Below are 47,049 nucleotides of genomic sequence, written 5' to 3'. Positions count from 1 at the left end.
CGAGAAAACGGCTTGATTTTTCAACACCGATGGAATTGTTTTTGAAGAAAGGTGTTGCACTTAATTGTTGAATCTAAGAATTATTAAAACAGGGTATAGAGGGAAAAAGAATATTTTTTTAATATTTGTCAATAAACTCCTATACATCGAATGACGTAATAAGTGGAGAGGATTATAATGCTTTGTCTTAACATAAAAAATATTGTTTTTAATATTTTGCAATTACTGCTTAAGTTTGCAATATGGACTCCCAGAATTTCATTTAAAATAAATATTCTTTTAGCTGGAGTTCTATTATGGAAAAGGGATTTGCATGAAGTTCTTAAATCTGTTAACATGCTGGTTGACAAGTATGGAACAAAGTTCCCGCCAAAACATTTTATATGGAAAAATCAAAGAATTTGCAGGTACTACGGCGGAGTTTTATACAGTAGTGCGCTCTTTGCCTATAATTACAGAACCTCTCACCCTGAGGTTGTTTTTAAAACACCTTCTTGGGCCACTGTTTCTGTTTTTTTTATGGATGCCGCAGAAAACGGCATAAAGATGAATAAAAAAATGCTTATGCAATTGACTCATTCTCATCTTTATTGGGCTGAAGAACTTAAAAATAAAAAGGATAATGATGGAGTTCTTTCGGCAGTAAAAAATATACTTAGAGCTCACGGAATTGATTCAGCAGATATATTTATAACTAATTTCTTGGTAAATCTTGAAAGTTATCTTCTTCATAAAAAATCGGGAAGTGAAGTGCTTGATAAGTTTAAAATCGATATAGAAGTGCATAACCCGATTTATTCATCTGAAACATGGATGTGTTTGTATAATATTCTGATATTTAATGGATTACTTCAAAGTGGTTTTGTGGCCAGGAATAAAGCAATTGATCAGGTATTTGCCGAAGCTGAATCAGAACCTGAAAATCCTGTATATAATGAACGGGCTCTTTTCGCTGCTTTTGAAATAGCTGACTTCTCTCTTGCTAAAAAACTGTTAAAGCGATTAGAAAAAATAATTTTATTAAAAAAATATCAGGATTTGCAGGCATACTTTTTTTTATTAACCGGCGATATCAATAATGCGAGAAAGCTCTGGGAAAAGAGTCTGACAAAATCAGATAAAATCTTTGCTGATTATTTTCGAAATAAAAAGGTAGCAATTGTAGGTCCTGCTCCAACTGGCTTGAGTACCGGCAGCGAGATTGATTCTTGTGATATTGTTATCCGCATGAATTATATGGGGGGAGATGTCCGCTTGTCACAAAATGAATTCGGTGCAAAAACAAATGTGACTCTTTATGCAGCCACCTTTCTGAAAATGAAAAAAGAGCAACCGAAGCAATTTGTGAAAGACCTTGATTATTATTTTGTTAAGCATCCATTTTCGGGCTTTGTCAACATTGATGTCAAGCAAAGAAAAGCAAAAGTATTAATAAAAAACAAGATGTTTTTTAATAAAAAGCCTAATGCTATTCCCTGTATAGTATATGATATACTTCACTATGAAACATCAAAAATAAAAATTTTTCATAGTAATTTTTTTCTTTCTGAAAAACCTTATCATAAAAATTATCCTGGGATTATTCTCGATGAAAAAACTCCCAAATTTCCGAACGCATTGCCTCTTCTTACCTACCATGATTTGATATCACAAATATCATTTATTCGCAATTTATGGAAAATGGGCCTGATTGAAGTAGATGAAAACTGTGCTGATATTTTATCCATGAGCAATGATAAATATATGGAAGGTATGGAAAAATTATTTTAATCTACTTAACGAGCCATTTCCACGATTTCCCATCCTGGATTCAATGGTGAAGAGCAGGGTGGGAAAGGCAGAGTTCATTTTTACAAACAAATTTAGCGTTTTTCCAGGGGTCTTCCGCTCACCAGCTGAAATACCGCAAGGAAAATAAACCTGTAAAGATGAAACCCGAAGGAAATTAGCATCCATGCTGTGTTGAACAGGAATGCCGATAAAAAACCTCCCGGAACGAAATAGCCGGTTAAAAGCAAGAGGAGCGTTATATTGCGCCGCTGTTGTATGCGTCTGAAAAACCTATCAATTGAATTGAAATCGTGAAGTTCATATTTGTAAATTTTTTTGAAAAGCCCGGTTGTAATCCTATCAGCGAAATAACATGTGTTTAAAACAACATTCCATACATGTATTGTAGTAGCTTGTTCAGGGAAGGCATTTGCAAGAAAAAGACCTATACATATATACCATAGCGATAAATAAATTATATCGGAAAAATGATCAAGTTTATCCCCACTGTCAGAGGTCCTATATGTGAGTCTGGCCAGCTTACCGTCCAAGCTGTCAAGAATCGACATTATAATTCCTGAGGCTATCGCCAGTGCAAAAGATCCGTAGTAATAAAGAGGAACACTACCAAAAGAAAGGAACATCGAAACATATGTAATCTGGTTTGGTGTGATATTGGTTGGCGAGGTCAATTTGACCAATCGTTTAATCAATGGAGGATAAACATATTGCGTTACAATATCCGTTACCCCTTTGTATGATCTTTTAAAAGATAGATCTTCAGCAAATTTAACATCTGCTCTGTTTTTAATATAGAGCAGAAAAGGCTCCTGGATTCTGCGAAGCTTAAGTATATATTTCTCCATATCCGCTGTTTTATAAGGAGCATACTTTTCTTTCAATTGTTCAAGGTTTGAGTTTAAAATAAAGTTGAGTGTTTCATATGAAAAATCAGATACAATAAACATCCCTTCTCTGTTGTTTGCAAAATCCACAAATACATTGTTTTTTTTCAGGCAGTTGTCGATGAGCCTTTCATCAAAAACCAGGTTAGCATCGGCAAAAATGAATTTCCCGTTTCCTTTTATTTGTGATACATTGTGGATTTCAGTGAAGGGTTTTTTGTTCCATTTGTAATAATCATCTCTTAGAGTAATGGATCTATCCGTTAAAATGTATATTTCAGATATATTTTCATTCTGAGAAAAAATTCGGACATTTCTCTCCAGCAGCGTCATGCCCCAGATTTTTTGCTTAGCATATTCGGTGTTTTTTATTATAACAAACATAGTGGGCTTCCTTGTATTGCTTTAATCATGTCACATTAAGGGCTTATGATAAATAATTAAACTTCAGAGGTCTGTGGTAATTCAGGCCTTTTCCGCTCCATAAATCTTGTCAAGAACAGATCTTAACTTCGTACTGGATGTATGCTGTGTATAGGGAAAATAATGAATGATGACTCCTTTCTCGTTAAAATCTTTTTCAAGTTTGTCCCATTTTGGCGTCCCTTTCCAGTCATCACCTACAAACATAATATTGAACTTCAGATTATTCCAGGCTTCAAATTTATCATAGCTGGTCTGGGGCACTACCATATCAACATATTTGATGCTTTCAACAATTGTCATTCTTTCAGTGAATGGAATTATGGGCTTTTTACCTTTTTCATTTTCTGATAATTCATCAGTGGTAACGCCTACAATTAAAAAGTCGCACTCAAGCTTTGCATTGCGCAGGACATTAAGATGACCGATATGAAAAAGGTCAAAAACACCAGTTGTATATCCTATTTTCACCATGGCAATTACTCCTCATGTGGTTAAAAACTCAAACAATTCATCCAACAGAATATGTTGTGTGCACTTGCGGAATTATCAGTACCGCAGGTGCTTCTGTTCAGTCAAATTAATATTGACATAAATTAGTACTAAAAGTCATTTAGTAGTCATTTGAAATAACAATTAACATGTTATTTATATTGTATCGGGGTGTAAATAATTTTTTATAATTATATTAAAATGATCACAGGAAATTGACTTTGGCAGAAAAATTATATTTAAATGAATGATTGAAAAATATTTTGCAAATTTTTGTAGCACTTGTGAATTATTTTATTATTTAAAGCCAGCCTTTCAAAAATTTTATAAACTGCTGACTTTAACCTCTATTATAATTAAACTGGAAAAAACATTATGACAACAGCAAAATTAAACTGCAACACAGGTGTTGACTTTAATCAGAAAATCTGCGGACTTACTGTATTAGAGAGGGCAATACTCTCATGCTATTATGCAGGATCTAAAAAAATTGAAATAATTCATGAAAATGACACTATCATTATACCGGAAAGTGTTCAAAAACTTTCTGACCTGAATTTAGGTATAAAAATATCAAAAGAAAAACCCTACAAAGAAAACAACTTTAAAAAAGGAATCCTCAGTATTAATGTATCTTCGATAATCAACAAGGAATATATTGTGAAACTGACGGGTAAACCAACTGCCCCGAATACGGTCTACCAGGAATTGACAGACCCGTCATCGTATAAAATAGCCGAGAAAGCTATTTTAAACAGCTGCAGAAAGCCGGGCGAAGCCTTCAGCAGTCATTACTACCGTTATCTGTCACTCTTCTTTACAAAATATGTATGCAGAACAACCTTTATTACTCCCAATATGGTTACGGCGTTTTTTGTCCTTGTCGGGCTCGTGGGTAGCATAATGTTAGTCAGTGATAAGTGGTATATCTATTACTTAGGACTTATCTTGCAGCCAATGGCTATTGTATTTGACTGTGTTGACGGAGAACTGGCACGAGTAAAATATGCTTACTCAAAGTCAGGTGAATGGCTCGATACGGTGGGAGACAATTTCTGTACACTGTTTTTTGTGATTGCCATTGCATATAAGAATTATGAGATAAACCAGACACAGGCCAGCATGATTCTGGGAATAGTATCTATTATCATATATATATTAAATGTGTTATTCCTTTTCCTGACCCTTTCAAAAACTACCGATTCAGGGAGCCTCCAGGCTATCAGTAAAGAGCTTAAGAAAAAAGGTCTTCTTGTTGAAATTGTAACCGTTGCCCTGAAAAGAAACCTTGTTACCCTTTATTTTATGGTGCTGGGATTTTTCTACTTAACAGGAACAATTCTTGTAATAAATATTATCGGTGGCATTGGCATGTTGATTTTTTCTTTTGTCACCCTTTTCAAATTATGGAAGAATCAGGAAGTCAACTGGTAACGCAGGAATATATAAGTTAGGAATAACCTGTTCTACATTTTCAGCCAGCTTTCCGGCGTGGTGCCAGTGGCTTCACCTATCCGGACAGCCATTTCAGGCGTCAGTGTGCAATGACCATGTACCAGCTCTGACAAAGTTGTCCTGGATATTTCCATGCACTCCGATGCCCTGGTGATTTTCAGGTTAAGGGGTTTTATCACGTCGTCAAGAAGCACGACGCACGGATGTACAGGTTTTGTTTTGGTCACGTTCATGATGTTTATCCTTCTAAATTCAATGATAATCAATATAGTCGTCGACAACAGCGTCTTCTCCCTCGAATTTGAATGATATCTCCAATTACCGCTTAATAACAAAATAGGCTATTAAAAGAAAAGGGCTCTCCCGGTTCACCGGAAAAGCCCTTTTCCAAGGCTCCTGTTTCAACGAAGGTAAGGAGCAGACCTTTATGCTCCCCCGGTAGGATTCGAACCTACGACCCAATGGTTAACAGCCATTTGCTCTACCGACTGAGCTACAGGGGAATATTGTTTTTTAAAAATTTGTCCTTCAAAAAGACATATGGTTAATAGCAAACATGGTCAATAAGTGTCAATACATTTTTTTTATGAAATCTTGCATCATATTAAAAAAATTTGCCTTGCACAACTGGGAAAATCACTTTACATAACCGTATGGTAATAGTAGCGGTAATAATATAATTTTACTTAAATCTTTTTTGAAGTTTTATTTTTCCCTATAGCATTACAATGAAAATACAGGTTCTTACCGGTTACTTAGTGGGTGATAGGAGATGCCATGGATTTAACAAAGGAAATCAAACAACTGGCAAAAAGTAAAAATGCTCTCATCGTGGCTCACAATTATCAGCCCGGAGAAATTCAGGATATTGCCGATGTTACGGGCGACAGCCTGGAGCTTTCACGCGTTGCGGCGAAAAATGATGCCGATATTATAGTTTTCTGCGGGGTACATTTCATGGCGGAATCGGCTTCAATACTTTCTCCACATAAAAAAGTACTCCTGCCGGAACCATCGGCCGGCTGTCCCATGGCGGACATGGTTAATCCCCGGGATCTTATGGAACTGAAGAATGAACATCCCGATGCGCTGGTTGTCACCTATATCAATTCAACGGCCGAAACAAAGGCCCTGTCCGATGTAATATGCACCTCGTCCAATGCCGTGCAGATAGTACAGAAACTGAATACAGAAAAGATCATTTTCATTCCTGATAAAAACCTTGGAAGTTACGTCCAGAGATTTACCGATAAAAAGATAATTCTCTGGAAAGGGTTCTGCCCGACACATGAGAAGTTCACACTGGAAGAATTGGAGTCAAAGCAGAAGGAATATCCCGATGCCGTTACCATTGTGCATCCCGAATGCAGACCCGAGGTGATCGATGCCGCGGACCACGTGCTTTCGACGGGACAGATGGTTTCCTTTGTGAGGGAAACGGATGCCGCAGCCGTGATCGTGGGAACGGAGATGGATATGATTCATAAGCTGAAATCCGCGGCTCCCAACATCCGGTACATTCCAGCCTCGTCCAATTTTGTTTGTCCCAATATGAAGAAAATTACGCTTGAAAAATTGTACAGTTCTCTGCTAAATGAGGAAACAGTTGTAACCGTTAATGCAGACATACGGGAAAAGGCCAGGAAGGCGCTTGACAGAATGCTGGCCCTGTCATGAAAGGGAGTGATTCTTTGGAACAGGAAAATTTTTCTGATGTTCACGGGGAAAAGGATATGCCTGAAAATGAACAGGCGGTTAATATACTGAGAGAAAGGACCTTCAATGATGAATTGAGGCGTCTCGTTGATGTGGTAACGGGGAGGGAGGCTGACGATAAAAATCAGCACATGGAAGAGAGTGGTGACGATATCGATAAAATATCAGCCAATGAACTTCTCCTCAGGTTTCACCGGCTGTTTTATCGTACAAAAAATTTATCCTCACTGGATGGGGCCGATATACGGTTTGACCCCTTCCAGGGCAAAGTTTTAACTGATAAAATTAATGAAGCAATAAAGATACTAGTAGTGAAGATCATGGAGGATATTGCCCCTTCGGGATTTTCCCTCTTTTCCTATGATTTGAAACAGAAAGGATATACTGTTTTTTCCAGCACCGTTGAAGAACTATCGACGCATACAACAGTCATCGGCCTTCATGATGCAGTTTTTCAGATGATAATGGATCATCGGCAGGGCTGCTTCGTGGAAATTAATGATCTCAGTGATGAATCGACATTCAAGCGTCTTCTCGAGAGTGTCTCGGAAAGAAAAACCTTCGATAAGATATACTGTATCAATCTATTGTATATTACTGAGCAGCTCAATAACGAATTCAGTAACGAGACTCCGGACCAACTGTCTTCATATCTGCCATACCCGATTCTGATTATCTTGTGTGACAGGGATAAACCTCTTGATGAGTCCTATTATTACAGCGCAATAATGGAAAAACTTACATTTCCACTGAGTATCCTGGAAGAAAATGAAATCAACGATTTTTCCTTTAAATCCAGCGATACCATGAAGGTGCTTTTTGATAAGATGGAATATTTCTGTCAGAGGGTGAGGAACAGCGGGTTCGATAGAATATATATTGTAAAACTCCAGAACAGTCGCATCGATACGATCTTCATACTGGAATATATTTTTGGGGCAATGAAACAGAAATTTCAGGATACTGTTTTTCCTGTTCGTTTAAATCCCGAAGGTTTTGGTCTGTTCTGTAAAAAAAGTACGGATAGCAAGATAAGACAGGCTTTGGAAGAATTCATTTCTATTACTGACAACTCCATATCGATTGAAGGAATCGATTATAAGGATTCCTCGGAATTTCATCATATTTTATATGCATTATTCGCATAGTATTTGGGATAAGCAGTCATTTAAAAGCCCATCAGGGCTATTTAATGACTGCTTATTGCCTTAATCTGCAGAAAGAAAGGTATATTATAAATACAGCAGTATCATCGAAATTGCTTGCTAAATAGGGAATAAAATATAGTATTGCTCCACATAACCGGTAAAGTTTAATTGAAATACTCAAAAATACATATTATAATTTTATGTTTTCTCATGCAATTATTTGCCTGGGAGATACTTCAGGCTGCTGGAACGGCAGGTACATCGGGAGCCGATTTCCTGGAACTGGGTATCGGCAGCCGCGCATTGTCCATGGGCGAGGCTTTTACTGCCGAGACCAATGATCTCAGTGTTATCTATTACAATCCGGCAGGTCTTGGTTCCATGTCCCATCCCATGCTATCGGTTATGCACCAGGAATTGATCATGGATTCCCGGCTTGAAAATATTAACTTCTGCTATCCTATTTACAAGGGTTTTCTCGGCGTTTCCAATACCATCTTCTGGGTTCCTCCCTTCGATAAAATCGATATCAATGGCAATAAAACCGGTGATGTTGTTTTTATGAACGGTGCATTCACCGTCGGATATGGTTATGACCTGGAGTTTATGTACGTGGGAGCATCGATGAAATATGTATATCAGAAAATAGATACACTTTTTATCAATTCCGTGGCATTTGATCTGGGGGTAACCAAGGGTATGTATATGTATTCTCCCTTTGATGCACCGATCCGAAACCTGCACCTGGGATTATCGATATTGAATCTGGGATCCGGGGCAAAAGATAATCCTTTGCCGCGCATGCTCCGCATGGGTCTCGCGTATAAACTGACTAACTGGTTTGGGATTAACATGGATTTCACAGAGGATATTATCAGCGCATCAGACCTCTATGATTTTTCCTATGGTTTTGATGAAAGTTTCAGGGTTAACATCGGAGCGGAGGTTTCATACCTCGATGTCATTGCCCTGAGAGCGGGGTACCAGGTCAATGAAGGAAACCGGTTGACCATGGGAATCGGATTTAATTATGTAATACAGAATGTAGCCTTTAATATCGATACATCCTATGCCGATTCAGGGATTTTTGGTCCTACCTATTCCATTACCATGTCATTCAAGCTTATTCCAAAAATCGTAACATATGAGGACCGGATTGAGGCTCAGAGTCATTATAAAATGGGAATAAAATACTTTGTATCCAACGATCTTGAAGCCGCCATAAACGAATTCAAGTTGACCAGGGATTATGATCCCTATTATAAAAATATTGACCGTAAAATTGAAGACCTCAGGGAAATACAGAATTTAATGCAGGAGAACCAAAAGCTTGAAGAGGAAATCCAGAAACAGCAGTGAGATGAGAAGCATCAGGGTCACTCCCGATTTCGCCGGTAGTTCCTTCGGGTCAGTACTTTTTGAAATGGGTGAAACAAAGATAATCTGTGCTGCCAGCGTCAGTACCGATGTCCCTGATCATGCGAAAAATAAAGGAAACGGCTGGCTCACAGCCGAATATTCGCTTCTTCCTTATTCGACCAGTCCCCGAACAAAACGGGAATTGCTCAAGCGCGATGGCCGGTCCGTTGAGATACAAAGACTCATCGGCAGATCTCTGCGCTGTGCCGTTGATCTGGCGATGATGCAGAATTATTCCATAGCCATTGACTGCGATGTTCTGAAAGCCGATGGGGGGACCAGGACTGCCGCTATAACGGGCGGATATATAGCATTGGAACAGGCCGTTTCGCGGATGATTAAAGAAGGCATGATTGAACAAAGTCCCATAATTGAAAATGTTGCAGCCATATCGGTGGGGATGGTTGAAGGGGAAATGCTGCTCGACCTGGATTTTTACGAAGATTCCAGGGCCGATGTGGATATGAATATCGTTATGAATGGCAGCTTTGATATTATAGAGATACAGGGAACGGGAGAAAAGAAGACTTTTTCCATTGGGCAGATGAATGAAATGGTGGCTCTGGCAGGGAACGGTATACTGAAGCTTGTTGAAATTCAGAACAGTATCTGATCATTCATTATAGAGCTAATATTCATATGTTGATTGCAATGCTCTATAATGAGACATAATGCGGGGTTTTTCGCCTTAACCCGCCAGGATTGTATCAAAAAACAGGTGGCATTACCGATAATAATAACAGGATCTAAGAGAGTAATAAATATCATCGGAAGAGTGAAAGAATTGTTTATGAAGAAAATAATACTGTCGGTATCAACTATTATAATAAACCTCGTGTTAATCTCGTCTGCACTTGGACAGACCAGGAACATCTCCAATGTGGATACGCCCACAGCTTTTACAATAGGTAAGGGGACCTACCTCTTTTCGCTGCTCGGTTACGACAATGGCGGCATGGAAATTAAGGGGCTCATCGGACTCCATGAAAACCTGTACCTGGGTGTTTCCCTTGACCTGCAGAATGCTCTGGGAAAGGATAAGCCTCAGCCCAATATCCCCGGTGTTATCGCGCGGATAAAATTCACCGACGGCTGGGAATCGTGGCCCATATCAATAGCCATCGGGTATGATTCATTTTTTATAGGTCAGCAGGGAAAGCGTGACAATCCTCATAATTCTTTAAACAGGATGATGTACGGCCCTTATCTTGCCATCACCAAGCCCATTTATCTTTTTGATGATGAACAATATGTGAGCTATGGCGTGAGACTCCCGACGCAGCCCGATTTTGTTCCCGACGATACATCATATTACCTGGCTCTGGATTTCCCCCTCAACGAATTATTCAGGGTGAAAACTGAATTTGAGCGTGTATACTGGAGCTTTCGTGATCCTGGAGAGTGGCTCATGAATTTTGGCATCAGGTATACGTATATGGATCAACTGGGCATTGAGTTTGATATTCTCTATCAGTTCAATGACGGGGTAAACCGTGTTCTCAGGATTGAATATTATGACCGCTTTTAAAAAAATATTTATAGTCCTTTTTGTAACTATTATTGTCGCTGCCGATTCATATTCTCAGTATAAAAGCTGTGTCATCACAATTAAAAATGCGGAAAGTAAAAAGATTATAGCCCATGTGGAAATTGCGGACAATGATGACAGCCGTCAGCGTGGACTCATGTTTCGTCGAATTCTCGATGAAAATGAAGGGATGATTTTTGTGTTTCCTTTCGAGAGAAAACAGAATTTCTGGATGAAAAACACGTACATTCCACTGAGTATAGCCTATATCGGGAAAAACGGCATTATTAACGAAATTTATGAAATGGAACCGCTGGATATATCCGTAACGTATCCATCTAAAAAACCGGCCCAATATGCCCTTGAAATGAAAAGCGGGTGGTTTGAGCGAAATAATATTAAAACAGGATGCAGTATAAATCTGAATGGATGCATCGGTAAATAGAATCCCATCCTCCCGGGATGAACGAGCTCTCCTCATAGCCCTGCGGATGCAGGGAGAAAACATTGACCAGGTACAATACTCGCTTGAAGAACTGAAACTGCTGATAAAGACAGCGGGCGGGATTACTGTTGACGCCATGACAGTAAACAGGGATAAAATTGATGCCGCATATATAATAGGCAAAGGGTATATCCCCCGGCTGCAGGATATCATCGAAGAAAATGAGATAAGGCTCGTTGTCTTCGATATAAACAATATCCGTCCGGCCCAGATCAGGAATCTTGAAGATGTGCTTAAGTGCCGGGTCATAGGAAGAACCGAGGTGATCCTGGACATTTTTGCCCGGAGAGCGAGGAGCGCCGAGGCCAAAATTCAGGTGGAACTGGCTCAGCTCAAATATATTCTTCCCAGGCTTAAAGGCCTTGGAGGTGTCCTATCGCGGCTGGGAGGGGGCATCGGGACACGCGGTCCCGGTGAGAAAATGCTGGAAACGGACCGCCGTCATATTCAGAGACGCATACATACCCTGGATGCAAAACTCGTAAAACACCAGAAACACCGGGCACGGACACGGTCCGGACGAAGCGGCCAACTGATCGGCGCCGTTGTGGGATACACCAATGCGGGAAAATCCACGCTGATCAATTATCTGGCGCGTGACGATCTATTTGTCGAAGACCGTCTTTTTGCCACGCTGGATTCATATACAAGAACAGTCTATATCGATCGCGAACGCAGGACACTGCTGACCGATACGGTGGGTTTCATCCGGAATCTTCCGGCGAATCTCATCGAATCCTTCAGGTCAACCCTGGAGGATATCGTAAACGCCGATTATATTATACATGTCGTGGATATAAATGCCGGCGATGTCGAAGTGAACGTTCAGACAGTAGAGAAGGAGCTAGCCACGCTTGATTGCATGAACAAGCCTTTGATTTTCTATTTCAATAAATCGGATCTGCTGCCCGATGATACCAGGATCAATATGATAAAAAACAGGTATCACGGCGCGGTGATCGGTTCCGTAAAAGAGGAAACGGGGATGGAAGAACTGCGGGAACGTCTGGGAGCGATTCATGATGAAGTGCGTGGGCCATGTCAACAGAAACAGGAGACATGCAATCCCGCCTGTCATTAGCGTATTTGCATACGATAATATTTATATCCTTTATGTCGCTTAAAATTGAACATCATCTTTAAATAATGGTTGATAAATAATCAGTTGTGTATATTTCGGGTATCATAACAATCGACATCAAATAATATATCAGGGAAACGGTATGATAGATAAAGTAATAAGCATTTTATTCGGCACAAAGCATGAGCGTGATATTAAAAAATTAAAACCACTTGTGGAGAGGATAAATGCCCTCGAGCCGGAAATAAAAGAACTCAGCAACGATGGCTTGAGACAAAAAACCACTGAACTGAGGGAACGGGCAAGGAAAGGAGAAAGCCTTGACAGCATTCTTCCCGAGGCCTTTGCGCTGGTCCGTGAGGCTTCAGTCAGAACCCTGGGAATGCGGCATTTCGATGTGCAGCTCATGGGCGGGATAGTTCTTCACCAGGGAAAGATCGCTGAAATGAAAACCGGAGAGGGAAAAACACTGGTTGCCACACTGCCTGTTTTTCTGAATGCACTGAGCGGAGAGGGAGCCCATGTCGTTACCGTTAACGATTATCTCGCACGACGTGACTCCCGGTGGATGGGAACCATTTATGAATTTCTGGGGCTTACCGTTGGTGTAATCCTCCACGACATGGACCCGTACCAGCGTCAGAAAGCCTATGCCTGCGATATAACCTATGGGACCAATAATGAATTCGGCTTCGACTATCTGCGCGACAACATGGTGGAGCACAGGAGCCTCCGGGTCCAGCGGTCAAGAAACTTCTGTATCGTGGACGAGGTGGATTCAATCCTTATCGACGAGGCCAGGACACCGCTGATCATTTCAGGCTCCACGGAAGAATCGACAAAAAAATATTTCCTGATCAATAAAATAATCCCCAGTCTCCAGGATGGGGCCGATTACGAAGTGAATGAAAAGGACCGTCATGTATCACTCACCGAGGACGGAGTAAAACATGTTGAAAGACTGCTAAAAATTGAAAACCTCTATGACTCAAAGAATATCGAAATCATACATCACGTCAACCAGGCCCTCAAGGCACATGCACTTTTTCACCGCGATATAGACTATACAGTGAAAGACGGTGAAGTTCTCATCGTTGATGAATTCACGGGCCGTCTCATGCCGGGAAGAAGGTTCTCCGACGGCCTTCACCAGGCCCTTGAAGCAAAGGAAAATGTGACCATCGCCCGTGAAAGCCAGACCCTGGCATCCGTCACATTTCAGAATTTTTTCAGGATGTATTCCAAGCTGTCGGGTATGACAGGAACGGCCGATACGGAAGCGGTAGAGTTCAGAAAAATATACGGTCTCGATGTTGTCGTGGTTCCCACAAATAAGTCCATGATAAGGAAGGACCAGCCTGACCGGATTTACCGTACGGCCAAGGAAAAATTTAATTCCATTGTCGACGAAATCGAAGAATTGAATGCCAAGGAACAGCCTATACTGGTTGGTACCATTTCCATTGAAAATTCCGAGAAACTTTCCATGATGCTTAAAAACCGCGGCATCATTCACAATGTTCTGAATGCCAAGTATCATGAGAAGGAAGCACAGATAGTCGCTGAAGCGGGAAAACCGGGAGGCGTCACCATTGCCACCAACATGGCCGGCCGCGGGACGGACATTGTTCTCGGCGGCAAGCGTGAGTATATGGATGAACTTGAAAATCATGAAGCGGTGCATGACAAAAACCTGTGGAATGACTTTAAGCTTGCCGTTCTTACGGAGCATTTCGACCGGGCCGATGAGTTATCAGAAACAATGACCGGCCAGGACAAACATAAGGCCAAGAACATAATTAGAACCGGACGGGAGTGGGTCGTCAATCACGAGAAGGTAGTTACTGCCGGCGGTCTGCATATACTGGGGACTGAACGTCATGAGGCCCGCCGGATAGATAATCAGCTGCGTGGACGGTCCGGTCGTCAGGGCGATCCGGGATCTTCCCGTTTTTACCTCTCACTGGAAGATGATCTCATGCGTCTTTTCGCCTCGGAACGAATCTCCAACATCATGCAGCGGCTCGGCATGGAAGAGGGGCAGGAAATAGAAAGTCCCATGGTAACCAAGGCAATAGCCAACGCACAGAAAAGAGTGGAGGGCCGCAACTTCGAAATACGGAAGCACCTTCTTGAATACGACGATGTAATGAATTCACAGCGGGCTTTTATTTATACGGAGAGAGATGAAATTCTCGAAGGCGAGGATATTTCAGACAAAATCATGACCTATATCCGTGATGTGGCTGAGAATTCCCTTGATGCGCTTACGGGCGGCGGAGGTCATCCCGAGGAATGGGATCTTGAGGGAATTAAGATCTGGATGAAGACCAAGTTTCTTATAGATCTCGACTATGAAAAGGTTGATCCGTATGACATGCCGTACCGGGAATTCGTACAGTCCGTGGGTGAATTCATTGAACAGAACTACAGGGACAAAGAGAATGTGATGGGCAGCGGTGATATGCGCACACTGGAGCGCCTCATCTCACTGCAGGTTATAGATAATAAATGGCGCGAGCATCTTCTTAATATGGATCAGTTGCGGGACGGTATCTGGACCATGGGATATGGGGAGAAAAATCCCCTCGTTGAATACAAGATTGAAGGCTTCCACATGTTCAATAAGATGCTCCTGGCCATGAAAGAGGAAATCATTGAATACATGATGAAGGTCCAGATCCAGAGAGTTCTTGAAGATATCAATGACCGGGACTACAGGGCCGTAGGCCAGGAATTTCACCCCGAGGTTGAACAATTCGGTTCAGGCGGGATTCCCGGGGCCCTGAAAGTGCCGGTCAAAAAGAAGGAAGATAAGCAGCCGCCCCAGGAAACGGTAGGCGGAGTGAAGAGGAAAAAGACGCGCCGTAGTAAAAGGAGATAACCATGTCGTCTACATTAATGAAAAGTGTTTCCGGTATCCGGGGTGTCGTTGGGGACTCACTCACTCCTGAACTGATAGTCTCTATAAGTTCCGCTTTTGCCCGGTATGCAGGTCGGGGCAATATCATAATCGGAAGGGATAGCAGGCCCACGGGCCAGGTTATTTCAGACCTGGTTTCTTCGGTTCTGTCACTGTGTGGGTGCAATGTCATTGATATCGGGATCGTTCCCACGCCCACAGTACAGCTCATGGTGGAAGAAAAAAAGGCAGCGGGAGGGATTGTAATTTCAGCGTCACATAATCCCATTGAATGGAATGCCTTTAAACTCATCAATAAAAGCGGAACATTTCTTAATTCTGCTGAAATACAGAAATTCTTCAAATATATGGAAGATGACCATAGCTATGTGAAATGGGATAAAATCGGAACTATAACGAGAGACAACAGCGCTTCAGATCTTCATATTGGGAAAGTGTTGAATATAGTCAATGCTGCCCGCATCAGGAAGAAAAAGTTTTCCATTGTTCTTGATTCGGTTAATGGAGCCGGTTCTATAATCACCCAGACGCTCCTGGCAAAACTGGGTTGCAGAACAGTGCCGCTTTACTGCGAGATAAACGGCCGGTTCCCCCGCGGCGCTGAGCCTATTCCGGAAAATCTTACGGACCTGTCTCTGGCCGTCAAAAAAAATCGTACCGACCTGGGATTCGCCCAGGATCCCGATGCCGACAGGCTGGCAATCGTTGATGAAAACGGAAATCCTATCGGGGAAGAAAACACCATCGCCCTGGTTACGGAACATCTTCTTTCAAGGGAAAAGGGGCGGGTCGTGATAAATCTGTCCACGACAAAAGCCGTTGAAGACATCGCAGCCAAATATGGAGTAAAAGTAAAACGAACCAGGGTCGGGGAAATAAACGTTGTAGATGAAATGAGAAAAAACGGCGCGAGAATCGGCGGTGAGGGTAATGGCGGTGTGATCTCACCGGAAGTTCACTTGGGCAGAGACAGCCTTGTGGGAATCGGGTATATCCTCGACATGATGGCCGAGAGAAACAAAACATTATCGGAACTTGTTGCCTCTCTGCCATCCTATGTGATGAAGAAGGGCAAGGTCAGCATACGCGGCAACGCCGGTAGCGCGACAATCATGACCAGGCTCCAGGGTGAGTTCAAGGGAGAAAAAATATCAACACTGGACGGACTCCGAATCGATTTCGTAAAACATGAAGTCTTTAAAGGCGGATGGGTTCATCTCAGGGCATCAAATACGGAGCCCATTTTCAGGATCATAGCTGAAGGTAAAAGCGCAGTACAGACAGCTAAGATATACGATCATTTCGCGGGAATGTTCAGGAAATAGCCGTCAGAAAATTATGCGGGGAATTTCCAGGAAGAACGTTGTGCCTTCCAGGTATTTCGATTCGAACCAGATTTTCCCCTTGTGGTTTTCCTGGATGAATCGGCTCACTTCGTACAGACCGATGCCGGAACTCGACGTTGTCTTAAAAGAAGATTTTGTCGTATAGTAAGGGGCAAATATTTTTTTATAGTCTTCTTCCCTGATCCCAATACCATTATCTGAAATCTCTATCCTGCTTACATTGTCCTTCTGAACGAGTTTTATGGATATGCGCGGCGAGAAATTCCGTCTTTCCTCCTCGTTCAGTTTGAACATGCGTTTTTCCTCAATGGCCTCGTATGCATTGTCCAGAATATTGAAGATACTTTCCAGGAGCTGGGTCATTTTTCCGTAGAGAATGTTGGACGATCCAACCACATCGACCTGTATGGGGAATTCCTCGATTTCATGCTTGATCTGAGCCAGGTCTATGGCGGCATCTATTATCTCGTTAAAAAATATTTCAGCGATATCATCATCGCGCCGCGTCAGATTCGCGTAGTTCAGCACGCCCTTGATGACGCCATTTGTTCTTTTTACGTTATCGATGAGCTGTTCGCTGATGGTCTGCAGCGACTCAAAGGTTTCTTTTATGGGAGGATTTTCTCTAACCGGTGCGGGAAAATCATTTTGATACTTTTTTATAAGCATTTCAATCTCAGCTGCTGCCAGGGAGAAGTGGTTAAGACGGTTATTTATCTGATGAGCCACACCCTCGGCCATGCCGCCGATAAAGGCACTTTTCTCATTTTGAAATATTCTCTCCTGGAAGCGTTCCTTTTCTTCGTAATAAAGACAGTTTTCTATGGCCAGTGCCGCCTGATGAGAAATAATATCGAAAGTCTGAATATCATCATTGGTATAGAAAGTCTTGTCCATTTTCTCACCAAGGATGAGAAATCCCAGCATTTTGTCATCCATGAAGGAAGGAACAATGAGTTGTACCGGGGTCATGGTGTATTTATTTATGTAATTGGGTATTTCTTCGAGAGAAATAATTCTTCTGTCTTTTTGCAGGAGAATAATCAGATCGTCAGCGGCGGCAAAGGAAAAACCTTCAGGGAATGAATGCTCTCCCTTGATGTATTTCAGTTTATAAACACCGCTATCCTGATCGAGAAGAAAAATTGCGGCATATTCAACAAGAATCTGGTATTTCACGCCATTGACTATTATTTTCAGAATACGGTTCAGATCCTTTTCTCTGAGAAACTCCTTTCCGGCCTGGAGAAACATGTTCTGATAGGTTCGTTGTTTGCCCAGCAGGACATCTTCTGCTTTCTTCTGAAGATACTGATAGATCACCGGGCCAAGTGTGGCGAATACGAAAATAAGGAGGAATGATTCGAAACCAAAGTCGGTTTGATACCCCATAAAGAATGGTATGCCCAGTATTACAGTGTACAGAATAAGGAATATCCCGGCGCGGGTGAGCAATATTTTTATGTCCATGAGCCGGTATTTGATTATGGCATAGGCAATAAGGAGAACATAAATACTGATGAAAAAATTGACATAGGGGGGGAAGTAAACGTCATACCACATGGGCCAGTTTGACGCACCGCCGATGAAGCCCACGGCAGCTCCAAGGGTGAGATATTTCCTCTGTTCCCTCTGAAATCCGAAACTATCATAATAGCTCTTGAGAAACCAGCCAAAGCCGTAAAAACAGAGGAAAAACCAGAAGATCAGGTATACGTCAAAAAAAACCGTTGGATTCGGCCAGAATCCCATACCATGACGGGGTTCCATTGAGGTATAGAGCTGTGAATTGATGTTTAAGAAAATGAATACCAGGCTTATGAGATAATAAATACCAAGCTCGTATTTTTTCCGCTTGGCGATACCTACATAAACAAAGACAAAATGTATGAAGAATACGTTGATAAGGATAATGCCGACGGTAAGGACTTTAAACCATATCGTGGCGGAAATGAGATCCGTCGACATCTGCCAGAAGAAGTATCCCAGGCTGAAAATGGCAACACTGGCATTTAATAGGAAGTATGTGTTTCTGAGATTTTTTTGGGGATTTTTGAACAGGATAAAAATCCCCAGGATTGTGCTGGTTACAAAATTAACCAGCCCGGTTATTCCCAGAAAGGACATGTATGCACCTTTGCCGTATTAAAGTATGGGCACCTCAAAAATCAGGTTTTTCATTAACAATAAAATGATTTATTGAGATTCCCTTATTTCTTCTCTATTATGACGAAGAATATAATATTTGTCTTCTTTTCCCGTTCAATTGTCAATGAATAATTATTTATACCGCTTGATTTAAATATATTCACCACTTCATCCTCATTTCTCATGTGGAATGTCCAGTCGGCCCACCAGTCAGGAGTAATGGGGTGATAGTTTTTGGAATCCTTGTGGGCAATAATGAGCAATCCGCCGGGTTTGAGGAGATCAAAGAAGAACTTTGTCTGGGCCTTCAGCGGTTCTTCGGGAATATAATCGGCAAGGCCGATGGAATAGACTATATCCTTGTTTTTAAGCATTTTAAAGTAGGTATCGGGCTCTTTCAGGTAATCGTAGACGCTGTGGTTCAGAAAATCGAAATTGACATTTTTATGGATGCCGGTCAGATTTTCCCGGGAAAAGTTCAGGGCGTCGGTAGATTTATCAATCAGGGTAAATTTTATTTCCGATTTGAAATTAAAGGATTCCTCTTTAAACATTTCCCGCAGGTCCCTTGAAGCGCCGCAGGCAATGTTAAGAATTTCAACAGGTGTATCGCTGTTTTCCCTGGATTTCAGATACTTTTTGAGTATATCCTTCATGAGATCTTTTCTGGCATTAACTGCCCGGGCATATCCGTCGGCGAGGAATGTCCTGTCTGCGCAGTATCCCAGGTGATCCGAAGTGGGGACATTGTTATATATGAATTCCAGGAGTTCATAATCACCGGGATATCCGCCCGGCTTCACCAGGGCGTGACGTACGGCATTGGATTTCAGGCCATAGGGTGCACCGGTAATCCTGAATATATTTTTCAGCTGTTTTACCAGTTCATCATCATGGAGGCTCTCTTCCAGTATATCCCCTTTATAAAGGGTTTCGTCTGTTGCTTTTATTATCTTTTCACTGGCTTCGTCCTGAGAAATAGTTCCTGCAGTAAGTTCCTCTCCCAGTTTGTGCCAGAGAAGAAAGTATTCAACAATGTCATTCTTCCAGAAATTTTTGACTGCTTCGCGTTTTGAGGAGTCTCCGATAGTTTCAAGCAGCGAGTCGATTTTAAGAGAAATCTGTTCGGCAATTGAGCTATAATTATTCTCGATATTGTTCACTTTCCGCTCCATAAAAGTATGAATTTGATAAAAAGTATACGAGGCTCATCTTTTTATAAGGTCTATATAAATCAAGCAAAAATCAGTCCCATTATACTGTTTTTATTGATTCCAGCTTTTTTGTCTTTAAGGAGCGATAAGCCGCTTCAACAAGTCCGAATTCCATGGTAATACGCTCCAGTGACGGTTCCCAGGGTTTGCCGTCCATATAATTCTGTATGAAACTCCTGTGCATTGCCTTGAATCCGAGAAAATCCAGGGGATTGGGCACGCATAGACGGCGCTTCTTCCCCGATACGGATATGAAGAGACCATTGCTTTCAAAGGTTATAACTCCCTCTGTGCCATATATCTTGGAATGGGCCATTCCCTTCAGCGAATTGGGAATTCGCCATGAATGAAGCAGTTTCCCCGTTACACCGTTGCTGAACCGTGCCGTGACCATGAGAGAATCTTCGACGGGGATATTCGTTTCATAGCTGACTTCCGGTTTGAAGGCGATAACATCTACGGGATCGGCTCCCACGAGTGATACAAGAAGGTTCACCCAGTGGACACCGCCTTCCAGAAGGGCCCCGCCGCCCATGAGAACAGGATCGGTGCGCCAGCCCTGTATGGAATCGCGGTTGACCTTGTTCAATTCGACAAAGAGAACATCGCCGATGAGTCCGGCGCTAATGTATTTTTTCAGCGGCTTCAGGAAGGGCTTAAAGAAATAGTTTTCCGACACGGCACAACGGACACCGTATTTCGTCACGGCTTTCAGGATGCTGTTCAGCTCTTTGCCGTTTCTCGCCACGGGCTTTTCAATGATAATATCCTTCCCGTTTTTTGCCGCCATGACTGCCAGTTCGGCATGCCAGGCGTGGGGCGTGGTAATGAAGGCTATCTGGAAATCACCGGACTGAAGGGCCTCTTCACAGGAGGCATAGCTGCCCTTACCCTTAAGATCATCATTCATCCGGCGTGACTGTTCAGGGTCTATATCGGCGTAAAAAAGATTGATATGGGGATACAGTTTTTTCAGCGTGGCTGAGTGCCGCCGGGCCATGGTGCCGCTGCCGATAAAACAGATGGCTGGTGTTGTCTTTTGCATATACGTCCTTCCGGTTAAAGTTGTTTCAGGAGTTTTTACTCCCCTTTCCTGTTAATGTCAAGCATACAATAGTATAGCGGTTGTGGAAAGTCAATAATAGTAATTTTGATCGCGGGAGACGAATCATCTCTGTATTATTCTCGTCAAATCAGGGATTTTCCGGCCTGCTTTTTAGTAAAAAGGCCAGGATAAATATTGTGCAGGCGATAAAGATCAGCGCTGAATAAAAGACGCCGGGAAGCCCCCACAGGGCAAAGGACAGGCCGGTCAGGACAGGTCCCAGTGTCTGGCCGAGGCGGAGGACCATCCCATTGAGCGACATGAAAGCGCCGCGGTATTCCATGGGAGCGCTGTTGGACAGCGCGGTCTGGGCGGCGGGCATGTTGATCCCGTTGGCGAAGCCGTAGAGCATTACCGGGACCAGGAGCAGCAGCAGGGTTTTTATTACGAGAGTGAGTACGATTGCCGTTCCATACAGCAGGAATGCCGTGATGATAAGCTGCTTTATGGAAAATCGTTTGTTCAGGTACCTGATGTTGGATGAACCCAGGGCCGTGCCTATGGAAGCGCTCGATATGATTATGCCTATGGAAAAGGACGTGGCATCGTAGGTCGATTTCAGATAAAAGGGAAAGTATGATAAAAGTACGCCATAGAGCAGAATAAAGGTCGCTGAGCTGGCAAAATACAGGCCGATAACATCGGCGCCTCTCATGTGGTGCAGGGCGCTTTTAAGATAATCCAGAACATCCTGGGTATTCTCCGGTTCGGGGCTTTCCAGTGTTCGGGCCACCAGGAACGCCACGGGAAAGGCGAACAGTGACAGGAGAAAGGGATAATGCCAGCCCAGGAGAGCAATGGCGCCGCCAATGGCGGGATACAGGGCCGTACCGAAACTCAGGACCGTGGCATTATATCCCATGGCCTGAATACGGTCTTTTCCGGTAAACACATCACCGATGATGGTCTGGTTCAGCGAGGCAATGGAAGCCGCTCCAATCCCCTGGAAGAACCTGAGGATAAGCAGGCCCGCGAAATCATGAGTGAAGGTACAGGCTGTGCCGGCTATGCCGAAAAGCAGAAGTGAGGGCACCAGCACGGTTTTCCTCCCCAGGCGGTCGGCCATGACACCCATGACAGGAGAAAGAAATATTCCGGGAAAGGTGAAGACCGTAATGAGAAGCCCGACACGGGCCGAAGAAATGCCCAGTTCACGGGAAATTTTCGGGAAGGCCGGGGCAATACTGGTGACCCCCATGACCGCGATGAGTGTCACCGTGAAAAGTATATGCAGGTTTTTATTCAGGAATAATCGTTGTTTTTCCATAACTGGCATCACATACGATGTATGTCATTTCAGGTCAATCATATTACATTTCAACCCTTAGCGTGTGGGATAAATATTTGCGTACTATGATCGATAGAAGCTCGATAGAAGCTCGGTAGAAGCTCGGTAGAAGCTCGGTAGAAGCTCGGTAGAACGGTGTTATGAAGTGATTTTATGTCGATCTTTTGTCATTCCGCCCGTATTGATTATTTTTAGTCGTCTACGAGTTTTCCACGATGGCGAATCTCTCCGGTTTTTCTATACTTCCTGTATAAATACACCTATTTATTTCAGGGAGATATAAGAATGAAGATCAAAAAATGTATGATAGTGCTTCTGGTTTTACCGCTTCTGTTTTTTCTTTCCTCATGTGAAAAGGATGATGATGGATACAGTATTGGCGATACAGGCCCTGCCGGAGGGCTTATATTTTATGTAAATCCTGACTCTGGCGCAGACGGATGGACATACCTTGAAGCGGCGCCTTCGTCAACTGAATGGACTACAAAGCAGTGGGGTGCGAATGAAACTTGGATCACGACTGATATCACTACAGGTTCCGGCCAGGATAATACAGATAATATCGTCGCATGGCTGGATAGCAATACGGATGATACGAGTGGTGATGTAACAAATAAAACTGATCGTGCCGCTTATTTATGTGATGCCTTGACGCATAATGATTACAGCGACTGGTTTCTTCCTTCCTCGGATGAGCTGATTTTAATGTATGATAATCTGTATACACAGGGAGCGGGAGGCTTTTCCGCGGCTGAGTACTGGAGTTCATCCAATCACACAACCACTGCTTCGGGAGGACACAGCTTCTCTGAGGACAGCAGTTTTTCTGCGCCTAAAACCCTGCTAAAAAGGGTCAGGGCCATCAGGGCTTTTTGAAAATATTTTGTTTTCGTTATGTACGATATCAATAAGGAGTTTTATTTATGAAGACCTTTAAACACGCCTTATCATTTTTTTTCGTTTTATCTTTACTGCTGGTTTTTACCTCGTGCGATGGGGGCGGGGGAAATAGTCCTGTGGATACGTCACCCGGTGAGGTGACAAGCCTTGAGACAAGCTTCGATAATCAACGCATACGTTTGATTTGGGAAGACCCTTCTGACCCGGATTTTGATCATGTACTGATAACCTGGAGTCCAACCGGGACTGCAGAACAGACTATAAGCAGTGGAATTGAATCATTTACAGCTACGGGGCTCATTAATGGGACTGAATATACATTCACTGTCCAGACAGTGGACAGCACGGGGAAAATATCAACAGGTGTTCAAATAAAACAAAAGCCCTATGCTGCGGGTCACGGGATTGCCTGTTCCGTAGACGGCACAGCCTTTACTATGAGGTGCGTCCCGGCAAAGCAATTTTATAGCGGTGTCTATGGGAGTACAAACAGCGAGGTAATCAGGTCATTTGCTATAGGTGATACCGAGGTTACCTATGAACTCTGGAAAAAAATTTACGACTGGGCAATTCACAGTGACAGGGGAGTCGGCCGTTATTATTTTCAAAATGAGGGATGTCAGGGTAATTATTACGACAGTACCACAACAAACCAGCACCCTGTCATGTCAGTGAGCTGGCGGGATGCCATGGTATGGTGCAACGCCCTTTCAGAATACTATAACGAAATGAACGGCACCTCTCTTGAATGCGCATATCGCGCTTCAGGTTCTCCTATCCGTGATTCACGCGATGCTAATGCCTCGGTATGTGACGCAGTGACCGCATATATCAATACCGGCGGTTTCAGGCTTCCCGCACGGAATGAATGGGAACTCGCTGCCACTTATATAATTGACAGCAATGATGACGGAGACGTGAAGGACGCGGGAGAGTTTTACCCTGCTACCCATGTGAGCGGTGACACGACAAATCCCTGCTATTCGTCTTCAGGTGCAACTATTAGTACGATTTTCGGAAATTATGCCTGGTATTTCGATAACAGCGGTGATACATCCCATCCTGTAATAACAAAAAGTGCAAACGCCCTGACTATATACGATATGTGCGGCAATGCAGCCGAATGGTTGTTTGACATTGCCTCCGGCACAGCCAGAAATCAGTTTCAGGGAGATTTCGCTAATAATTCACAGTATCTTCAACTTGGCTATATAAGTTCAAATCCTTCTAATAGTAGATCTTATACATACGGATTCAGAATTGCGGTAAAGCCATAGTAATGGCAGTTAAGAGACTTTTTGTTCATCGCAAGGGAGGCTCCATGAAACACAAAATTCTTAGAAACAGCATCATTTCCCTCATCGCCATTATCGCCCTGGCAGCCGCGGGCTGCGCGTCTTCGGCGAAATGGACCAGGGATGATTTTCAGAAATATGCTCAGTCAAAAAGCGGGACCCGTACCTTTCCCCTGAAGTGCTTCGCCACGGAGCTGAACCTCAAGGTGGGCATCGTGTGCGTGGACTATCTCGATTCACGCAATTCCATCGATGTGTTCCCGGCGCGGGAAATGAAGGAATACATGGAGAAGAAATACGGCGTGAAAATCGACATTACTGAGTTCGAAGCGCTCCGGAAAAAGGGCGACCTGAAGGTCATGGTGAGTGCCGATGAAAAAGGCAATAAACAGGCCCTGCTGTATTCCGACCGCATGGCCCTGGACGGCACCAGCGTATCCGGCGGTCCCTACCTGATCATGGCCCTGGCCGGAACATCGTGGCTTGCTGTGAACTGGAGCGAGTACCGGGAAAAAGTGGGAACCATGGATTTCCGCTACAAGGTGGAAATGGGCAAAAGCGACCAGATGCAGGTCTTCATTGTTCTGGCGCCCCTGGGATCGTACATCTCGGTTTCTCTCAAGGTCCGTGACGGCGAACCCAATGAAAAGGGCTACTATAAGCTGAAGACCGTGGTTGATGAAGAAATAAAAGTAAATTATACCGTCAAGGGCTGCAACACGGCAGGCCTGGCGGAGAACCTGAAACAGCTTCCGGCGCTGCTCAGGGCAAGGGACGCAAAGGCCGCTGCGGCGGTTTCTGTTTCGGAATAGGATTATAAAATGATAAAGGATAATGATATATGAAAAAATTAATGTTTTTAACTTTGCTCATGATAACGATAATGACGTTCATCAGTTGTGATGATTCTTCCGGAGATGCAGCTCTTTACGGAACAATTGTTTTTGAAAGCGATCCTGACGGAGACGGCCAATACCAGATTTATACAATGCTGCCCGATGGAAGCGGATTGACGCGGATTACGGACAACGCTTATGATGACCGTAATCCGACACTGTCCCCCGATGGAACAAAAGTTCTTTTCACCAGCAATCGTGATGGTAACTTGGAAGTATATGCAATGAATGTCGACGGGAGCGGCCAGACGCGGTTGACTACTAACGCAGTAGATGAATATTATCCTTCCTATTCTCCCGACATGAGTAAAATTGTTTATATTTCTGATAGAGAAGTGTATATCATGAATGCCAACGGCAGCAGTAAGACGCGGTTGACTACTAATGGCGTCACAGATTTTGATCCGGCTTTCTCTCCCGATGGCACGAAAATTATTTTTACCAGCCTCCGGGATGGAACAAGAATGGAAATCTACACGATGAATACCGACGGGAGCAATGTAACACGCATCACAACCACCGATAATATTAAATCCTGGCCCCGGTATTCTCCTGATGGTTCAAAAATTGTATTTCAATATGATGGCAATGAAGAGGCTGAAGTGTATACCATGAACGCCGACGGCAACGCTCCTGTGCGGCTTACCAATAATGCCGCATTTGATGGAGTTCCTTCATATTCCCCCTGCGGGAGAAAAATTATTTTTCTCAGCACCCGTGATGGAAACGGGGAAATTTACATGATGAGTACCAACGGTTCCGGTCTTGATCGTATAACTGAGACCGGTTATGAAAACGGAGCATGTCACTGGCAGTGATATGATGATGCGGCAACCCTGTAGAGACGCCATGCCTGGCATCTCTACAGGGTGATTGTAACGGCGCTGTGGAATAGATTTTATGTCGACCTTTTGTCATTGCGCCCATATTGAATATTTTTCCAGATATACGGGTTTTCCACGATGACAAATACTGCCATATTGTATATACTTTCTGTATAAAGACACATATTTATTTCAGGGAGCATAACATGAAGATTAAAAAATGGCTGATAGCGCTGCTGGTTTTGCCGTTCCTGATGATTTTTGTATCGTGTGTGGGGGGTGGAGGTACTGGCGATACCAATACCTATTCAGTGGTTTTCGAAGAAAATGATGCGGACACGTTACTGACTGACTTAACGGGATTTGAAGCAGGTGTTACCGTTCCCCAGCCTGATATAATTAATAAAACGGGAAGTCTATTCGACGGATGGTTCTCATCGGAAACTTTTGAGGAAGAAAGCCGATGGATTTTCGGTGATGGCGGTACAACCATATCGGGGAATACCACGCTCTTTGCAAAATGGATACCCTATTTTACATTTTCCGAGACGGATACTGAAGCCACTGTCACGGGCATGACAGATGAGGGTGAAACAGTGGAAGACCTTGTACTTCCCCTTATCTACAATGGTAAACCGGTGACGTCCATTGATGGGAATGCTGTTTCATCTAATTCTACAATAAAAACCATAACAATCGGAAGGTCCATTACTGAAATAGCAACCCCACAGTTTGAACAATGTTATAATCTGACTGCTATTTATGTTGTTGATGAAAATGAATCTCTCAAGGCCGTTGACGGCGTTCTGTACGATAAAGAGGTAGCAAAACTCATCGCCTATCCGCCGGGAAAAGTGGGTACATCATATTCCACTCCGGTCAGTGTAGCAACAGTCGGTTACTTCGCTCTATTTGACGCTAAAAATCTCGAAACTATCATTATTGATGACAATGTAACATCGATAGAGGGTTATGCCTTTCGTCAATGCGTCAACCTGACAAGTATTACACTACCCGCAGAGTTGTCTCAACTGAGCCAGGGGCTTTTTACCCAGTGTGCAAAACTGTCCTCGGTTACCATTCCATCATCTGTGACGACTCTCTCTTCATATCTGTTTGACGGTTGTACGATGTTGAAAACAATGACAATCCCGGAACAGGTGACGACCATCAGCAGCTATTGCTTTGTAAATAGCGGCCTCACCAGTATTCATATACCCGTATCGGTGACCTCGATTGGAGCAGGGGCTTTCTCCAATATAGGAGTGCTCACGGCAATCACTGTAGCCGCCGGTAATCCCAATTATTCATCATCATCAGGAGTGCTTTTCAATAAAACGGGAACCACTCTGCTTATGTATCCCATTGGTAAAACGGATACATCCTATGTCATTCCTGCAGCCGTTACCGATATAGCGGAATATGCCTTTTATGGCTGTTCAACTCTTGAGGATATCACCTTCAATGAAGGTCTTGAATATATCGGAAATCTATCTTTTTATGAATGCACTTCGCTGACTGAAATAACACTCCCTTCAACTCTGGAAAGCACGGGCTACCGTGTTTTTGAAAGCTGCAGTCAGCTGAACACCGTGGTCATGGGAAGTGATGCTCCACCTGTGATAACGGGAGACAGAATCTTTTCGGGAGCTCATTCAACTCTGGCGATCTATGTTCCAACGGGTTTTGTAGATGATTATAAAGAAGCTGTAAATTGGATAACCTATGTCGATCAAATTTTCGATGTGGCGACCATGCCGTAGATGCAGGTCTTCATTGGTTGATGAATAAATAAAAGTAAATTACACTGTCAAGGGTTGCAGCATGGCAGGCCTGGCGGAGAACCTGAAACAATTGTCGGCGCTGCTCAAGGCAAGGGACGAAAAGGCAGCGACGACGGTTTCTGTTTCGGAATAGGATTATAAGATGTTTTCCATATCAGGAATCCAAAACAAAAGGAGGTTCCCATGAAAGTTAAAAATTTTATTATAGTGCTGACAATGGCATTACCAATACTCACGGGCTGTTTCGGCGACAGCAATGATGAACAGGTTGTTCGTGATATCGTCTTCGTGACGAACAGCGAAACTGCCGCAATAAATTATGATATTTACGCCATGAAGGCCGATGGAAGCGGTGTAATCCGGCTCACCGATAATCCCGCATCGGATATGCAGCCCGCATGGTCACCGGATAAATCTAAAATCGCCTTTGCCAGTGACCGTGATAATATCTTTGATATATATGTCATGAACGCCGACGGGAGTGATCAGACACGCATTACCGATAACGCCGCCGTTGATAGCAGTCCCTCATGGTCGAGCGATGGATTAAAAATAGTCTTTGTCAGTGAGCGTGACGGCGATGCTGAAATTTTTGTCATGAATGCCGATGGCAGCGACCAGACACAGCTGACGGCAAATTCAGTGAATGATGCCCGTCCATCGTTTTCACCTGACGGGACAAAAATTGTCTATTCCGGACGCAATGCCGGGGGATATCTCAATATTTTCGTCATGGACGCTGATGGAGATAACGTGACGAACCTGACCAATGCGGATATAAATGACGGCGGTCCTCTATGGTCTCCCGATGGCACAAAGATTTATTTTTCCGGTACTCACGGTCTTGGAAGGATTAATGAATATTTTTCCATGAATACCGATGGCACCGATGTGCTGCGTATAACCAGTGACAACGATGTATCAAAAGGTGACATGGCAATTTCACCCGACGGAACGCAATTTGTTTATGCCTATTCAGGTGAGATCTGGGGCATGGATGTGGATGGAACGAACAGGCGGCTTATTCTCGATGTTGACGGCCGGTATTTTCACTGGCAGTGACATGTAATGTCCCGGAACCGGAACACGGCTGATGCAATTATCCATCGACAGACTCCCCATCGCCCTCTGGGAGAGGGGGCCGGGGGGTGAGGTGAAAAAACCCGCCGGTTTAGGGCGGGTTTTTTCATATTCAATCTCTATCAATACTGATATCTTGGAGTAGAACAAACAACATTTAGATACTTATCTAACCCCCATACAACCCAATAGTGGTCATTAATAAATGAATACCCGTTATCGTTTGTAAAATCACCATCAGCAACTGAATATGTATGTAACTCGGTTGTGCCGTTACGAGTAATTCCATCAAGTCCTGTTCTATTCCCACCAACAATTGTGTCATTAATAATACGATTATTCTCATCGACATCGAAAGCTGAACTGGATATAAATATTATTAAATATTTTGCATTCGATGGAACATTTGTGAAGCTAACGGTTTTCGGCCCTGTTGCATTAGCATTCATTGGCTCTACATCACTGAAAAGCGGACTCGCTGTATCCTCAACAACATTACTGCAACTTAAAAAATATAACAACCCGGCGAATATCGTAATGATTTTTATAAATTTACTTATTTTCATAATTTTCCTCATCATTAAGAAATATATTCAACTATGCGTGGCTAATGAAAAAATTTTGAAATACTCAAAAGAAGTATTTCACCCCTCCGCCGATTGTGAATATATGCAGATATAGTTTTGTCTGTGTTTCACTTAATGCGCCGAACAGATCGCTTTCGTATTCAATGCGATTTAATTTATAGGGCTGGAAGTAGTATCGAGCTTCTACAAAAAGAGCCACATTCCCAAAGGGCAGAATATTGGCACCGACTTTTCCGCCAAAACTGAACATAGTCTGGTCATCTACTTTCTCTTTGTCATTTTTAACATTGGTATTGTATTTATAGTCATTTAAATTGATCATTCCGATCATAACACCAAAGTAAGGAGTAAACTTTGTCCAGTTTGGAAAGGGCATATAGCTCAGATGGCCATGAAACCAGAAAGTATTATACCATCTTTCAAGAGTTAAATTTGGATCGAAGGTAGAAAAATGTGTCTGGCTATGATCGAACTGACTGAATCCCAGTTCTCCCGAAACAATGAGGCGTTCAAAAGTATGGCCGACTAAAATATAATAATGGGGAACTCCATTAAATTTATCACTGACAGGCTGGAGAAATGAGACTCCAAAGCCAATCTCGGTTCTGTTCTGGAAGTTGCTTTCTCCCAGTACCGGTGAAAATTTCATGTGCTCATCGGCGTCAATTTTAAAGGACGCTTCAAAATCTATATACCCGTCTTTCACCACCTTCACCCGGTGCTTCCCCTGCGTAAGCTTGTATTCCACGATGGGGGTCTGGCCCACGCTCATGCCGTCAATGTACACTTCGGCCCGGGACGGCGTTGACGACACGCTGAGGCGGCCGATGCTTTTTCCCGAAATGAGGGCCGCCATGGTCCGGGCGGCCTGGCTGCTTTTGTCGAAGATGTCGGCCATGGAGGCCTTGACGGTCTTTCCATCCAGGACCTTGCCCGTGGCAACGTCAACGGCTTTCATGGTGAGGATTACGTTGTTCCGGTCTCCCGACACGGAGCCCAGGATGAGCACATCGGCTTTGGCAAGGCGTCCGGCGCGCGACACGTCTTTGGTATCCACCAGGCCCGTCTGCTCCAGTGATAACTCGTCTATGACACGTCCCAGATTCCGCCGTTCCACCACGGAAATATCCTCGTTTTCCGAAAGGGTCGTGGAGACCGATTCGGGTATGGCGCTGGAAAGGAACTTGATGTCTTTGGAGCCGTAATTGGTGAAATTGAGCACTGCCACGCTCTTTTTTGCAGCCATGGCAGGAGCACTCAGGCAGAGCATCAGTACAAAAAGAATCAATCTTCGCTGTGGCATATCTCCCCCGGATACGTATAAGCTTGTTCGCCGCACCATTCCTGTTTTCCCGGAGCGGTGGGCGATACATTTTATTTTTATAGTGAGCCTGTGATAAAATAAGCAAACATTCCTTTTTTGTCAATGGATAAACATGAGGCGATTGAGATGATATGCTTTATGTTCGTCATTATCGGGCATGATTATTACATATTTGTAACATCTTCAGCCTGGAATATTCCTCTCATTTTTCAGCTTGACAAATATGGGCTATTTGTCGATGTCATTTGACTGATAGACCTTTTTTAGAGGAATTTTTGACGGCAGCGAACGGAAAAAGCCTCGATATTCCTTTGATTTTGTTCATTATGGGCACCTCAAAAAATCAGGTTTTTCATTAGCAATAAGATTGAAAAACCTGATTTTTCCAATGTTTGTGCCCACAAGGGAACATCCAAATAATGATTGATTAATGTTCCCTTATTTTATGTATGTATAATTGAGGATACCATGTTCGAAAACAGAACGTATTGCGGCGAAATAACAAAAGCTGACCAGGGCAAAGATGTGCTCGTGACTGGATGGGTCGATGCCAAGCGCGACCTGGGGGGAATCATATTTCTCGAAGTCCGCGATGTGACTGGAATAATCCAGACCGTGTTCGATTCTTCATTTTCCGAGGATAATGCCCGCAAGGCCGACCAGACGCGCGGTGAGTATGTGGTAAAAGTTACCGGCAAGGTCAGGCTGCGGTCAAAGGAAACAATCAATCCCAATGTGCCTTCCGGGGAAGTTGAAATCGTCGCCGAAAGTATTGATATTCTCAACACTGCCAAGGTGCCTCCCTTCCAGATAAACACCCGTGACAACCTGGGCGAGGAAGTCCGGCTCAAATACCGTTTCCTGGATCTGCGCCGTGAAGAAATGAAGGAATCCATCATACAGCGGCACCGCCTCATGCAGACGGCGCGTCGCTACCTCTCGGAGAACCGTTTCTTTGAGATCGAGACTCCCATGCTGAACAAATCAACTCCCGAAGGCGCCCGTGATTTTCTCGTGCCCAGCCGCATCAACCGCGGCGAGTTCTACGCGCTTCCCCAGTCGCCGCAGCTTTTCAAACAGATTCTCATGGTATCGGGCTTCGACCGATATTTCCAGATCGTCAAATGCTTCAGGGATGAAGACCTGCGCAACGACCGACAGCCCGAGTTCACCCAGATAGACCTGGAGATGTCCTTCATAAACATGGACATGATCATCACGGTCATCGAGGGACTCATGCGGGACATCGTGAAGGACATCACGGGCCGTGATGTGGAACTTCCCATGAAGCGCATGACCTATGACGAGGCCGTGTCAAAATACGGTACGGACGCTCCTGACCTGCGCTACGGCCTGGAGCTCACGGACTGCGGAGATATATTCACCGAATCGGAGTTCAAGGTATTTTCTGACACCCTGGCCGACGGCGGCGTAGTGAAGGGCCTGGCTGTCGAGGACGGAGGAAAGATTTCCCGTAAAATGAGCGATGATTACACGGAATACGTGAAAATATACGGGGCAAAGGGCTTTCCCATGTTCCGCTACAAGAACGGCGCCTTCGAGGGCGGCATCGCCAAGTTCCTCAGCGAGAAAGAGAAGGCGGCGGTCATCGAACGGTTCAACCTCAAGAATGACGCCATACTGTTCTTTTCCGTGGACAAACCCGGCGTGGTGAATGCCACTCTGGCCAACATGAGGAAGAAGATAGCCGCTGACCTGGGTATGATCGATGAAAACAAGCTGGCCTTTGTATGGGTCACGGACTTTCCTCTTTTCGAATACGATACGGAGGCAAAACGTTTCGCGGCCATGCATCATCCCTTTACGGCGCCACAGAAAGAATATCTCCCCATGCTCGACAACCTGAAACCGGAAGATGCCGGGAAGGTGAAGGCCCAGGCCTATGACATCGTGTTGAACGGTTCCGAGATCGGCGGCGGCTCCATAAGGATCCATGACTCGGAAACGCAGAAGAAGATATTTTCTCTCATGAATATTTCCGACGAGGAGGCGAAAATCAAGTTCTCCTTTCTCCTTGAGGCACTGCAGTTCGGCGCACCGCCTCATGGCGGACTCGCCCTTGGACTGGACCGAATAATGATGCTTTTACTGAAACGGAATTCCATACGCGACGTCATCGCCTTCCCCAAGACTCAGAAAGGGCAGTGCCTCATGAGCGACGCACCGTCTCCAGTTGATCTGGAACAGCTGCGGGAGCTCGGAATCAGGGTCATTGAAAGGTAGAAGCGGTGGAGCATACGTTTGAGATAGATGATGTCTCTCTGTATAAAAAGCTGTGCGGGAACAATGACGCCAATATTCATATCCTTGAGTCCGTCCTGGGCGTGGAGATCATTCCCAGGGGGAACACTCTCATCATCTCGGCGGCTAAAGACGGTCCGGAAAAAACGCTCCAGGCGCTCCATCTTATAACCGATCTGCTCCACGACCGGGAAGCCTCTTATGAACTGAGCGAGTTCGACCTGCGCTATCTCGCCACGGCCGTACTCGAGGGAAAGAAGATACGTTCCGACGACATCAACAGGCTGAAGATCACCATAAATGAAACGGGGAAGGTCATTGTTCCCAAAACCCTGAACCAGGCCCGCTATGTTTCGTCCATTCACCAGGGCGATGTTGTTTTCGGCGTCGGGCCCGCCGGAACGGGAAAAACCTATCTTGCCGTGGCCCTGGCCCTGCACTTTTTTCTGAAAGGAAAGGTCGAGCGTATCGTTCTCACCCGGCCTGCAGTCGAGGCCGGGGAGAGCCTGGGTTTTCTGCCCGGCGACCTCATACAGAAAATAAATCCCTATCTCCGTCCTCTTTACGACGCGCTATTTGAGTTTCTCGGATTCGAGAAGGTGTATAAACTCATTGAACAGGGGAAAATAGAAATCGCGCCCCTGGCCTATATGCGGGGCCGGACTCTGAACAACGCTTTCATAATACTCGACGAGGCTCAGAATACGACGCGCTCCCAGATGAAGATGTTTCTGACCCGCCTGGGCAATAAATCGAAATTCGTAATAACAGGCGACATTACCCAGATAGACCTGGATAAACCCCGCGAGTCGGGACTCCTGCATGCCATGAAAATCCTGTCGGCAATACCCCAGATAGAGTTCATCGTCTTCGCAAAACAGGACATTTCCCGCCATCCCGTTGTTGAAAAAATAGTTGCAGCCTACGAGGCAAAAGTGCATAGTGAATAATCTATGAAAATAGTATCGCAAAACACCGCCGACAAGATATCCCGTGTCTTCATGGACAGGAATATCCGCTATTCCATGGCCGGCACATTGGCAATCATTATAATTGCCACGGTTCTGCTAGCCCTGAACAATACGGGCGCTACCTATGAGTACAACATCGGCGATATCTCCACGGAGGATATCCGCGTTCCCAAGGACATACATTACCGGAAAGACGAAGATACAGAGATAAAGAAAAAGCGCATCGCCGAATCAATTCCCATTGTTTTCGACCGCGACTCGTCGGTCCTCATGGAGCGTATAAAACTGACGGGCATCCTGTTCAACACCATTATCACCACACTGAAGGACAATCCCGTTATCGGCACCGATGACCTCACGTTCCAGCTCATGGCCCTGAAGTCCAGGCTTCCGCGCTATCTCACATATAACGATGAAATACTTCTTCAGCTGCTCAGTTACGGCGATCCCGTTGAACTGAACAAAACCGTGACGAGAATTCTCATATACATTTACGATAACAAGGAAATGAGTATTCTTGAATCCCCGTACATCAATCCCCTGAAGCTCCAGAACAAAAACGTATCCATACGAATAATCAATACCGGCACTGAAACCGAAGAAATTTCCGGAACCCTTGACGACCTGTACACCATTCATGACATGAAAAAAAGGGTGTATACCATCGGCTATTCCATTGCCCCCAATATGCCGCGGAAAACGCTCAATGCCGTTACGCAGATCATCGTGGCCGGTTTGAAACCCAATACATATTTCAATGAAGAAGAAACACAGCGGCGCATCAACGAGGCTATGACCGGTGTCAAGCCCGTCATGGGCCTGCTCAAAAAGGGACAGACCATTGTCAGGGAGGGCGACACCATTACCCTGGAGAGCCTGGGGAAAATCAGGATTCTTAACAATTACGCTGAATCTTCAAATGTCAGCTATATAAGCGGCATATTTCTGCTCCAGATTATCTTTGTCGTAATCATGGGATTTTTCCTTGTCGAATATAACAGCATCCTCATTCCCGACAAGCAGGGAGCCATTGTAATTTTTTCTCTTCTTTTCCTGTACATGCTGTATTCATACATGGTGGCCAGGAACGAGGTGCTGAACAATGTCAATATAACCTTTGCACTGCTCCTGCCTATTCCCTTCGTTACCATGATGATAGCGATCCTGTTCAATATTTACATGGCCATGATAATCGGACTGCATGTTGTTTTTTTCAGCACGCTTATCCATGGCGGCGACCTTGTCACCATCATTCTGTCAGTGAGTTCCGCAATCCTGGGTGTCTTCGTCAATTACAATGTCCAGCGCAGGACGGATTTTCTCCGCGGCGGCCTCATACTGGGAGTCATCAATTCCCTGGTTATCATCGCGGCGTACCTCATCCAGGAAATACCGGCAATAATCATGTTTAAAAACGTACAGCTGGCCCTGGCCCACGGCATACTCAATTCAATTCTTGTCCTGGGGATATTTCCCCTCTATGAAAGCATCTTCGGAATCACCACAAAATTCAAGCTCCTGGAGCTGGCTGACCTGAACGCCGAGATATTCAAAAAAATGCTTGTTGAGGCTCCCGGAACCTATCACCATTCCCTGCTGGTGTCAAACATGGCAGAGACGGCCTGCAAGGACGTACATGCCGACCATCTCATGGCCAGGGTAGGCGCTTTTTATCATGATATAGGGAAGATAGAGGACGCAGGAATGTACATCGAGAACAAGGTCACCGATCCCCGGGCCAAGACCCTGTCGCCGAAGTATTATTCCCAGCTCATCATATCCCATATAAACAAGGGAGTAAACCTGGCCAGGAAACACGGACTCCCGCCGGCGGTCATAGCATTCATCAAGGAACACCACGGAAAAACCACTATGACCTATTTTTACCACAAGGCCCTGGAATCCATGACCGATGACGAAAACAGCGAGGAAATCAGCAAGGTGGATTTTCAGTATCCCGGCCCCCGACCGCAATCCAAGGAATCGGCGATTGTCATGCTGGCCGATTCGATCGAAGCTGCATCGCGGTCGATCCAGGAGCCGACGCAGGCCAAGCTCGAAGGCCTGGTGAGGAAAATCATCTACAATAAACTAAACGAGGGCGAGCTGGAAGATACGGACCTCTCCATGGCCGACCTCAATACAATACAGAAATCATTCCTGAGCATCCTGAACGGCATATACCACACCCGGCTTGAATATCCCGACGCAGAGGAAGTTAAAAGCCTGGAAAAGAAACTGGAGAAAAATGGCCAGAAGAAGAATTGAAATATTTACGGAGAATATCGAACTTCCCTACGGAAAAGTGACGGCCCGGTTCCTGAAGAAAATCCTTTCGACCTCCTCGGATATACTCGGACTTGATAAAGTCGCAATTTCTCTCATTGTCACCGATGATGCTTATATACGGGAAATAAACCGGGCTTACCGCAAGAAGAACAAACCTACGGACGTGATAAGTTTCGCATACCGCGAGGACCCCTTTCCCGCAGTCAATACGGCCATGGAGGAACTGGGAGACATATACATTTCGGCGGAGCGCGCCATGGAGCAGGCGACTGAGTTCGGCGTAACACTGAAGGACGAACTGACGCGGCTTATAATCCACGGTCTTCTGCATCTCGTGGGATATGATCACGAGAGATCGAAAAAAGACGAGAAAATAATGGAGCGTAAAGAAGAAGAGATGTTCAAAGCAGTCTCTTCTTCCTGAAGGGCGCTATCACATCGATTCCACCTTGGCCAGCAGTTCTTTCTTCAGCATGTCAATCTGTGTATAGAGATCAGCCTTGTCCTCTTTCAGCATTCCCCGCGAAGTCTTTTTCTTGACACTGAAATAGAACTTGATTTTCGGTTCTGTCCCCGATGGGCGCATGGTTATAACTGTTCCGTCGACGAATAAAAACTGCAGTACATCGGATGAGGGCAGGTCGGTGAGGATTGTTTCATCGCCGGTAATGAGGTTCGTTACGGTTCCCGATTTGATGTCACGGAATTCCTTTACGGCTCTGCCGCCAAAATCCTTGGGCGGCGCCTGGCGGAAGCTTTTCATGATATCTCGTATTCTTTCCAGTCCATCCTTTCCTTTCAGGGTGAGGGAATGCAGGTCTTCCAGGTACAGGCCGTATTTCAAATATATTTCATCGAGCAGATTGTGAAGAGTTTTTCCCTGCCGTTTAAGCCAGTCGGTCATTTCCGCGAAAAAATAACATGAACTCACGGCATCCTTGTCTCTCACGAAGGGAACAGGGAGGTATCCGTAACTCTCTTCGCCGCCGAAAAGGAATGTTCGTGAATTATCCGCATCGAAATCCTTCATCCTGGCGGCTATCCATTTAAATCCCGTAAGGACATCAATGATTCCGCACTGGAAACTCGATGCCACTTCTCTTTGAAGCTCCGTTGTAACTATGGTCTTAATGACCGTGGCGCCGGCGGGCAGCGTGCTGTCTTCCCGGCATCTCGCCAGAATGTAGTATTCAAGCATTGTTCCTATCTGGTTTCCATTGATAAGGGTATAATTCCCTGAAGAGTCCTTGAAAGCGACTCCCATGCGGTCCGCGTCGGGATCGGTGGCCAGAACAATATCGGCCCCGATTTTTTCAGCCATTTCTATGGCCAGCGACATGGTCTCTTTCTCCTCGGGATTGGGAGACTTGACCGTGGAAAAATCGGCATCGGGTATGGATTGCTTTTCCTCGAGATGAATGTTGTTGAAACCGAAGTGGCGAAGCACTTCCGGGATGACGGAATATCCGCTGCCATGAAGGGGTGAATAAACGATGCTAATATCTGAACTGGTGGACGTACGGTGAGTATACTTCTCTAGCTGCCGTATATATGATTCGGTAATTTCGTTATTGATGACGGTAATAACGCCCCCGGCAGCGCCGGTGTCAAAGTCCATGCGCCTGATCTCGGAGATGGAATGGATTTTTTTTACCTCGTCAATGATATTTTTATCATGGGGAGGAACGATCTGGCCGCCGTCTTCCCAGTACACTTTGTAGCCGTTGTACTCGGGTGGATTATGGCTGGCCGTTATGACGACCCCGGCCATGGCGCCGTATTCACGAATGGCGAAACTGCCAAGCGGGGTGGGGGTTATGTCATTGAAGTAATAGACCTTTATGCCGTTAGCCGCCATGATGGCCGCTGTTTCTCTGGCAAAAACATCGGACATTCTACGGGAATCGCGGGCTATAACCACGCCCTTGCTTTGCCCCTGGTTGGCGATAATGTAATTAGCCAGGCCCTGACTTGCCATGCCTATGGTATAGACGTTCACACGGTTTGTTCCTGCACCGATAATACCGCGAAGACCGCCGGTGCCGAATTCCAGATGGGTGTAAAATCTGTCTATAAGTTCCGTTTCATTTTTAGTGTCAACAAGCGATTGAATTTCATCGATGGTTTCCCTGTCAAAGGGTTTCCTGGTCCAATCCTTGATATGATCAGAAATCTCCTGATTCATTACAGTACCTCATGCATGGTTGACGAAAAAAAGAAATATTTAAGCAACAATTCAATGCGGCCGTTAAAAAGAGATGATCCTGAAATACCCATAACAATTGCAACACTTTTTCCTGTTATTACAATAAGGGAACCTGTATATTAATTATATGACTGTTCCCTTGTGGTCGCAAACATTGGAAAACCTAATTTTTATAAGTGCCCATAATGTATACATCAACTCATGTAATATATATAAAATATGAATGCCGGAACATTAAAAAATTATAATAGACAGAAAATAACCGCATGAAATATGATTTATTCATGACCTGGCGGTAAAGATAATTTATCACACAGGGAAGAGCCGCTGACATGCATGATATTATAAAAAAAGTAATTAATTTTGTCGAAGGAGAACATCTCCTTGCTTCCGGAGACAGGGTACTCCTGTCCTGTTCGGCAGGAAAGGATTCAATGGCGATGCTCCATCTAATGGCCGGGCTGCGGGATATCCTTGATGTCGAACTGGGCATATTTCATTTGAATCATCTTATGCGCGGTGAAGCATCGGATTTTGATGAAAAGTTTCTTGAAGAAAGGGCCCGGTTTTATAAGATCCCCTTCATGCCCGAAAGGTTTGATTTCAAAAAGCGGCGTGACCCCGGATATTCCTTTGAAGAACAGGCGCGTAAAATCCGCTATGCGCTGGCGCAGCAAACGGCCGACCGCTATCATTATACGAAAATAGCAACGGCCCACAGCAAAAACGACAATGCTGAAACACTTATGATGCGGATATTGTCCGGGACGGGAATCCACGGCCTGCAGGGGATTCATGCCTCGAGGGATATGATAATACGGCCGCTACTGACAATTTCATCGGAAGACATTGTTCGTTATCTGGAAGAGAATGGTCTTTCCTGGAGAGATGACGATTCAAATGCCGACAACGGTTATCTCCGCAATCACATGAGAAATGTGATACTTCCTGTTATACGGGAAAGATATCCCGCCTTCCTGGACTCTCTTCATACAATGAGCAGGCAGGCCGGGGAGCAGATCAGACTTACCGACAGGCTCATTGCTGAAAATTACGGTCAGCTCGTGGAGCAGGATAATGAAGGCATAACCCTGTCGACGTATAAAATTGACGACGACCGGGTTCTGTTCAACCATGTGCTGTCATCTGTCATAAGACGTCATGCAGGCCCCTATGTCAATTCGGGAATGCTGAATGAAATATGGAAGAAGTACAATACGGGGAAATCGCATATGATCCTGTATAAAACCGGAGATATACGTATGAGAAAATTTCCCGGTGAAGCGGGAAAACTCATCAGGATTGAAAAAGCCGGACAGTCGTTATCTTCATCACAGCAATGGATCTACCCCGTGGAAATTGATGAAACGGGTTGCAGGACACTGGGGATTCCCGAAGCGGGAATTGAGGTTGAGATATTTTTTTCGGATTTTGACTATTTCGAAGAAAACAGGTTGGACAAAAACCATATTTTTGTAACAATTAGCAGCGACGACACTACATTCTATATCAGGAACAGGAGAAAGGGCGACAGGATACATCTGGGATCGGGAACAAAAAAAATTAAAGAACTCTTTATTGAAAAGAAGCTTGACAATGAAAGCAAGAATTGTGTCCCTTTACTCATATTTGGCGCGCATATTGCCGCTGTAATGACAGGTTTTACCACAGGATTTCAAAACCGGATTTCCATTGACCATATGATCAATGATGGTTCAAATAAAATCCTTGTTATTCGCAAAATGTAACATGATATTGACAGTTACGACTCGAAATCACGCCTGTCAGCTCCCCTCCGGTTTAAACGAGAGTACACATTAGGAGAATATAATGAACAAGACTGTAAAACAGATTGCACTTTTCCTGTTGATTGGAATGCTTATACTGGCCATATTCCAGGTCAACCAGTCGGGAAAAACAAATAAATTTATCAATTACAGCGACTTCATAAAAAAAGTCGAGAATAAGGAAGTTGGTAAAATCACTATTGAAAATAATCGGAAAATTATAGGATATTATCGAGAAACCGCCATAAAAACTGAAAAGCCCGAATCGCGTGGATTCGGCTCACGCACTGAAAAACATGACTTTGAAACATCAATCCCCTATGAAGATTCCAATCTCATTAAAACCCTGCTGAGCAACAATGTCGTTGTGGAAGGCAAGGATGACGACGATAATTTCTGGCTGAAAGGAATTCTGAATTTTCTTCCCTGGCTTTTGTTTTTCGGATTCATCTGGTTTCTCATGATCAGGCAAATACAGTCCACGGGAAATAAGGCTCTCTCTTTCGGTAAAAGCAAGGCCAAGTTGAATCCTGAAATGAAGACAAAAGTAACATTCGATGATGTTGCCGGCGTTGATGAGGCCAAAGTTGAGCTTCAGGAAATAATCGAATTTCTGAAAGAGCCCAAAAAATTCATTAATATCGGCGCTAAAATACCTACGGGCGTTCTGCTCATGGGCCCTCCGGGGACAGGAAAAACTCTTCTTGCTAAAGCAATAGCCGGTGAGGCCGGTGTTCCCTTCTTCTCAATCAGCGGCTCGGATTTTGTTGAGATGTTTGTCGGTGTGGGAGCTTCACGGGTGCGCGATCTCTTTGACCAGGGGAAGCAGAGTGCTCCCTGCATCATATTCATCGACGAAATTGACGCCGTGGGAAGGCTGCGCGGAGCAGGGCTTGGCGGCGGTCACGATGAGCGTGAACAGACCCTCAATCAGCTCCTGGTTGAAATGGACGGCTTTGAAACAAATGAAGGTGTAATAATCGTTGCAGCAACTAACAGACCCGATGTACTCGATCCGGCCCTGATGCGTCCCGGCCGCTTTGACCGTCAGGTTGTTGTTGACAATCCCGACGTAAAAGGCAGGGAAAAAATCCTTGCTGTTCACACAAAGAAAATACCCCTTTCAAAAGAGGTCGACCTCAAGATAATCGCACGAGGCACGCCGGGGTTTACCGGTGCAGATCTGGCCAACCTGGTAAATGAAGCCGCTCTCCTGGCAGCACGTAAAAATAAAAAGCGTGTGAACAAGGAAGAGATGGAAGAGGCAAAGGATAAAGTCCTTATGGGGCCCGAAAGGAGATCCATGCTCATTAATGAAAGGGAAAAGAAGGTAATCGCCTATCATGAAGCGGGGCACACCATCCTTGGAATGCTGACTGGTACGGATCCTGTTCACAAGGTGACGATCATTCCCCGTGGAAGAGCCCTGGGACTCACCATGTCTCTTCCCGAAGAAGACAGGCATATACATACGCAATCATACTGGCTTAACCAGATAAAACACCTCTTCGGCGGTCATATAGCGGAAGAACTGATATTTGGAGAAGTCAGCACGGGCTCATCCAATGACATTGAACGAGCCTCGGATATTGCGAGAAGAATGGTCTGTGAATGGGGCATGAGCAAAAAGATGGGTCCCCTTACATTCGGAAAAAAGAACGAGCAGATATTTCTCGGACGGGAGATTTCCCAGCACCGTGATTATAGTGAAGGCACTGCCGCGGCAATTGACGAAGAGGTAAAAACCATAATAGAAAAAAACCGCGCCGAGGCCAAAGAAATGATTGAGCAGAACATGACGGCGTTTAAAGAAATGGCCGAGTATCTCATCGAACGGGAAACTCTCGATTCGGAAGAAATAAAGTTGGTAATGAAAGGAGAAAAACTTCCGCCCGTTTCCAACGGGAAAAAGATTGATCTCGTAACGCCGTCGGATCAAAAAGAAGAGTGATATGCTATTGCTTAACCCTTTTACGTTACGTAAAAAGGACGGATGATGAAAGATATCGATGATTTACTTTCAGATATAGATGACGGTGAATACAGGGGCCTCGGGGATTTAGCCGATGCTGATGAGGCCCCTCCTGATAATGATAGTACCGCAGCCGATGAAAAAGACGGAGATGAATTTGATGTGGCAGAGGATGATTCCCCCGCACTGGATTCGCCTGACAACCAGGCATCGGCCATATCCGGCGGAGAGGAGAACAGGGAAAATCCGATTCAGCCCGGACTTTATAACACAATGACCTTCAGCGTCAGGGGCACCCAGCCCTGGAATACCGGCGCTCCCTATATCATGGACATATCCCTTGAAAATCTTGATCAGGATATGGAAAAATTATCCAGATCATTTTTCTTCATACAGGAGCCCCTGGAAGCAAGCGTGCTTGATGAAGAACTTAAAAGAACAATGATTATTTTTATGAAAAAGAAGTACGGTATTCTTGATACATACTCCGATTTCATTGATCGCATAATAATCAAGGAAATGGAAGATGTGGTTTCTTTTTTCGAAACCGGTGAGAATAAACACCTTCTTCTCTATCATTGTGGACCTGAAACCATCCACAATATTTTGCAAACGTATATTCAAGAGAAGCATATCGGAGATTGCTATTATTATCTGCCTGACAGACGAGCGAAAAAATTTATCCCTCATGAATATCTGAAGCAGAAGATTCTCAACTGGTATGAAGAAAATGTCAACACTCTTCAGCTTGATTTTGACAGTATGACCCTTTACAAGTCAATCAGGCAGACAATCCAGAACCGATACCTTGAACAAAAAAAGAAATTTAACCAGGCAATGGATCAGGTTAATATCAAAGCAGGAAATGACCGTCATATTACGCCTGCAGAACTTTTAAAAAAGAAGGGTGATATGTGGTTTACTTCTTCACAGAAATGTGTGTATAGAAGATTTTTAGGCAATCTCAGCATCGACCACTGATCCAGTACGGTAAGAAAGAATCATAATTGTTTAAGAAAATAAAATGTTTTCTTAAGAAAGTATTTCAAGAATCCTCTTTTTCCTTATGCCGTCCAGTATCCGTTCGTAACTGTTTTGTTTGATAGCGTTCAGTGTTTTATCAACGTCCTGAATATTCTGCATTTCTCTCTGCACTTCCACCCTGGCATGAGTAATTATTTCCATATCATTGATCAAATCCGTGAACTCAAAATCGGCATCATGTCCATGCTGCTTAATGCCGGTTATATGTCCAGCTCCCCGAAGCTTAAGATCCTCTTCCGCAATGATGAATCCATCATCGGTTTCAGTCATAATATCAATCCGTTTTTTACTTTCAGCGGGTACATCATCGGGATACACGAGAACACAGAAGGATTGGTGATCGCCTCTGCCGACTCTTCCGCGCAACTGGTGCAGTTGGGAGAGGCCGAATCTTTCAGCGTGTTCTATCACCATAACACTGGCATTGGGAACATCGATGCCGACTTCAATTACCGTAGTGGAAACGAGTAAATCGATCTTTCCCTCCCTGAAGGAGTTCATAATCCGTTCCTTCTCGGCAGACTTCATTTTTCCGTGAAGAAGGGAGATCGTTTTATCCGGGAATATTTTTTGCGATAGAAGATTGAAAACTTCCTGTGCTGATTTCAGATCAATTTTTTCGGATTCTTCAATAAGGGGCAGAACATAGTAAATCTGCCTGGACTGATCCATATACTTTTTGAGAGAATTATACACTGATGGCAGACGCGACTCGGGAAATGCCAGGGTTTTAATTGGAATACGGTTTGCCGGTTTTGTTCGTATCGATGAGAAATCCAGGTCTCCGAAGAGCGTCATTGATAATGACCGGGGGATCGGTGTGGCCGTCATAATAAGCAGATGAGCATCATTCCCCTTTCGCCTGAGCAGGGCTCTCTGGTGGACACCGAAACGGTGCTGCTCATCGATGATTATCAGTCTTAGATTTTTAAAAGCAACGGATTCCTGTATCAGCGCATGGGTGCCTATGACAATATCAATGCTGCCGTTCTCAAGCTTTTCATAGAGGGTCCGTTTTTCCGACAGACCCAGACTGCCCGACAGAAGGGCGCACCGTACATGTTCGGGGACCAGTTTCACGATTGTCTGGAAATGCTGAAGCGCCAGGACCTCTGTCGGGGCCATAAAGGCGACCTGGCATTGGGCCTCAACGGAAAGAAGTGACACGGCCAGGGCTACAACCGTTTTTCCTGATCCCACATCCCCCTGAAGCAGCCTGTTCATCGGATAAGGGGATAGCATATCATTCCGGATCTCCTCAATGCACTTCAGTTGATCACCGGTAAGCGGGAAGGGCAGGCTTGTTATAAAATCATCGCTGAGCCCTCTTTTGGTAATATAATGGGTTCCTTCATAGTGGGCTTTAATGTATTCTTTGGATAGTGAAAGATAGAATAACAGGAAAAATAATTCATTAAATGCCAGTCTTTTCCTGGCAGCCTCGGCTTGCTGAAATGAATCGGGAAAATGAATGGTCTGCAACGCTTCTCCGAGATCGAGAAGATTATTCCTCTGAATAATTTCCGACGAGAGGTTTTCCCGGATTAAGTGGGCGTGAATATCAAGGGCGTTTTTTATTATTCTCCTGAATCCACGTGAGTCCAGTCCGACACTCTTCAATGCTTCGGTGGAAGGATAGAGGGGTACAATTCTTCCCGTATTAATCCCTTTGGAACCGGATGAATAATCAAGGATATCGAAATCGGGATGAACGATCTGTTTGTATTTAAAAAAATTGATTTTTCCGGAAAACAGAACATGATCTCCCGTTGAAAAAATCTTTTGGAAGTACTGCATGCCGCCGAAAAAAATACCTTTCAATAAATCCGTTCCATCATCGATTGAGACTTCAAGAAATTTTTTCCTATGTCCTGCAACCTTGATGTCGATGATTTCCCCTGAAACTGTTACAATTTCATTCACGAAACAGTCTTTAATTGCCTTAAAGGATGAACGATCCACATACCTGCGGGGAATATAGTAAATTAGATCTTCAACGGTCTCAATTCCCGCATCGGTTCTAAGTATCTGTGATTTTTTGGGGCCAATCCCGGGCAGGGAAGCAATTCCGATATTCAGCACATCACTCCTCTTCAGCTATATACCATACTGAATTGGGAATCTGGACATATTTATTTTCTCTCGTGTAAAAATAGGTATAATTGTTTCCCGGCTTACTTGAAGTGATTTTCTGAACACCCGTCCATTTCTGAATAATCCTTCCATCAAAACCGAAAATGGTTATGGAGAGATTTTGCCCGGTTACTGTTTCGATCTTTCTCTGGAACATATTTCTCTGTTCATATGTAAAAAAATACCGGAAATAAATAAATGCTGATGCAACAAGAACAACAACAAGTCCCAATCCAATTAATTTAATTTTTATCGACATACATTTCTCCTTATGAAAAATATTTTACCCACAGACTTTACATCGTGGATTTTTTGTGAGCTGCATGGTTTCAATAGATGAATCAAGCCCATCCCAGAACAAGAGTTTATTTTTAAGCAATGTGCCATGGCCCGTAATGTATTTTATAACCTCCAGTGCCTGCATAGATCCTACTATTCCGGCTGTTGCGCCAATGACATTGGGTTTTTTTTTGTCATCCTTTTCCGGGAGGAAACAGGCAAGGCAGGCTGTTTCAGGAGGGGATATGAAAGTCAGCTGCCCCTGAAATTCAGCAATGCCGCCATGGACAAGGGGAATATTATTCTCAACGGCAAACCTGTTCAGGATTTGTCGCGTATTAAAGTTATCGAGGCAATCAACGATTATATCCGCTTCGCCAACCAGGGAGTGGACATTTCCAGTCGTTATTTTTTTTTGCAGAGGAATCAATTCTATCTCAGGATTAATATCATGCAGAGTTTGAAAAGCCGATTCGGTTTTATAAAGACCCAGGCGGTCTGTTTTGTGCAGTATTTGCCTGTTCAGGTTTGAAATGTCAATGATATCATAATCACAAAAACAAAGCCTGCCGATGCCTGCCGAAGCTAGATAATATAGAACCGGTCCGCCAAGCCCCCCTGTTCCTGCTACGAATACCTTGGAACTCTTTAGTTTCTCCTGGCCGTCACGTCCCCAGGTATTGATACCCATTTGTCGCTTGTAGCGGTTCAATTCATTATCAGTTAGCATTCTCCATATCCCTTTAATATTGCTAATATTCCTGAAATAAAATTAATAGGAATGGATGTGACCTAAAATGCAATTAAAATTTTAGGCGCAGTAATTGTTTTTAATCTGTCCATGGCTGGAAACAAGGCAGGATAAAAAAAGGGGGCCGTCTCAGAACAAAATTCTGGACGGCCTTTTTGTTATGTTGTTTTATCAACAAAAATAGATGATATATTTCCCC

The 47,049-nt window shown here is 44.2% G+C and carries 37 protein-coding genes and 1 tRNA gene; 24 read left to right on the top strand and 14 right to left on the bottom strand.

The features are described from left to right. Window positions 1–177: 177 nt before the first annotated feature. Window positions 178–1,770, top strand: coding sequence for a hypothetical protein (locus CVV44_23500; protein ID PKL35094.1), 1,593 nt, complete (start codon window positions 178–180; stop codon window positions 1,768–1,770). Between the two features lie 92 nt (window positions 1,771–1,862). On the opposite strand, the gene CVV44_23495 is transcribed toward CVV44_23500, so the two are convergent. Both CVV44_23495 and CVV44_23490 read right to left on the bottom strand, forming a co-directional pair. Further along, window positions 1,863–3,059, bottom strand: a complete 1,197-nt coding sequence (locus CVV44_23495; protein ID PKL35093.1) for a hypothetical protein — start codon at window positions 3,057–3,059, stop codon at window positions 1,863–1,865. A gap of 81 nt (window positions 3,060–3,140) precedes the next feature. After that, the gene (locus tag CVV44_23490) at window positions 3,141–3,572 is read right to left on the bottom strand and encodes a glycerol-3-phosphate cytidylyltransferase (protein PKL35092.1); all 432 of its coding nucleotides are present in this window, start codon (window positions 3,570–3,572) and stop codon (window positions 3,141–3,143) included. 393 nt (window positions 3,573–3,965) lie between these two features. Here CVV44_23490 and CVV44_23485 point away from each other — a divergent pair, with 393 nt between their 5' ends. Beyond that, window positions 3,966–5,024 carry a hypothetical protein gene (locus CVV44_23485; protein ID PKL35091.1) on the top strand — a complete coding sequence of 353 codons (1,059 nt, stop codon included), beginning with the start codon at window positions 3,966–3,968 and terminating at the stop codon, window positions 5,022–5,024. 32 nt (window positions 5,025–5,056) lie between these two features. On the opposite strand, the gene higA is transcribed toward CVV44_23485, so the two are convergent. Together higA and CVV44_23475 are read right to left on the bottom strand one after the other, a co-directional pair. Beyond that, complete coding sequence (higA, locus tag CVV44_23480; protein PKL35090.1) at window positions 5,057–5,278, bottom strand: addiction module antidote protein, HigA family; 222 nt, start codon at window positions 5,276–5,278, stop codon at window positions 5,057–5,059. Between the two features lie 197 nt (window positions 5,279–5,475). Then, window positions 5,476–5,548: transfer RNA gene (locus CVV44_23475), tRNA-Asn, on the bottom strand. 274 nt (window positions 5,549–5,822) lie between these two features. On the opposite strand from CVV44_23475, the gene CVV44_23470 reads away from it, so the two are divergent. From CVV44_23470 to glmM, 9 genes are all read left to right on the top strand, one after another. Beyond that, window positions 5,823–6,722 carry a quinolinate synthase gene (locus CVV44_23470; GenBank protein PKL35089.1) on the top strand — a complete coding sequence of 300 codons (900 nt, stop codon included), beginning with the start codon at window positions 5,823–5,825 and terminating at the stop codon, window positions 6,720–6,722. Then, entirely contained in the window at window positions 6,719–7,909 is a 1,191-nt protein-coding gene (locus tag CVV44_23465) for a hypothetical protein (GenBank protein ID PKL35088.1), read from the top strand. The genes CVV44_23470 and CVV44_23465 overlap by 4 nt, the downstream gene beginning before the upstream one ends. Window positions 7,910–8,077: 168 nt before the next feature. Beyond that, a complete protein-coding gene (locus CVV44_23460) occupies window positions 8,078–9,268 on the top strand; it encodes a hypothetical protein (GenBank protein ID PKL35087.1) in 1,191 nt (396 codons plus the stop codon). After that, window positions 9,240–9,941: a ribonuclease PH gene (locus tag CVV44_23455; protein ID PKL35086.1), complete on the top strand. Its 702-nt coding sequence runs from the start codon at window positions 9,240–9,242 to the stop codon at window positions 9,939–9,941. Before CVV44_23460 ends, CVV44_23455 begins: the two co-directional genes overlap by 29 nt. Before the next feature lie 177 nt (window positions 9,942–10,118). Then, window positions 10,119–10,856, top strand: a complete 738-nt coding sequence (locus CVV44_23450; GenBank protein ID PKL35085.1) for a hypothetical protein — start codon at window positions 10,119–10,121, stop codon at window positions 10,854–10,856. Beyond that, window positions 10,843–11,301 carry a hypothetical protein gene (locus CVV44_23445; GenBank protein PKL35084.1) on the top strand — a complete coding sequence of 153 codons (459 nt, stop codon included), beginning with the start codon at window positions 10,843–10,845 and terminating at the stop codon, window positions 11,299–11,301. Before CVV44_23450 ends, CVV44_23445 begins: the two co-directional genes overlap by 14 nt. Continuing rightward, window positions 11,282–12,442, top strand: coding sequence for a GTPase HflX (gene hflX / locus CVV44_23440; GenBank protein ID PKL35083.1), 1,161 nt, complete (start codon window positions 11,282–11,284; stop codon window positions 12,440–12,442). The genes CVV44_23445 and hflX overlap by 20 nt, the downstream gene beginning before the upstream one ends. A 142-nt stretch (window positions 12,443–12,584) precedes the next feature. Continuing rightward, complete coding sequence (locus tag CVV44_23435) at window positions 12,585–15,326, top strand: preprotein translocase subunit SecA (protein PKL35082.1); 2,742 nt, start codon at window positions 12,585–12,587, stop codon at window positions 15,324–15,326. Between the two features lie 2 nt (window positions 15,327–15,328). Continuing rightward, entirely contained in the window at window positions 15,329–16,690 is a 1,362-nt protein-coding gene (gene glmM, locus CVV44_23430) for a phosphoglucosamine mutase (protein ID PKL35081.1), read from the top strand. A 3-nt stretch (window positions 16,691–16,693) separates the two neighbouring features. Here the strand turns inward: glmM and CVV44_23425 are convergent, their stop codons facing one another. From CVV44_23425 to CVV44_23410, 4 genes are all read right to left on the bottom strand, one after another. Beyond that, a complete protein-coding gene (locus CVV44_23425; GenBank protein PKL35080.1) occupies window positions 16,694–18,838 on the bottom strand; it encodes a hypothetical protein in 2,145 nt (714 codons plus the stop codon). Window positions 18,839–18,921: 83 nt separating this feature from the next. Beyond that, window positions 18,922–20,034 carry a hypothetical protein gene (locus CVV44_23420; GenBank protein ID PKL35079.1) on the bottom strand — a complete coding sequence of 371 codons (1,113 nt, stop codon included), beginning with the start codon at window positions 20,032–20,034 and terminating at the stop codon, window positions 18,922–18,924. Between the two features lie 79 nt (window positions 20,035–20,113). Continuing rightward, complete coding sequence (locus tag CVV44_23415) at window positions 20,114–21,118, bottom strand: hypothetical protein (protein ID PKL35078.1); 1,005 nt, start codon at window positions 21,116–21,118, stop codon at window positions 20,114–20,116. 148 nt (window positions 21,119–21,266) lie between these two features. Beyond that, window positions 21,267–22,445: an MFS transporter gene (locus CVV44_23410; GenBank protein PKL35077.1), complete on the bottom strand. Its 1,179-nt coding sequence runs from the start codon at window positions 22,443–22,445 to the stop codon at window positions 21,267–21,269. 306 nt (window positions 22,446–22,751) lie between these two features. Between CVV44_23410 and CVV44_23405 the strand changes: the two genes are divergently transcribed. The 6 genes from CVV44_23405 (at window position 22,752) to CVV44_23380 (ending at window position 29,227) form a co-directional block, all read left to right on the top strand. Beyond that, a complete protein-coding gene (locus CVV44_23405) occupies window positions 22,752–23,342 on the top strand; it encodes a hypothetical protein (GenBank protein PKL35076.1) in 591 nt (196 codons plus the stop codon). A 47-nt stretch (window positions 23,343–23,389) separates the two neighbouring features. Beyond that, window positions 23,390–24,643 carry a hypothetical protein gene (locus CVV44_23400; GenBank protein ID PKL35075.1) on the top strand — a complete coding sequence of 418 codons (1,254 nt, stop codon included), beginning with the start codon at window positions 23,390–23,392 and terminating at the stop codon, window positions 24,641–24,643. A 44-nt stretch (window positions 24,644–24,687) separates the two neighbouring features. Beyond that, a complete protein-coding gene (locus CVV44_23395) occupies window positions 24,688–25,473 on the top strand; it encodes a hypothetical protein (protein PKL35074.1) in 786 nt (261 codons plus the stop codon). A gap of 29 nt (window positions 25,474–25,502) precedes the next feature. After that, entirely contained in the window at window positions 25,503–26,375 is an 873-nt protein-coding gene (locus tag CVV44_23390) for a hypothetical protein (GenBank protein PKL35073.1), read from the top strand. Window positions 26,376–26,587: 212 nt separating this feature from the next. Next, window positions 26,588–28,144 (top strand): hypothetical protein, encoded by a 1,557-nt coding sequence (locus CVV44_23385; protein PKL35072.1) that lies wholly within the window; start codon window positions 26,588–26,590, stop codon window positions 28,142–28,144. A gap of 204 nt (window positions 28,145–28,348) precedes the next feature. Then, a complete protein-coding gene (locus tag CVV44_23380) occupies window positions 28,349–29,227 on the top strand; it encodes a hypothetical protein (protein PKL35071.1) in 879 nt (292 codons plus the stop codon). 140 nt (window positions 29,228–29,367) lie between these two features. Here CVV44_23380 and CVV44_23375 read toward each other — a convergent pair whose 3' ends face one another. Together CVV44_23375 and CVV44_23370 are read right to left on the bottom strand one after the other, a co-directional pair. After that, window positions 29,368–29,811: a hypothetical protein gene (locus CVV44_23375; GenBank protein ID PKL35070.1), complete on the bottom strand. Its 444-nt coding sequence runs from the start codon at window positions 29,809–29,811 to the stop codon at window positions 29,368–29,370. A gap of 64 nt (window positions 29,812–29,875) precedes the next feature. Further along, the gene (locus tag CVV44_23370; protein ID PKL35069.1) at window positions 29,876–31,174 is read right to left on the bottom strand and encodes a hypothetical protein; all 1,299 of its coding nucleotides are present in this window, start codon (window positions 31,172–31,174) and stop codon (window positions 29,876–29,878) included. Window positions 31,175–31,624: 450 nt separating this feature from the next. Between CVV44_23370 and CVV44_23365 the strand changes: the two genes are divergently transcribed. Genes CVV44_23365 through ybeY form a run of 4 tightly spaced genes read left to right on the top strand, consistent with a single transcriptional unit; the run spans window position 31,625 to window position 37,102 of the window. Next, window positions 31,625–33,400: an aspartate--tRNA ligase gene (locus CVV44_23365; GenBank protein ID PKL35068.1), complete on the top strand. Its 1,776-nt coding sequence runs from the start codon at window positions 31,625–31,627 to the stop codon at window positions 33,398–33,400. Between the two features lie 5 nt (window positions 33,401–33,405). Continuing rightward, on the top strand, window positions 33,406–34,368 hold the full coding sequence (locus CVV44_23360; GenBank protein PKL35067.1) for a phosphate starvation-inducible protein PhoH: 963 nt from the start codon (window positions 33,406–33,408) through the stop codon (window positions 34,366–34,368). A 3-nt stretch (window positions 34,369–34,371) separates the two neighbouring features. Then, window positions 34,372–36,657 (top strand): hypothetical protein, encoded by a 2,286-nt coding sequence (locus CVV44_23355; protein ID PKL35066.1) that lies wholly within the window; start codon window positions 34,372–34,374, stop codon window positions 36,655–36,657. Further along, window positions 36,638–37,102: an rRNA maturation RNase YbeY gene (ybeY, locus tag CVV44_23350; protein ID PKL35065.1), complete on the top strand. Its 465-nt coding sequence runs from the start codon at window positions 36,638–36,640 to the stop codon at window positions 37,100–37,102. Before CVV44_23355 ends, ybeY begins: the two co-directional genes overlap by 20 nt. A gap of 9 nt (window positions 37,103–37,111) precedes the next feature. Here the strand turns inward: ybeY and CVV44_23345 are convergent, their stop codons facing one another. Next, window positions 37,112–38,863, bottom strand: a complete 1,752-nt coding sequence (locus tag CVV44_23345) for a phosphoglucomutase (GenBank protein PKL35064.1) — start codon at window positions 38,861–38,863, stop codon at window positions 37,112–37,114. 353 nt (window positions 38,864–39,216) lie between these two features. On the opposite strand from CVV44_23345, the gene tilS reads away from it, so the two are divergent. From tilS to CVV44_23330, 3 genes are all read left to right on the top strand, one after another. Next, window positions 39,217–40,632, top strand: a complete 1,416-nt coding sequence (gene tilS / locus CVV44_23340) for a tRNA lysidine(34) synthetase TilS (GenBank protein PKL35063.1) — start codon at window positions 39,217–39,219, stop codon at window positions 40,630–40,632. Between the two features lie 82 nt (window positions 40,633–40,714). Then, entirely contained in the window at window positions 40,715–42,622 is a 1,908-nt protein-coding gene (locus CVV44_23335; protein ID PKL35062.1) for a cell division protein FtsH, read from the top strand. 45 nt (window positions 42,623–42,667) lie between these two features. Next, a complete protein-coding gene (locus CVV44_23330; GenBank protein PKL35061.1) occupies window positions 42,668–43,624 on the top strand; it encodes a hypothetical protein in 957 nt (318 codons plus the stop codon). Window positions 43,625–43,675: 51 nt separating this feature from the next. On the opposite strand, the gene CVV44_23325 is transcribed toward CVV44_23330, so the two are convergent. Genes CVV44_23325 through CVV44_23315 form a run of 3 tightly spaced genes read right to left on the bottom strand, consistent with a single transcriptional unit; the run spans window position 43,676 to window position 46,829 of the window. Further along, window positions 43,676–45,784, bottom strand: coding sequence for a DNA helicase RecG (locus CVV44_23325; GenBank protein ID PKL35060.1), 2,109 nt, complete (start codon window positions 45,782–45,784; stop codon window positions 43,676–43,678). Then, on the bottom strand, window positions 45,771–46,079 hold the full coding sequence (locus CVV44_23320; GenBank protein PKL35059.1) for a hypothetical protein: 309 nt from the start codon (window positions 46,077–46,079) through the stop codon (window positions 45,771–45,773). Before CVV44_23320 ends, CVV44_23325 begins: the two co-directional genes overlap by 14 nt. 24 nt (window positions 46,080–46,103) lie before the next feature. After that, window positions 46,104–46,829 (bottom strand): adenylyltransferase, encoded by a 726-nt coding sequence (locus CVV44_23315; GenBank protein ID PKL35058.1) that lies wholly within the window; start codon window positions 46,827–46,829, stop codon window positions 46,104–46,106. Window positions 46,830–47,049: the final 220 nt, after the last annotated feature.

The organism is Spirochaetae bacterium HGW-Spirochaetae-1 (assembly GCA_002839375.1).
Classification (GTDB): domain Bacteria; phylum Spirochaetota; class UBA4802; order UBA4802; family UBA5550; genus PGXY01.
This window is presented reverse-complemented; position numbering and strand designations above follow the sequence as displayed.

Bases quoted from the DNA above. Each gene is read 5' to 3' on its own strand.
- CVV44_23500 (PKL35094.1), top strand. From the start codon at position 178: ATGCTTTGTCTTAACATAAAAAATATTGTTTTTAATATTTTGCAATTA.
- CVV44_23495 (PKL35093.1), bottom strand. From the start codon at position 3,059: ATGTTTGTTATAATAAAAAACACCGAATATGCTAAGCAAAAAATCTGG.
- CVV44_23490 (PKL35092.1), bottom strand. From the start codon at position 3,572: ATGGTGAAAATAGGATATACAACTGGTGTTTTTGACCTTTTTCATATC.
- CVV44_23485 (PKL35091.1), top strand. From the start codon at position 3,966: ATGACAACAGCAAAATTAAACTGCAACACAGGTGTTGACTTTAATCAG.
- higA (PKL35090.1), bottom strand. From the start codon at position 5,278: ATGAACGTGACCAAAACAAAACCTGTACATCCGTGCGTCGTGCTTCTT.
- CVV44_23470 (PKL35089.1), top strand. From the start codon at position 5,823: ATGGATTTAACAAAGGAAATCAAACAACTGGCAAAAAGTAAAAATGCT.
- CVV44_23465 (PKL35088.1), top strand. From the start codon at position 6,719: ATGAAAGGGAGTGATTCTTTGGAACAGGAAAATTTTTCTGATGTTCAC.
- CVV44_23450 (PKL35085.1), top strand. From the start codon at position 10,119: ATGAAGAAAATAATACTGTCGGTATCAACTATTATAATAAACCTCGTG.
- CVV44_23445 (PKL35084.1), top strand. From the start codon at position 10,843: ATGACCGCTTTTAAAAAAATATTTATAGTCCTTTTTGTAACTATTATT.
- hflX (PKL35083.1), top strand. From the start codon at position 11,282: ATGGATGCATCGGTAAATAGAATCCCATCCTCCCGGGATGAACGAGCT.
- CVV44_23435 (PKL35082.1), top strand. From the start codon at position 12,585: ATGATAGATAAAGTAATAAGCATTTTATTCGGCACAAAGCATGAGCGT.
- glmM (PKL35081.1), top strand. From the start codon at position 15,329: ATGTCGTCTACATTAATGAAAAGTGTTTCCGGTATCCGGGGTGTCGTT.
- CVV44_23425 (PKL35080.1), bottom strand. From the start codon at position 18,838: ATGTCCTTTCTGGGAATAACCGGGCTGGTTAATTTTGTAACCAGCACA.
- CVV44_23420 (PKL35079.1), bottom strand. From the start codon at position 20,034: ATGGAGCGGAAAGTGAACAATATCGAGAATAATTATAGCTCAATTGCC.
- CVV44_23415 (PKL35078.1), bottom strand. From the start codon at position 21,118: ATGCAAAAGACAACACCAGCCATCTGTTTTATCGGCAGCGGCACCATG.
- CVV44_23410 (PKL35077.1), bottom strand. From the start codon at position 22,445: ATGGAAAAACAACGATTATTCCTGAATAAAAACCTGCATATACTTTTC.
- CVV44_23405 (PKL35076.1), top strand. From the start codon at position 22,752: ATGAAGATCAAAAAATGTATGATAGTGCTTCTGGTTTTACCGCTTCTG.
- CVV44_23400 (PKL35075.1), top strand. From the start codon at position 23,390: ATGAAGACCTTTAAACACGCCTTATCATTTTTTTTCGTTTTATCTTTA.
- CVV44_23395 (PKL35074.1), top strand. From the start codon at position 24,688: ATGAAACACAAAATTCTTAGAAACAGCATCATTTCCCTCATCGCCATT.
- CVV44_23390 (PKL35073.1), top strand. From the start codon at position 25,503: ATGAAAAAATTAATGTTTTTAACTTTGCTCATGATAACGATAATGACG.
- CVV44_23385 (PKL35072.1), top strand. From the start codon at position 26,588: ATGAAGATTAAAAAATGGCTGATAGCGCTGCTGGTTTTGCCGTTCCTG.
- CVV44_23380 (PKL35071.1), top strand. From the start codon at position 28,349: ATGAAAGTTAAAAATTTTATTATAGTGCTGACAATGGCATTACCAATA.
- CVV44_23375 (PKL35070.1), bottom strand. From the start codon at position 29,811: ATGAAAATAAGTAAATTTATAAAAATCATTACGATATTCGCCGGGTTG.
- CVV44_23370 (PKL35069.1), bottom strand. From the start codon at position 31,174: ATGGTGCGGCGAACAAGCTTATACGTATCCGGGGGAGATATGCCACAG.
- CVV44_23365 (PKL35068.1), top strand. From the start codon at position 31,625: ATGTTCGAAAACAGAACGTATTGCGGCGAAATAACAAAAGCTGACCAG.
- CVV44_23355 (PKL35066.1), top strand. From the start codon at position 34,372: ATGAAAATAGTATCGCAAAACACCGCCGACAAGATATCCCGTGTCTTC.
- ybeY (PKL35065.1), top strand. From the start codon at position 36,638: ATGGCCAGAAGAAGAATTGAAATATTTACGGAGAATATCGAACTTCCC.
- CVV44_23345 (PKL35064.1), bottom strand. From the start codon at position 38,863: ATGAATCAGGAGATTTCTGATCATATCAAGGATTGGACCAGGAAACCC.
- tilS (PKL35063.1), top strand. From the start codon at position 39,217: ATGCATGATATTATAAAAAAAGTAATTAATTTTGTCGAAGGAGAACAT.
- CVV44_23335 (PKL35062.1), top strand. From the start codon at position 40,715: ATGAACAAGACTGTAAAACAGATTGCACTTTTCCTGTTGATTGGAATG.
- CVV44_23330 (PKL35061.1), top strand. From the start codon at position 42,668: ATGAAAGATATCGATGATTTACTTTCAGATATAGATGACGGTGAATAC.
- CVV44_23320 (PKL35059.1), bottom strand. From the start codon at position 46,079: ATGTCGATAAAAATTAAATTAATTGGATTGGGACTTGTTGTTGTTCTT.
- CVV44_23315 (PKL35058.1), bottom strand. From the start codon at position 46,829: ATGCTAACTGATAATGAATTGAACCGCTACAAGCGACAAATGGGTATC.